The sequence below is a fragment of the Enterococcus ureasiticus genome, from assembly GCF_001730285.1.
GTDB lineage: Bacteria > Bacillota > Bacilli > Lactobacillales > Enterococcaceae > Enterococcus_L > Enterococcus_L ureasiticus.
Map to the genome: position 1 here is coordinate 865,074 of NZ_MIJZ01000001.1, position 57,671 is coordinate 922,744.

53 protein-coding genes and 2 pseudogenes (2 of these 55 cut by a window edge) are annotated in these 57,671 nt (G+C 35.2%); 15 read left to right on the plus strand and 40 right to left on the minus strand.

The window, feature by feature from the left end:
• Positions 1–501: the 5' portion of a histidine phosphatase family protein gene (locus tag BCR21_RS04095; RefSeq protein ID WP_069645220.1), read on the minus strand. 129 nt of this gene lie to the left of the window's left edge; only the first 501 of its 630 coding nucleotides appear in the window; the start codon lies at positions 499–501; its stop codon lies beyond the left edge, outside the window.
• Between the two features lie 271 nt (positions 502–772).
• Between BCR21_RS04095 and gloA2 the strand changes: the two genes are divergently transcribed.
• Positions 773–1,153: an SMU1112c/YaeR family gloxylase I-like metalloprotein gene (gene gloA2 / locus BCR21_RS04100; RefSeq protein ID WP_069645221.1), complete on the plus strand. Its 381-nt coding sequence runs from the start codon at positions 773–775 to the stop codon at positions 1,151–1,153.
• Positions 1,154–1,227: 74 nt separating this feature from the next.
• Here the strand turns inward: gloA2 and trmL are convergent, their stop codons facing one another.
• Positions 1,228–1,734: a tRNA (uridine(34)/cytosine(34)/5-carboxymethylaminomethyluridine(34)-2'-O)-methyltransferase TrmL gene (gene trmL / locus BCR21_RS04105; protein WP_069645222.1), complete on the minus strand. Its 507-nt coding sequence runs from the start codon at positions 1,732–1,734 to the stop codon at positions 1,228–1,230.
• 242 nt (positions 1,735–1,976) lie between these two features.
• Entirely contained in the window at positions 1,977–2,822 is an 846-nt protein-coding gene (locus BCR21_RS04110) for a methyltransferase domain-containing protein (RefSeq protein WP_069645223.1), read from the minus strand.
• Between the two features lie 138 nt (positions 2,823–2,960).
• Here BCR21_RS04110 and BCR21_RS04115 point away from each other — a divergent pair, with 138 nt between their 5' ends.
• Positions 2,961–3,593 (plus strand): copper homeostasis protein CutC, encoded by a 633-nt coding sequence (locus tag BCR21_RS04115; protein WP_069645224.1) that lies wholly within the window; start codon positions 2,961–2,963, stop codon positions 3,591–3,593.
• Positions 3,594–3,784: 191 nt separating this feature from the next.
• Here BCR21_RS04115 and mgtE read toward each other — a convergent pair whose 3' ends face one another.
• The 4 genes from mgtE to yjbM are packed head-to-tail and all read right to left on the minus strand — an operon-like array spanning position 3,785 to position 7,555.
• Complete coding sequence (gene mgtE / locus BCR21_RS04120) at positions 3,785–5,146, minus strand: magnesium transporter (protein WP_069645225.1); 1,362 nt, start codon at positions 5,144–5,146, stop codon at positions 3,785–3,787.
• A 19-nt stretch (positions 5,147–5,165) separates the two neighbouring features.
• On the minus strand, positions 5,166–6,059 hold the full coding sequence (locus BCR21_RS04125; RefSeq protein WP_069645226.1) for an RluA family pseudouridine synthase: 894 nt from the start codon (positions 6,057–6,059) through the stop codon (positions 5,166–5,168).
• A gap of 7 nt (positions 6,060–6,066) precedes the next feature.
• Positions 6,067–6,864, minus strand: a complete 798-nt coding sequence (locus tag BCR21_RS04130) for an NAD kinase (RefSeq protein WP_069645227.1) — start codon at positions 6,862–6,864, stop codon at positions 6,067–6,069.
• 1 nt (position 6,865) lies between these two features.
• The gene (yjbM, locus tag BCR21_RS04135) at positions 6,866–7,555 is read right to left on the minus strand and encodes a GTP diphosphokinase (RefSeq protein ID WP_069645228.1); all 690 of its coding nucleotides are present in this window, start codon (positions 7,553–7,555) and stop codon (positions 6,866–6,868) included.
• A 195-nt stretch (positions 7,556–7,750) separates the two neighbouring features.
• Between yjbM and BCR21_RS04140 the strand changes: the two genes are divergently transcribed.
• Together BCR21_RS04140 and BCR21_RS04145 are read left to right on the plus strand one after the other, a co-directional pair.
• Complete coding sequence (locus BCR21_RS04140; protein ID WP_069645229.1) at positions 7,751–8,335, plus strand: CYTH domain-containing protein; 585 nt, start codon at positions 7,751–7,753, stop codon at positions 8,333–8,335.
• A gap of 117 nt (positions 8,336–8,452) precedes the next feature.
• Positions 8,453–9,103, plus strand: a complete 651-nt coding sequence (locus tag BCR21_RS04145) for a ClpXP adapter SpxH family protein (protein WP_069645230.1) — start codon at positions 8,453–8,455, stop codon at positions 9,101–9,103.
• Between the two features lie 43 nt (positions 9,104–9,146).
• On the opposite strand, the gene pepF is transcribed toward BCR21_RS04145, so the two are convergent.
• The 4 genes from pepF to spxA all read right to left on the minus strand — a co-directional run bounded on the left by pepF (position 9,147) and on the right by spxA (position 13,593).
• On the minus strand, positions 9,147–10,964 hold the full coding sequence (gene pepF, locus BCR21_RS04150) for an oligoendopeptidase F (protein ID WP_069645231.1): 1,818 nt from the start codon (positions 10,962–10,964) through the stop codon (positions 9,147–9,149).
• 36 nt (positions 10,965–11,000) lie between these two features.
• Positions 11,001–12,191, minus strand: a complete 1,191-nt coding sequence (locus BCR21_RS04155) for a competence protein CoiA (protein ID WP_069645232.1) — start codon at positions 12,189–12,191, stop codon at positions 11,001–11,003.
• A gap of 94 nt (positions 12,192–12,285) precedes the next feature.
• Positions 12,286–12,936, minus strand: coding sequence for an adaptor protein MecA (locus BCR21_RS04160; RefSeq protein WP_069645233.1), 651 nt, complete (start codon positions 12,934–12,936; stop codon positions 12,286–12,288).
• Between the two features lie 258 nt (positions 12,937–13,194).
• Positions 13,195–13,593 carry a transcriptional regulator SpxA gene (gene spxA / locus BCR21_RS04165; protein ID WP_010760718.1) on the minus strand — a complete coding sequence of 133 codons (399 nt, stop codon included), beginning with the start codon at positions 13,591–13,593 and terminating at the stop codon, positions 13,195–13,197.
• 363 nt (positions 13,594–13,956) lie between these two features.
• Here spxA and trpS point away from each other — a divergent pair, with 363 nt between their 5' ends.
• Complete coding sequence (gene trpS / locus BCR21_RS04170) at positions 13,957–14,973, plus strand: tryptophan--tRNA ligase (RefSeq protein WP_069645234.1); 1,017 nt, start codon at positions 13,957–13,959, stop codon at positions 14,971–14,973.
• Positions 14,974–15,090: 117 nt separating this feature from the next.
• On the opposite strand, the gene BCR21_RS04175 is transcribed toward trpS, so the two are convergent.
• On the minus strand, positions 15,091–16,806 hold the full coding sequence (locus BCR21_RS04175) for an ABC transporter ATP-binding protein (protein ID WP_069645235.1): 1,716 nt from the start codon (positions 16,804–16,806) through the stop codon (positions 15,091–15,093).
• A 290-nt stretch (positions 16,807–17,096) separates the two neighbouring features.
• On the opposite strand from BCR21_RS04175, the gene BCR21_RS04180 reads away from it, so the two are divergent.
• Both BCR21_RS04180 and BCR21_RS04185 read left to right on the plus strand, forming a co-directional pair.
• Positions 17,097–17,372, plus strand: coding sequence for a hypothetical protein (locus tag BCR21_RS04180; protein WP_069645236.1), 276 nt, complete (start codon positions 17,097–17,099; stop codon positions 17,370–17,372).
• 483 nt (positions 17,373–17,855) lie between these two features.
• Positions 17,856–18,566 (plus strand): HAD family hydrolase, encoded by a 711-nt coding sequence (locus BCR21_RS04185; RefSeq protein WP_069645237.1) that lies wholly within the window; start codon positions 17,856–17,858, stop codon positions 18,564–18,566.
• Between the two features lie 53 nt (positions 18,567–18,619).
• Here BCR21_RS04185 and BCR21_RS04190 read toward each other — a convergent pair whose 3' ends face one another.
• The 5 genes and pseudogenes from BCR21_RS04190 to BCR21_RS04205 form a co-directional block, all read right to left on the minus strand.
• On the minus strand, positions 18,620–21,817 hold the full coding sequence (locus tag BCR21_RS04190) for a DEAD/DEAH box helicase (protein WP_069645238.1): 3,198 nt from the start codon (positions 21,815–21,817) through the stop codon (positions 18,620–18,622).
• A 20-nt stretch (positions 21,818–21,837) separates the two neighbouring features.
• Positions 21,838–22,350, minus strand: a pseudogene (locus tag BCR21_RS17380) (SbcC/MukB-like Walker B domain-containing protein); the annotation flags it as partial.
• Between the two features lie 2,040 nt (positions 22,351–24,390).
• A pseudogene (locus BCR21_RS17385) lies at positions 24,391–25,026 on the minus strand (AAA family ATPase); the annotation flags it as partial.
• A complete protein-coding gene (locus BCR21_RS04200) occupies positions 24,983–26,122 on the minus strand; it encodes an exonuclease SbcCD subunit D (RefSeq protein WP_069645240.1) in 1,140 nt (379 codons plus the stop codon). The pseudogene BCR21_RS17385 and the gene BCR21_RS04200, both read right to left, overlap by 44 nt.
• Positions 26,123–26,281: 159 nt before the next feature.
• Complete coding sequence (locus BCR21_RS04205; RefSeq protein WP_010760710.1) at positions 26,282–26,902, minus strand: lysophospholipid acyltransferase family protein; 621 nt, start codon at positions 26,900–26,902, stop codon at positions 26,282–26,284.
• Positions 26,903–27,070: 168 nt separating this feature from the next.
• On the opposite strand from BCR21_RS04205, the gene BCR21_RS04210 reads away from it, so the two are divergent.
• From BCR21_RS04210 to BCR21_RS04225, 4 genes are read left to right on the plus strand one after another with little or no spacing between them, the layout of a single operon-like run.
• On the plus strand, positions 27,071–27,487 hold the full coding sequence (locus BCR21_RS04210; protein WP_069645241.1) for a GNAT family N-acetyltransferase: 417 nt from the start codon (positions 27,071–27,073) through the stop codon (positions 27,485–27,487).
• 30 nt (positions 27,488–27,517) lie between these two features.
• A complete protein-coding gene (locus BCR21_RS04215) occupies positions 27,518–28,252 on the plus strand; it encodes a tRNA1(Val) (adenine(37)-N6)-methyltransferase (RefSeq protein WP_069645242.1) in 735 nt (244 codons plus the stop codon).
• The gene (locus BCR21_RS04220) at positions 28,242–28,517 is read left to right on the plus strand and encodes a GIY-YIG nuclease family protein (RefSeq protein WP_069645243.1); all 276 of its coding nucleotides are present in this window, start codon (positions 28,242–28,244) and stop codon (positions 28,515–28,517) included. Before BCR21_RS04215 ends, BCR21_RS04220 begins: the two co-directional genes overlap by 11 nt.
• Entirely contained in the window at positions 28,508–28,981 is a 474-nt protein-coding gene (locus tag BCR21_RS04225) for a GNAT family N-acetyltransferase (RefSeq protein WP_069645244.1), read from the plus strand. The genes BCR21_RS04220 and BCR21_RS04225 overlap by 10 nt, the downstream gene beginning before the upstream one ends.
• A gap of 45 nt (positions 28,982–29,026) precedes the next feature.
• Here BCR21_RS04225 and BCR21_RS04230 read toward each other — a convergent pair whose 3' ends face one another.
• The 6 genes from BCR21_RS04230 to BCR21_RS04255 form a co-directional block, all read right to left on the minus strand.
• Positions 29,027–30,127: a low temperature requirement protein A gene (locus BCR21_RS04230; protein ID WP_069645245.1), complete on the minus strand. Its 1,101-nt coding sequence runs from the start codon at positions 30,125–30,127 to the stop codon at positions 29,027–29,029.
• A 156-nt stretch (positions 30,128–30,283) separates the two neighbouring features.
• On the minus strand, positions 30,284–30,832 hold the full coding sequence (locus BCR21_RS04235) for a cysteine hydrolase family protein (RefSeq protein ID WP_069645246.1): 549 nt from the start codon (positions 30,830–30,832) through the stop codon (positions 30,284–30,286).
• Positions 30,833–30,862: 30 nt separating this feature from the next.
• Complete coding sequence (locus BCR21_RS04240; protein WP_069645247.1) at positions 30,863–31,555, minus strand: 5'-methylthioadenosine/adenosylhomocysteine nucleosidase; 693 nt, start codon at positions 31,553–31,555, stop codon at positions 30,863–30,865.
• A gap of 16 nt (positions 31,556–31,571) precedes the next feature.
• On the minus strand, positions 31,572–31,868 hold the full coding sequence (macP, locus tag BCR21_RS04245; RefSeq protein WP_069645248.1) for a cell wall synthase accessory phosphoprotein MacP: 297 nt from the start codon (positions 31,866–31,868) through the stop codon (positions 31,572–31,574).
• The gene (locus BCR21_RS04250) at positions 31,868–32,449 is read right to left on the minus strand and encodes an NUDIX domain-containing protein (protein WP_069645249.1); all 582 of its coding nucleotides are present in this window, start codon (positions 32,447–32,449) and stop codon (positions 31,868–31,870) included. Before BCR21_RS04250 ends, macP begins: the two co-directional genes overlap by 1 nt.
• 306 nt (positions 32,450–32,755) lie before the next feature.
• A complete protein-coding gene (locus BCR21_RS04255; RefSeq protein ID WP_069645250.1) occupies positions 32,756–33,436 on the minus strand; it encodes a hypothetical protein in 681 nt (226 codons plus the stop codon).
• Between the two features lie 274 nt (positions 33,437–33,710).
• On the opposite strand from BCR21_RS04255, the gene BCR21_RS04260 reads away from it, so the two are divergent.
• Entirely contained in the window at positions 33,711–34,376 is a 666-nt protein-coding gene (locus BCR21_RS04260) for a 5-bromo-4-chloroindolyl phosphate hydrolysis family protein (protein ID WP_069645251.1), read from the plus strand.
• A gap of 114 nt (positions 34,377–34,490) precedes the next feature.
• Positions 34,491–35,678, plus strand: a complete 1,188-nt coding sequence (locus BCR21_RS04265; protein ID WP_069645252.1) for a toxic anion resistance protein — start codon at positions 34,491–34,493, stop codon at positions 35,676–35,678.
• Between the two features lie 53 nt (positions 35,679–35,731).
• Here BCR21_RS04265 and BCR21_RS04270 read toward each other — a convergent pair whose 3' ends face one another.
• The 8 genes from BCR21_RS04270 to BCR21_RS04305 form a co-directional block, all read right to left on the minus strand.
• On the minus strand, positions 35,732–36,883 hold the full coding sequence (locus BCR21_RS04270) for a mannitol-1-phosphate 5-dehydrogenase (protein ID WP_069645253.1): 1,152 nt from the start codon (positions 36,881–36,883) through the stop codon (positions 35,732–35,734).
• Entirely contained in the window at positions 36,880–37,314 is a 435-nt protein-coding gene (locus BCR21_RS04275) for a PTS mannitol transporter subunit IIA (RefSeq protein WP_069645254.1), read from the minus strand. The genes BCR21_RS04270 and BCR21_RS04275 overlap by 4 nt, the downstream gene beginning before the upstream one ends.
• 1 nt (position 37,315) lies before the next feature.
• On the minus strand, positions 37,316–39,397 hold the full coding sequence (locus tag BCR21_RS04280; RefSeq protein ID WP_069645255.1) for a BglG family transcription antiterminator: 2,082 nt from the start codon (positions 39,395–39,397) through the stop codon (positions 37,316–37,318).
• Positions 39,398–39,426: 29 nt separating this feature from the next.
• Positions 39,427–40,872, minus strand: a complete 1,446-nt coding sequence (locus tag BCR21_RS04285) for a PTS mannitol transporter subunit IIBC (protein ID WP_069645256.1) — start codon at positions 40,870–40,872, stop codon at positions 39,427–39,429.
• Between the two features lie 303 nt (positions 40,873–41,175).
• Positions 41,176–43,920 (minus strand): hypothetical protein, encoded by a 2,745-nt coding sequence (locus BCR21_RS04290; protein ID WP_069645257.1) that lies wholly within the window; start codon positions 43,918–43,920, stop codon positions 41,176–41,178.
• A gap of 397 nt (positions 43,921–44,317) precedes the next feature.
• The gene (locus BCR21_RS04295) at positions 44,318–46,966 is read right to left on the minus strand and encodes a hypothetical protein (RefSeq protein ID WP_139125583.1); all 2,649 of its coding nucleotides are present in this window, start codon (positions 46,964–46,966) and stop codon (positions 44,318–44,320) included.
• Between the two features lie 357 nt (positions 46,967–47,323).
• The gene (locus tag BCR21_RS04300) at positions 47,324–47,647 is read right to left on the minus strand and encodes a CHY zinc finger protein (RefSeq protein WP_069645259.1); all 324 of its coding nucleotides are present in this window, start codon (positions 47,645–47,647) and stop codon (positions 47,324–47,326) included.
• A 4-nt stretch (positions 47,648–47,651) separates the two neighbouring features.
• Positions 47,652–48,194: a biotin transporter BioY gene (locus BCR21_RS04305; protein ID WP_069645260.1), complete on the minus strand. Its 543-nt coding sequence runs from the start codon at positions 48,192–48,194 to the stop codon at positions 47,652–47,654.
• 222 nt (positions 48,195–48,416) lie between these two features.
• On the opposite strand from BCR21_RS04305, the gene BCR21_RS04310 reads away from it, so the two are divergent.
• Both BCR21_RS04310 and BCR21_RS04315 read left to right on the plus strand, forming a co-directional pair.
• Positions 48,417–49,253 carry an NUDIX domain-containing protein gene (locus BCR21_RS04310; protein ID WP_069645261.1) on the plus strand — a complete coding sequence of 279 codons (837 nt, stop codon included), beginning with the start codon at positions 48,417–48,419 and terminating at the stop codon, positions 49,251–49,253.
• A gap of 24 nt (positions 49,254–49,277) precedes the next feature.
• Entirely contained in the window at positions 49,278–49,799 is a 522-nt protein-coding gene (locus tag BCR21_RS04315; RefSeq protein WP_069645262.1) for a GNAT family N-acetyltransferase, read from the plus strand.
• Positions 49,800–49,852: 53 nt separating this feature from the next.
• Here BCR21_RS04315 and BCR21_RS04320 read toward each other — a convergent pair whose 3' ends face one another.
• From BCR21_RS04320 to ilvB, 9 genes are all read right to left on the minus strand, one after another.
• A complete protein-coding gene (locus BCR21_RS04320; RefSeq protein WP_069645263.1) occupies positions 49,853–50,392 on the minus strand; it encodes a GNAT family N-acetyltransferase in 540 nt (179 codons plus the stop codon).
• A complete protein-coding gene (locus BCR21_RS16960; protein ID WP_069645264.1) occupies positions 50,361–50,678 on the minus strand; it encodes a hypothetical protein in 318 nt (105 codons plus the stop codon). The genes BCR21_RS04320 and BCR21_RS16960 overlap by 32 nt, the downstream gene beginning before the upstream one ends.
• On the minus strand, positions 50,679–50,789 hold the full coding sequence (locus tag BCR21_RS17335; protein ID WP_084013220.1) for a VOC family protein: 111 nt from the start codon (positions 50,787–50,789) through the stop codon (positions 50,679–50,681).
• Between the two features lie 204 nt (positions 50,790–50,993).
• Positions 50,994–52,862: an acyltransferase family protein gene (locus tag BCR21_RS04330; protein ID WP_069645265.1), complete on the minus strand. Its 1,869-nt coding sequence runs from the start codon at positions 52,860–52,862 to the stop codon at positions 50,994–50,996.
• Between the two features lie 674 nt (positions 52,863–53,536).
• Positions 53,537–53,695, minus strand: a complete 159-nt coding sequence (locus BCR21_RS16965) for a hypothetical protein (RefSeq protein ID WP_167351762.1) — start codon at positions 53,693–53,695, stop codon at positions 53,537–53,539.
• A 156-nt stretch (positions 53,696–53,851) separates the two neighbouring features.
• Positions 53,852–55,105 carry a threonine ammonia-lyase IlvA gene (gene ilvA, locus BCR21_RS04335; protein ID WP_069645266.1) on the minus strand — a complete coding sequence of 418 codons (1,254 nt, stop codon included), beginning with the start codon at positions 55,103–55,105 and terminating at the stop codon, positions 53,852–53,854.
• A 71-nt stretch (positions 55,106–55,176) separates the two neighbouring features.
• Positions 55,177–56,172, minus strand: a complete 996-nt coding sequence (gene ilvC, locus BCR21_RS04340; RefSeq protein WP_069645267.1) for a ketol-acid reductoisomerase — start codon at positions 56,170–56,172, stop codon at positions 55,177–55,179.
• Between the two features lie 54 nt (positions 56,173–56,226).
• A complete protein-coding gene (ilvN, locus tag BCR21_RS04345; RefSeq protein WP_010765627.1) occupies positions 56,227–56,709 on the minus strand; it encodes an acetolactate synthase small subunit in 483 nt (160 codons plus the stop codon).
• Between the two features lies 1 nt (position 56,710).
• Positions 56,711–57,671, minus strand: partial view of a biosynthetic-type acetolactate synthase large subunit gene (gene ilvB, locus BCR21_RS04350; protein ID WP_069645268.1) — the 3' portion only. It continues 734 nt past the right edge of the window; only the last 961 of its 1,695 coding nucleotides appear in the window; the start codon falls outside the window, past its right edge; it ends in the stop codon at positions 56,711–56,713.

Here is a 57,671-nt window from a genome sequence, read left to right on the forward strand (position 1 = left end):
TTTACCTGAAAGTGACTGGATTGCTGCTGTTAAAGACGCACCGTGACCTACAAAAAGATATGGACCATCGCCTTTATCAACCGCTGATTTTACAACGGAAGAAATTCGTGAAATTGCTTGTTCAATTGGCTCTCCTTGAAATATTTCTGGATTGTATCGATCTAGCTGATAGCGCATATGTTCTAATTCTTGTCCATATGTTTCTCTCATTTCCGCAATAGACTGACCTTCTAATTTTCCAAGTCCTAATTCTTTCAACTCATCCGTATAAATGATTTCTACTGGTCGTTCAAGTTCTTGATTAATGCCTTCAGCCGTTTTTCTTGCCCGTGGTGAAGTACTCGAAAAGATTTTTTTAAAAGGCACTTCTTTGACCGTTTGGCCTAATAACTTTATTTCTTCATAGCTCGTTGGAAGCAAAGGTGAATCTCCACTCATCCCTTGAAACCTAAGTTCTTGATTCCATTCCGTTTTTCCATGGCGAGTAAAATATAATTTCATGTTTCGGCTCCCTTGATTCTTATTTATTGATCCTCTAATTTTTGATTTCCACTTATTTATCTTATCTAGTGTATCATTTTCACAGGCAAAATTCCATTTAACTAAGAGGTTTATAAAAAACGAAACTGTGTGAGTGCTTTTCAAAAATAAGTAGGTTATAATAAAAAGGCGAAAATATATATCTGAGTGCGTGACTATATGAGTCCGTTGTGCTTTTATGGTATCTGGCTACACGGACTCGTTTCACTTTTTATTTAAGGAGGAACCTGATTTGTTTTTTGATCACATTCATCACATCGCTATCAACTGTTCTGATTATCATAAAACGAAGGAATTTTATGTAGAAAAACTGGGTTTTGAGATAATCAGAGAACATAAAAGAGACGATAAAAACGATATTAAACTTGATTTGAAATTAGGGAATTATGAGTTAGAATTATTTATTTCTCCTAATGCACCAGAACGTCCTTCATATCCTGAAGCATTAGGATTACGTCATTTAGCATTTAAAGTTGAAAAGATCGAGGAAGTGATTACTTTTTTAAATGCGAAAGAAATCGAATGTGAAGCCGTTCGGACAGATACGTTTACAGGAGAAAAAATGACATTTTTCTTTGATCCAGATGGTTTACCTTTGGAGTTGCATGAATAATCACTAGTTTCCACCTACTATGGAAAAAAACTGTTGCCTTCAAAATCAAAGGGAACAGTTTTTTGCTATTATTTTTAATCCAATTTATCATTCTCATAGTGATGTTTCAATTCCAATGCTGGAAAATTCTGTTGACGCAATGCTTCATAAACCACCAACGCTACTGTATTGGACAAATTCAACGAACGAACATGTTCATCATTCATCGGAATCCGCAGACATTTTTCTTCATTATCCCGCATAAATTCTTCTGGCAATCCAGTTGTTTCTTTACCAAACATAAAATAATGATCTTGATTGTCAGTATAATCTATTTCACTATACGTTTGATTCGCAAATTTTGTAATCAAATGCAGTGGCCGATCACCTAAATAAGTTAAAAAAGCAGTCAAATCCTTGTGATACATAATATTAACATCATTCCAATAATCCAATCCAGCTCTTTTTAAGTGCTTGTCATCAGTCGAGAAACCTAACGGCTCGATGAGATGTAAGGGCGAATTTGTTGCAGCACAAGTTCTGGCAATATTGCCAGTATTTGCTGGAATTTGAGGTTCAAATAAAACAATATGATTTGTCATAAGTACAGTTTCCTTTCATTTGAATGGCGCATTATTTATTTTTTTTTCACAAAAATCTACATAAAAAAAACGTATCGCCTCGGTGTCAATCACTGCGAGTCGCTACGTTAGTGAAGCTCTTTTCACTAACTTTTATCAGAACAGGAACCTGATAAAAACCAATGAAAAAACAACTTGTATGTAATATAACACCATTACCAGAGCTTTGCAATACCTTTTAGCAAATTTACCGATTGTAAGCGCTATTTCACCTTTCCTTTTAACACACGAACGTCAATTGTGATTTCTGTCAATGGATTTTTTTGAATCACTTCTTTTACTTCCTCAGCAACACCCCACTCAAGCGGAGACATTTCCAATAAATCTAATCGATTCTCTTTAGGTATGGCAAACGTAAAGGTCACTCGCTCATCGACTAAAATATCCATTTCTTTAGAAAATTTTGCCAAAACTTTTTCATTTGAATAGGTTTGTTTGATTTCATCTCCTGGATAAAAAGCCGCCCTTAGCTCTTTTAAATAGTCAGTTTCAGGTATTACTTTGATAACTGTCCCATCTTTTTTCAACACACGCTTAAATTCATGGTAATGAGACGGTGAAAAAATATTCAAAACTGTATCCATCGATTCGTCTGCAAATGGTAAATTTGTCAGATCAGCTACACACCAAAAAGCTTCGATTGGTTGATTGCTAGCTAAATAGATCCCATCTTTAGAAATATCGAATCCAAATTTTGAACCTGCCAAGCCTAGATTCGAAAGCTCGGATAAAAAACTTCCCTCACCACATCCAACATCCAATGTATTTCCAGTTAAGTTCATCGTATCAATAATTCTTTCAAGTAAAGGCTGATACATACCACTTTGAATCATCTTGCCTCTATGAACCAACATTTTTTTATTATATTCCGTTTGAATACTATGAGAAAGAAAATAAATAGTTCCCTTTTTCGATAAATCAAATTGATGGTTTTGTGCACATATCAAACTAAAACCTTTTAACTGAATCGCCTTTTTACAGACTGGACAAAGAAATTGTTCTTGATGTGTTTCTAAAAAATTACGGGCAAAATCAATTTTTTTCAACATAAGGTTACTTCCTATTCACTATAAATTCTGACACTCACTGATAAACTGTCGCTATTTATCTTACAACGGGAAGAAGACTTTGGCAACCGCCAGAATTGTGGTACAATGCCTGTGAAGAAAAAACAAGGAGTGAAACGAATGATCAAAGAATTTTGTGCTGAAAATTTTACAAATATCCCCACTGCTATTCGCAATGGTGCAGGTCGAATCGAATTATGTGACAATCTTGCTGTAGGTGGCACAACACCCAGCACAGGTGTTATCGAAGAAGTTGTGGCGTATGCCGCAGAAAAATCGATTCCAATCATGACGATCATCAGACCTCGAGGTGGAGATTTTGTATATAATGATATCGAACTTAAAATCATGCATACAGATCTGATTGAAGCAAAAAAAATTGGGACAGATGGTGTCGTTTTAGGTTGCTTAACAAAAGACGGTTGGCTGGATGAAGAAGCATTGGAATTATTGATCGAGACTGCTGAAGGACTGCAAATTACTTTCCACATGGCTTTTGATGTTTTAAGCAAAGAAAATCAATTTAAAGCAATTGATTGGTTAGCAGAACATGACGTACATCGTATATTAACACACGGTGGACCCGCAGGAACGGCTATCGAAGATAATTTTGATCATCTAAAAGAGTTGATTAGCTACGCTAACGATCGAATTATCATTTTACCCGGCGGTAGTATTTCAGACAAGAATGTTGATACTGTTGTAAGTACCTTACAAGTCAGTGAAGTACATGGAACCAAAATAGTAGGTTAATAAAAAGAGCGTGGGACAAAACTAAAAATCAGTTTTGTGTCACGCTCTAAATCTGAATAAACGGCGAGAAAAAAGCAACTCCTTTGGAAATAAGCTGAAATACACAAAAATTTGAAGAGCAATTTTCATGAATTCCCTATTATTTCTCAGAGCTAAACTCTTTTGTCTCGGCCTCTTTCTTTTATATTATTTCAAACAAAATACTGCATAAAGAGACTAGCAATATTAAAGTAAATCAAAACACTGGTTAAATCACTCAACGTTGTAATGAACGGCCCACTAGCAACAGCTGGATCAAATCCTAATTTATCCATCAACATTGGAATCAAACTACCTGCCAAGTTCGCAACGGTTATTGCACATAACATAGCCATCCCAATCACAAATCCTAGCGGAAAATTATGCTGCCAAATCCCAACAACAATAAATATCGACACGCCCGTTACAGCACCAGTCACTAGACCTGTTAACACTTCACTAATAATCAAACGACCAAAATTATTATCTTTTTCATCTGATATCGCTAACCTTCTAACTGCTACGGCTAACGATTGTGTACCTGCATTTCCGGCAGTTCCTGTGATCAATGAAATGAATACAGCTAAAATACTTGCTTCACTAACTAACTCTTCATAATGGCTGATTAAGGTTGCTGTAGACATTCCTAAAAATAATAATGTAATTAACCAAGGCAAACGTTTTGAAGCTGCCTTGATTGGATTTTCACTGACTTCTTCAATATTGACCCCGGCCAAACCTGAATAGTCACTAGCTGCTTCATCATCAATAACATCGATAATATCATCAACTGTTACGATTCCTAAAAGATGATCATCATAATCTGTAACTGGCAATGCTAGGAAATCATAATCTCGAATCGTTTGTGCAACGTCTTCTTGGTCATCACCTACGTGGACTGAAATGACCCGCTCACTCAAAACGTCTGCAATCATTGTATCATCATCATTTACGATCAAATCACGTAATGAAATAACCCCGACTAAATGGTTTTCCTGATCTACCACATACACGTAATAAATTGTTTCAGCTACATCCGCCTGATTTTTCAACACATACATGGCAGAACGAACGGTTTGATTCGCAACAATAGAGACGAATTCGGTCGTCATGATTGATCCCGCTGTATCATCTTCATAATGCAGTAATTCTTTGATCTCACCAGCATCTTCTGTGCTCATCAAACTTAGATATTTCGCCTTTTGACTTTTATCTAGCATATTAAGTAAATCAACTGCGTTATCCGTGTACATCTCTGATAGCATTTCAGCTGCATAACTTGGACGCATTTCAGCAATATAATCCTTCATGTTTTCGTTATCTTCTTCGATAACATCAAACATATCTGCTAGCTCTTTTGGTGATAGGTAACTATATATTTGTTTTCTATCTGCTTCATCGATCGATTGATAAAATTGTCCTTGCTCATAAATATGGAGCGCTAAAAACAGCTCGCGAAACTCAACCATCTGCTGGTCTTTTAATTTCTCTAACAGCAAAGAGAAATGGTCTTCCATTTCTTGTCCTTCGTTCACCCAATCCGCTCCTTTCAATCTAAAGTTGATCTACAATTTTCTTCATATCTTCTGCTAAAGGAGAAGTTAATTTTAAGCGTTGCTTCGTAAATGGGTGGATAAAACTCAATTGACAGCAATGTAACGCCTGACGCTCAATACCGCTATCCATTTTACCACCATACATGTTATCACCTAATAAAGGGCACCCAATGGCTTCAAAATGCACTCTGATTTGGTGTGTTCTTCCTGTATGAAGCTGAATATCTACTAATGCTTGATCATTTTTACGTTTCTTCAGCCAATATTCTGTTTCAGCTTGTTGTCCTGTTTCGACAATGGTTCTTTTTAAGATAGAAGATAAATCACGCCCAATCGGAAGTTTTATTGTTTCATGTTCTTTTAAACGTAATACGTCACCACCGATCAAGGCTTGATAAATCTTGATTACTTCTTTTTTGCGCAACTCCTGATCTAACATCGCATGAGCAAAACCATGTTTAGCAAACAACATCAAACCAGTCGTATCTCTATCTAATCGAGTCACCACATGGATCACTTGATCTTGATAATTTTGTGCTTTAAAATAAGCTTTCACTCGATTCGCCATGGTTCCATTAGGATGATATTGAGCAGGAATTGACGCAATCCCTGCTGGTTTATTGACTACTAAATAATGGTCATCTTCAAAAATAATATCGATCGGTACATCATCAACAAGTAACGTCTCATGTTCTTTTTCATCTGGGATCGTGATTTTCACCTGATCTCCGACAGATAATATGAATAACACATTTTCAACGGACTGATTGACCTCGATTTTTCCACCTTGAAATTTGATTTTGGCTAGAAGTCCTTTAGATATCCCTTGCTCTTTTAAAAAGTTTTTTACTTGCTGCGGTTCTTTTTTTTCTACTGTCCAATTAAATTCCATTAAGTTATTAATCCTCACTAATAAAGGCATCTTTAACGCGATGCCAAAAATGCATATGTCGATATGATGCGAAATGAATGCGCTCATCCGCAATACGATAGTAAATCGACTTGATATCATCTTGATAAATATCTAATTGATCAACTGTAATCAAATAATCGTTACTTTCCTGCAACTTGATTTCCACCCATTCTGTATGTGCGATCACGATTGGTGAGCCTAATGTTCTAAAAACACGATTATTCAATGAAGCAATCTCGGCAAGTTGAAACGCATTAATACTGGGATGAAGCACAGCTCCGCCAATACTTTTATTATAAGCTGTCGATCCTGTTGGCGTAGAAACAGATAAACCATCTCCACGGAATCGTTCAAATAACTCATCTTTGATAAAAACATCCGCGACCATAGTACGATTTGCCCGTTTGATCGTTGATTCATTTAAAGCTAAAAAATGCTTATCTGGTTTATTACCATGAAAACTGATCTTCACATCCAGCAAAGGATAGCTAATACTTTTTTCTTGATGAACTAAAAGGCTTTGAACTAATTCTTCCAGCTCATAATCCCGCCAGTCTGTATAAAATCCTAGGTGCCCCGTATGAACACCTAAAAAACTGACTTCATCAAGTCGATGACTAAAACGATGGAACGCTGATAATAATGTACCATCTCCACCCACAGAAATCACAAGATCTGGTTGATGGTCATCAATTTCGATTTTATTTTTCTTTAAAAGCAGGAGTAAATGGCGGGTAACCTCATTTGATTTATGTTCATGATTATGAACGATCGAAACTTTCATCCTACTCCCCCTGTTCTTTATTTAACATCTCTTTATTATCATTGAATTTTTGATAGTAATTATCCTTCGACTTTCCTCGACCATGTGAGAAAAGATGTTGTGCTTCTTGGATTTCTTCACGGATCGTTGACATTTCTTCGTCTAATTGGTAAGCCGCTTCGGCAGCACGCTGCAACCGCTCTTTCATTTCTTCTGGAAAAGCACCTTGGTATTTATAATTTAATGAATGTTCGATTGTCGCCCAAAAATTCATGGCTAAGGTACGTATTTGAATTTCAGCCAAAATCTTTTTTTCACCTGTTATCAGTTGAACTGGATATTCGATTACCAAATGATATGAACGATAGCCGCTCTCTTTTTTATTTGTAATGTAATCTCGTTCTTGAATGATTTTCAAATCTTTACGATTGCGGATGATATCCACAACTTGCCGAATATCCTCAACAAATTGGCACATGATCCTAAGTCCAGCGATATCTTGCATCTCTTCTTCTAAACGATCAACCGATATATTGCGCAATGCTGCCTTCGTTAAAATACTATCAACAGGTTTCACTCGCCCCGTTACAAACTCAATAGGTGTATGTTTATTTTGCTCTCGAAACTGCTTGCGGATACCGCGCAGCTTAACTTTCATTTCTCCAACAGCCTGTTCATACGGTGCCAGAAAAAGCTCCCACTCTTTCTCCATCCTAATCCCTCTATTTCTTTGAATTTGATTCACAGCTTATTTTACCATAGAGATGTGAAAAATAGGGCAATTTGAGAAATTGTCTATAATTTTTCGACAATAGCGAATTTTTTAACTTCTAGTTCACTTTTCTTGACGTAAATGGGTAAAGTATGCAAAAATTGAATTAAATTAAAGAAGGTGGGTCAAATAACAGTGAGTGAAAATTTAGAAATAGAATTTAAAACATTATTATCTATCGAAGAGTTTTCCCGTATTATTGACTACTTTCAACTAAAAGAAGAACAATTTTTTACACAAACCAATTATTATTTTGATTCAGCCGATTTTCAACTAAAAAAGAAACATATCGGTTTAAGAGTTCGTATACTATCAAAGAATGCAGAAATCACTTTGAAAATACCTGAAAAAGTTGGTCTACTTGAAATTAACGATGCACTTTCTATTGAAGAAGCTCATCAGATCGTTGAATCGACTTCACTTCCAAATTCTGGAAATGTTTACAACAAGTTAACTACTTTAGGAATCGACAAAGATGATTTACGTTTAATTGGCAACCTAACAACTAAACGTGCAGAAATAAAACTTCCCCAAGGTTTACTCGCGCTAGATGAAAGTTGGTACAATGAGCAGCATGATTTTGAATTGGAATTAGAAGTAGATGACGACGTTAATGGAAAGAGAGACTTTCTTGCCTTATTGGATACTTTGACTATCAAAGAATCCCCGTCACCAAACAAAATCCAACGGATGATGTTAAGCTCAAAAGAAAAAGATTAAGAAGTTATTATAGTGAAAACATATCATTTCATTTTTCCCAGATTTTCTGATAAATTAGGGACACTTAGTTGAGAAATGATGTCTAGTCGCAAAAGGGTCAAATTGGAGGAAGTATGAATGATTGAAATTTATCTGTTCGTTAATCCTTTGGGGGGCATTTGTCTCAACGTAGAAAAGGATATTTTAAAATTGGTTGAAACTGAAAACAAAAAAATTCAATTTCGTTTCATCCCACTCGTTAATATGAGAACCATAAACCATCTTATAAAGTTATTTGATATTCCAACACATGATATTGAACAACGTAATCAATTGTTTGAAGATATTTATTCAGCTGCATTAGATTATAAAGCAGCACAATTACAAGGAAAGAAAAAAGGACGCCATTTACTTCTTGGCTTACAAAAAGCTGTCGCAGTAGATAACATTCCCTACTCTTCAGAACTAGCCGAAAAACTGGTAGTCGAAGCTGGCGGCGATTTAGATATGTTTAAAGCCGATCGTCAATCTGATTTTGTAAAAGAATCTTTTCAAACGGATCAACAAATTGCTCGTGAAATGGGAATTGCAAAACATCCTTCAGCAGTAGTTTACAATTATACTTGTGATCGTGATTTCGGCGTACTCGTAGAAGACTGTGAATCCATGGATGAAATCAAAAGACTTTGTGAAACATCTGAAGATAATCTCCAGTATTTTCATGAGAAGTTTGAATTAAACCATTATAACGAACCTCGAGTTCCACACGGACATTTGCATTTACTTTAAAAAATAAACTGCTTCTCTTAATAATTGAGAGAAGCAGTTTATTTTATTGTTCTAAAGACGCGACAAGTTCTTCAAGCTCACCTAATCTTGTTTCAAAAACATGCATAGCATCTTCTATATATTGCGGTTTTGTCATATCTACTCCAGCTTTTTTCATTACTTCTATTGGATAATCACTGCTACCTGACTTCAAATAAGTCAAATAGTTATCCAACGCAAGCGGCTCATTGGCTAAAATTTTATTGGCTAAAGCTGATGCGGCTGAAAAACCTGTTGCATACTGATAGACATAGTAATTGTAATAAAAATGAGGAATACGTGACCACTCTAAAGAAATTTCAGGATCTTTCATCACTTCAGGACCATAATATTTCTGATTTAACTCTCCATAATAATCGCCCAAATACTCACTAGTTAATGGTGTCCCTTTAGCATCTTCAGTATGAATAAAGTGTTCAAATTCTGCAAATTGTGTTTGACGGAAAATAGTGCCTTTAAAACCATCTAAATAATGATTTAATACATATGCACGAATTCGAGGATCCGTTTCTGTTTCTAATAAATATTCTGTTAAAAGATTTTCGTTAGTTGTTGAAGCAATTTCCGCTAAGAAAATAGAATAATCTCCATAAACATAAGGCTGATTATTACGCGTGAAATAACTATGAACACTATGGCCCATTTCATGAACTAACGTATACAATTGATCTAAACTATCGTGCCAGTTCATTAAGATATAAGGCGCTGTATCATAAGCCCCAGATGAATAGGCTCCACTACGTTTCCCTTGGTTTTCAACAACATCGATCCAACGGTCATTAAATGCCGTTTTCACTACATTTAAATATTCCTCGCCCATTGGATTTAAGGCAGTGATTGCTTTTTCTTTAGCTTCTTCATACGAATATTTGATTGAAGCCTCACCCAAGATCGGCGTGTACATGTCATACATGTGAAGTTCATCTAACTTCAATAAACGTTTACGTAAAGACACATAACGGTGCAGTAATGGTAGGTTTTGATTCACCACATCTATCAATGTATCATAAACACTTTCCGGTATATGGTTATTGCTTAACGCCGCTTCTCTTGCTGAAGAGTAGTTACGAACTTTAGCCTTATAATTGTGAGCCTTCACATGTGAACTCAACGTTTGGGCAAAGGTATTTTTGAATTGGTCATAGACAGTATAAAGACCTTTAAAAGCTTCTTCACGAACACTTCTATCGATATTTTCCATTAACTGCCCATATACGCCGTGTGTTAGCTGAATTTTTTCACCATTCTCATTTTCGATCACTGGAAATTTTAAATCTGCATTATTTAAGATAGAAAAAATATTGCTCGACGCTTCAAAAATTTCACCGGCACCAGCTAATAATGCTTCTTGGTCAGCAGATAAAATATGTGGACGATCACTCAAAATATTTTCAATAAAATGACGATAGATTTCTAACTTCGAATTTTCATCAAAATAGCCCCAAATCTTATCATCACTTAAAGATAATACTTCTGGTTCAAACCACGCAACAGCTTCGCTTGCTTGTGCTAATAAAGAACTGGCTCTGGCATACAAAGCTTGGTAAGTTGTATTGGTAGTGTCTTGATCATTTTTTAAATGAGCATAAACATAAATTACTTCAATTTTACGATAAATACTTAATAGCATCTCAATACTACCTAAAAATGCCTCGCTATCTTTCGCTAACGTTCCCTTAAACTGTTCAACTTCTTTTAATTCATCTGACAGTGCTTGAAAGGCTTCATCAAAAGCTTGATCATCTTTAAAAATCTTGGTCAAGTCCCACGTTTTCTCAATTGGCAGACTCGAACGTTCTGGTAATTGCTTTGCTTCACTCATTACATCGGCTCCTTTTTAAGTTATTCTTACATAGTTTTATCTTATCACATTTTTTAAAGGAGTAGCAGTTATTAGGTACTTATTTTCTATTTTTTTCAACCACTCTTCCACATCTGAAATCCTTTGCTCAGCGTTGCTTGCATTTACTTTCCAACCATTGTCAACTTTAACTAAATGATTACAAGCGATCAAATAAATAAGTATTTGATTTAAGCAATACGTTTGAACAGTTCTAAAAGGAATATTTGGCAACTCATAAAATAATTCAATTGATTGATCCAACTCCGTTTCCAATAATTGAATCAATTCTGAATCCTCAAAAACATTCTGATCAAAAAACTGTACCAAATTCCAAATTCGAACTTTCAATAACATATCAGATCCTCTACAACAGAAAATATGAAGACCTGGATAATAAAACCAATTCGGCAATTGAAGCAGATGAAAGCGATTGTTATATAATTCAGCTTGAAGCATCCTTATCTTCTCATCCCTCGTATATAATTTTCTATTCAACTCAGAATAATACTCCTGCATCAGCTCTCCGATTTTAAATTTTCGTTGGATGTACATTTTAGGTTTCTTAGGAAAATTTAAAATTTTTAGTAAAAAATCACTATAAAAAGACCAGCTTTTTTTTAAAGAGTACATTCTCTTTTTCCAATCTTCTTCGATATGCACATGCAAAGTTAATTCTTCTTTTTCCCAATCCGCTGTCCACAAATAAAAACCTAATCCATCAGAATAATAACACAGGTTTTTAGCTAATTCGTTTAAAGTTTGGCGATTAGAAAATAACTTTTTACCACAGATCCAAATCGGAATATAGTCATGTTTTTGATAGCTTCTGGTTCGCTCAATTAATCGCTGCGTGCTTAAGGGACTGCACTGAATCTCTAATGCAATATTCCCTATCAAAAGATCTGGACGCTGATTCAACTCAGGTAAATATTTTTCTAATTCATATTCAATTCCTTCTTTCTCACACCATTTCGCAAAAGCTTCTTTTAGTGCCAAATGTTCTACCGTCTCACCTTCTGAATACATACTGCAAGTGCTGTTACTATAATGAGAAAAATGCGGTAATTTAACCTTACCATTCTTTATCCGAACAGGATCACTACAGGCTGGACAAAAATAATTTTTGCCTTTTAGTTGCTCGATCTTTTCTCTAGATAAATTCAACAATGTTACAATTTCTTTGTCTTTTGAATATGCATTCAACATATAACTCACCTCATAATTAAGATACGCAGAAAAAATGTTGATTCATCAAAAAAACCGAGACCAAGCATAATCGCTTTGTCTCAGTTTTTAAAGTTTAATCAAAGTAGTATCTTGTTAACTCCAAGGCATTACGTTCCATGATGCATGTTCCGTATTCAGCCAATGTCTCAGATGTCACCGCAGATAAATCTGCAAATTCCAATAACTGAGCTAATTCATTTTCTACATCCGTTTTGCCTAATTCATCCAATAAGAAAATAACTTGGAGATAATATGTTCCTTTAAATGTATATAAATTCGCTATAACAGACTGCAAGAATACTTCATTTGCTAGTTGGACCATTGTATCAAAATCTTTAAGTTCAAACACTAAATTCTTTACTGTGCTATCAGCAAAATCCTGTGTTTCATCAGCAAAATCTTCTTCGATTTGTTTACGAATTATATTACTAACTTCTTCTGAATTAAGATCGTTAAAGCCTTCAAAGTTAGATACTTCATCAATCGATGCATTCTTACTAATAAATAGTTCCAATCCATCACTTTTTGGCAGAACCTGAAAAGTAACAGCTTCACTGCCCTGAAATTCATCTTCCACATCAACTTCTTCTAAAATACTGTAGAAAAAGTTCTCTACTTCTTTGTGATTGCCGAGTAAATCTAAAAAGGTGATTCCTCTATCAGCTAAATCTTCATTGCCGATCAACACACGTATGGTATTTTCATTGATATGTTCCATTTCCATGTCGCTACACCTCACTTTTGCTAATCAGGAAACTTATTCTTACGTACATTGTAGCGGAATCACGCCAAATGTAAAGGGAAAAGTAACAATATTCTTAAATAAACTGCTGTCTTAGTATATTCCTAAAAAGTTGTCTTATATAATTATATGCTCTTTTTTTATAATTATTTTAAAAAAAGAAATAAATAACTTGCTATGTAAAAAATAATAGAAAAAGAAAACCTTTGTCACAAGGACAAAGGTTCTCCTTTTTGCATTTTATAAACCTGCCATCAATTGCGCTTGACGTAATTCCAACTGCCTAACTCCTCTTGGCAAGAAACGTCGAATTTCATCCTCATTAAAACCAACCTGTAATCTTTTTTCATCAATCATTATTGGTCGACGCAACAATCCAGGATTCTCTTTTACTAACTCTAGCAAGTCCTGCAACGGAAGTTCATCCAAATCCATATTAAGTTTTTGGAAAACTTTAGAACGAGTAGAGATAATCTCCTCTGTTCCATCTTCTGTCATTCGCAAAATTGCTTTCAATTCAGAAATATTCAATGGTTCTGAGAAGATATTTCTTTCCTTGAATGGAATCTCGTGTTCTTGCAACCATGCACGAGCCTTACGGCAAGACGTACAACTTGGGGAAGTATAAAGTGTCAACATGTGCATCACTCCTTTTTGTGATTCTCATCACTTTTTTGAAACAGGAAACCGAACTTTTTCCTATTTAATGTAAGTATACCCAATTTCTAATAAAAATACTAGCTCTTTTTCCAAGAAAAAACATAATTTTTCGTTATTTTACGTGTTTTTTTAAAATATTGAAATAAAGTTCGTTTTTTTACCATATAAAATTATAACGTTTTCAAAACTTACAAAACTGATACAGCTTTCATAATCTGCTACAACTGTACTAGTCTAAAAATTCTGACATTTTATTTTTTTTCGGTAATCCTGTTTTTTTTCATTTTTAGCTGTATAATGATAGTAATGACTTTTTTATTAATAGATTAAGGTGGTTACTTTATGGAAACAATTTTTTCTGGTATTCAGCCTAGCGGAATACCAACGATTGGAAATTATATTGGTGCAATGAAACAATTTATTGAATTACAAAATAGTTATAACTGTTATTTTTGTATTGTTGATGAACATGCAATCACAGTTCCACAAGATCCTTTGAAACTTCGTCAACAGACACGCGGTTTAGCAGCTCTGTATCTAGCTGTAGGGCTTGATCCTGAAAAAGCAACGATCTTCATTCAATCTGAGGTTTCGGCTCATGCTGAGGCTGCATGGATTATTCAATGCAATACAACTATCGGTGAATTAGAGCGTATGACTCAATTTAAAGATAAATCACAAAAAAATGGTCGTACAGGGGTGAGCGCTGGTCTTTTAACGTATCCACCTTTAATGGTAGGAGACATTGTTTTGTATAATGCAAACCTTGTTCCTGTGGGAGATGACCAAAAACAACACTTAGAATTAACGCGTGATTTTGTAGAACGATTCAATAAGCGTTATGGTCAAGCAAATCAAGAAATTTTAGTGCTTCCAGAAGTAAAAATCGCTGAACAAGGCGGACGCGTGATGAGCTTACAGGATCCAACTAGTAAAATGAGTAAATCAGATTCAAATGCTAAAGGTTTCATTTCAATGCTAGAAGAGCCAAATATCATCCGTAAAAAAATCAAATCGGCCGTAACTGATTCCACAGGAATCATTGAATACGATCCAGAAAACAAACCAGGTATTTCTAATTTACTAAATATCTTCTCTGCTTCTACAGGTCGTCCAGTAGACGAATTAGTTGAAGCATATGCAGGAAAAGGATATGGCGACTTTAAATCTGATCTAGCTGAAGCAGTCGTTGACTTACTGACTCCAATCCAAGAGCGTTATCATGCATTACTCGCTTCTGATGAATTAGATGACATCCTTGATAAAGGTGCTGAACAAGCTCGCCTAGTTGCTAATAAAACGTTACAGCGAATGAAAAATGCCATTGGTCTAGGAAGAAAACCTCGTAAAAGAACTTAAAAAAGAGCCCGAAACAAAACTAAACATCGGTTTTGTTTCGGGCTCTAAATACGAATAAAAGACGAGAAAAAAGTAACTTCTTCGGAAATAAACACTTTTGTCTCGTCCTCTTTTTTATTAGTCTCTGAATTGTGCATCATGCAATCGACGATAATGTCCACCTTTTGCAAGTAATTCTTCATGTGTTCCTTCTTCTAATATTCCTTTGTCACTGACGACAATGATCCGTGTCGCATGTTTGATCGTTGCCAAGCGATGGGCAATTATTAATGTTGTTCTACCTTCCGCTAAAGAATTCAGCGATTCTTGGATCACTTGTTCTGTCTCAGTATCTAATGCAGACGTTGCTTCATCCAAAATTAAAATCGGCGGATTTTTTAGAAACATACGAGCAATTGCTACCCGTTGTTTTTGCCCACCTGAAAGTTTAACGCCTCGCTCACCGATCATCGTATTTAAACCGTCCGACATTTGATCGACTACTTTTTCTAAATGAGCTAACTTTACAGCATTTTGGATTTCTTCTTCTGTTGCATCAAGTTTACCATAAGCAATATTTTCCCGAATCGTTCCAGGAAATAAAAAAACATCTTGTTGGACAATCCCGATTTGACTTCTCAATGAAGTTAGTGTCATGTCTTGAATATTGATTCCGTCAATGGTAATTTGCCCTTCTGTTACTTCATAAAAGCGCGGTAACAAGTTACATAGTGTTGTTTTTCCTGAACCACTTTGTCCTACAAAAGCGACCGTTTCACCAGGTACGATTTGCAAATTGATATGATTCAATACTTTCGTAGAATCAGCATAAGAAAATGAAACATCATCATAGATAATATCACCATGCAAATGATCCACTGTTATTGCATCAGGCTTATCTTGGATTGCAGGCTTCTTATCGATTTCTTCAGTAAATCTTCTAAATCCAGCGATTCCTTTTGGATAGCTTTCGATCATATTATTGACTTTTTCAATTGGACGAATAAACACATTCGATAATAGAATAAATCCAACAAATTGGCCATCTGTAATTTCGCCTTTAATCGTATAATATGCACCAAAAATCAGTGTAAACAAATTGATTAAACGAATTAAAAAGTAATTGTACGCCGAACTAATTCCCATCACTTTATAGAATGTGATTTTTGATTGGCGGTATGCTTGATTCAACCCTTCAAAGCGTTGACGCTCAAATGGCTCGTTAGCAAAAGACTGTGTCACACGAATTCCACTGACTGAAGCTTCAACTCCCGCATTAAATTCACCAAGGTTATCGTAAATTTTTGTATTGACCTTTGTCATTTTCTTATTGAAAAAAACCAAGGCGATTGTAATAAATGGCAATACAATAAACGTAGCCAAAGCTAGCTGTACATGAATTCGAAGCATTAAGTAAAATGCCCCAACTAAAGTCATTACTGTGATAAATACATCTTCTGGTCCATGATGAGCAACTTCAGAAATTTCAAATAAATCTGTTGTTAAACGGCTCATCAATTTCCCAGTCTTTTGATTGTCGTAATATTCAAACGGTTGCGTCTGTAAATGACCATAAAGTTCACGACGCATATCGGTTTCAATATTTACCCCCAATTTATGACCAAAAAATACCACAATATACTGTAAAAAGGTATTAAGTATATAAAATAAAAGCAAACCGATACAGGCTAAGGCAATCAATCTAAAATTTCCCTTAGGCATGATTTTATCGATAACTTGATTCACAACAACTGGAAATGATAATTCCAGTAAACCAGCTAGAACAGCACAACCAAAATCTAAAATAAATAAGTGCTTATATGGTCTATAATAACTAAAAAATCGTTTTAACATAAACTCCCCTTTCTTATGACACTATGACTATTATACGCAAAGAAAGAAGAGGATGCAAAGTTTGAACGCCCTTAATTTTTCACAAAAAAAGAAAAAAATTGTTGGATCAAAAGCAACTCTTCTACCAAGTTCCTTCAAAAAAAGAGGTTTTCGTTTTATTGACTAATATCCCCAAAATATAATACTGATAAACGGAATTTCATATTGATAATTTGTTATTTTAACTTTATTATAGTTAGGAATATGTTGGTAATTCAAAGTTTTGGTTTATTATTTTAAGGAGTGTTTAAGTGAAAACAGCAAAATTAGTTATTGGTATTATTAGTATTATTTTGTCGTTATTCGTCCTATTTCAATCTTGTGTCGTAGGAATCGTTGCGTTTACAACTCGAAGTTCTCCTGGTAATGGAGTTTTTGTGGCAGCTGGATTCTATATTGCTGGAGGAATCATCGCATTTTTACTTGCAGGTGGATACGTCGATCTCTATATCTGGTCGGTACTATCGATTATTTTTGGTGCAATCTTCGCTATTTGGGATACAAAAAAGGAACTAACGTCACAGTAAAAAATGGGTAGAAGACATTCTTACCAGTTTTTTATACATTTTGAAAAGCGCTAGCAAGTGTTATGTCAATCACTTGAAAATATAAAAACTATTTGTTAAATTAGAGGTATACATGTACATCATAAAAAACACCGATGAGTTGCTTATGTCTTGGGGAAGATAGGCCTGATCGGTGTTTCTGTTTTTTATTATACTAAATGTAGGATTTTTTTTCTACTTCAAAAATTTACTATCGACATTACTTTTTTGAAGAATAAATTTTCAAAATATGTTTTTTTATTCGCTTTATGGTTAAGAAATCACTTTTTTTCTATGTTTTAATTTACTGAGCTTGCTTGAGAATCTCTGCCTCATTATTCCTACCTTGTCAGCTTTCTAATCTAAATTAAAATTTTCTTTCTGTTCTTTTGTGAAAAAGTTCGCTACAATGGAAAAGGATTTTGAAAATTTTTCTGAAAATTATTAAGGGGTGCACTATTTTTAATGAAAACTATTGTTTTTGATGTTGATGATACAATTTACGACCAGCAACAACCTTTTAGAAACGCAATCAAATCAGTCTTTCCTTGTGTGAAAGATGAAGACATGCATGCATTATATATTCGCTTTCGTTTTCATAGCGATGAAACCTTTCCAAAGGTCATGGCGAATGAATGGACTCTTGAGTATATGCGTTTTTTCCGAATCAATGAATCGCTAAAAGATCTAAATTATCCAACTGTTTCACAAGAAGATGGACTTACTTTCCAAAAAACATACGAAGATGAATTGGATAATATCGTGATGCATCCAGAAGTAAAAAAAGTCTTTGATTTCTTAAAAGAGAAAAACATTCCGATGGGAATCATTACAAATGGCCCTACAGATCATCAATTTAAAAAAGTAAAACAGCTTCAATTAGAAAATTGGGTACCAACTGACAACATTATTATTTCTCAAAGTACTGGCTTTCAAAAACCAGAAAGAGAAATTTTTGATTTAGCTGCAAAAGAGTTTGGTATGGACTGCGAACGTACATTGTATGTCGGAGATAGCTTTGAAAATGATATTGCAGGTGCTAAAAATGGTGGCTGGAAATCTTTATGGTTCAATCATCGTTTACGTGAAATGCCTAGTGATGAAGAAGCTTATCATATTAAAGAAGTTACCTCATTTGATGATTTATTTCCTACGATTCAATCATTATTTTCATAAAAAAAATGCAACGTATGCTTAGTTTTTTCTCTAAGTCTACGCTGCATTTTTCCTTATTCACCAATACTCAAGATCATTCGAATATCATCTTCAGTCATTTTCGCTAACTGCTCTTCGTTTCCTTGGATCACTTTTTGGAACAGTTCACGTTTCTCCTGCTGTAAGGAGTCCATTTTTTCTTCAACGGTACCTTCTGCAATCATTCGCCACACTTCTACAACATTTTTTTGGCCGATTCGGTGTGCGCGTCCGGCTGCTTGCTCTTCCACTGCTGGATTCCACCATAAATCGTAAAGAATCACAGTATCAGCACCTGTTAAGTTTAAACCTGTTCCACCAGCTTTCAATGAAATCAAGAAGACATCCTTTTCACCCGCATTAAACGCATCTGCCATTTCCATCCGTTCCTTAGGTTTCGTACTTCCTCTTAAATAGAACGTCGATAAGTCTAATTCATGTAACTCTTTTTCGATGATTGACAACATACTTGTAAATTGAGAAAAAAGCAACACACGTCGATTGTTTTCTTTAGCAGCTACTAGCAAGTCTTTGACCTGCTCTAATTTCCCAGAACCACCAGTGTAATCATCAATGAACAAGCTAGGATCACAACAAATTTGGCGTAAACGAGTCAATCCTGCTAAAATACTCAAGCGATTCTTCTTAAAGGAATCCTGATCCATTTGGCTGACATCTTCTTGCATTTGTTTTAGATACGCTAAGTAAACTGTTTTTTGTTCTTCTGTAAGAACACTGTACAAATTACTTTCGATCTTATCAGGCAAGTCTGCCAATACTGTTTTCTTATCTCGTCGTAAAATAAACGGCTGGATCATTTTAGCAATTTCTTCTGGCTTCATTGATCTAAATAGAGTTTTCGATGGGAATAAGCCAGGTATGATCATTTGGAAAATCGACCACAGCTCATCTAAATTATTTTCGATTGGTGTTCCACTTAAGGCAAACCGTTGTGGGACTGTCAAACTTTTTAAGGCTTGAGCTGTTTTGGTTCCACTATTCTTCACCATTTGGGCTTCATCTAAAATCAAATAACCTAAATTCAGTCCTTGATACATATCAATATCTTGTCTAAGACTAGCATATGAGGTGATCAATACATCAAGATTTTCTTGATTTGCCAACTTTTCACGTTCTGATTTATTTCCAGCAACAACTTCTGCTTGCAGATCTGGAGCAAACTTCTTTAGTTCCGCTGCCCAGTTATAAATCAGACTGGCAGGTGCCACGATCAACGCTGCTCCTGTTTGCTTTTGTTCTTCTTTTTCAGATAATAAATAGGTGATCGTTTGAAGTGTTTTCCCAAGACCCATTTCATCTGCTAAAATACCGCCAAATTGATAATAGCTAAGCATTTTTAGCCATTTAAAGCCGTCGATTTGATAGCTTCTAAGTGTTGCTTGGATTTTTTCAGGTAACACAGCTTCAAAGTTTTCTGGATGAGTTAGATTTGAAACCATTTCTTTAAAAGAGTCTGAAAAATGTGCTCTAGTATTGTTTTCAAGCATACTTTCGATCATTAAACCTTGATTTCTGGGTACTTGAATCGTTCCCTGAACATTCTTCATATTCTTTCTCAACATCGTCAAAACTTCACTTGTCTGCTGAAATTCTTCTGAATCTAACGATAGAACTTCTCCCGTCTCCAAAGTATAAAAACGATCATTTCGTAATAAACTTGCTAAAACCGCATCGATTTCCTGTTCTGCAATTCCAGTGATATCAAAACGCACATCCAACCAAGAATCAGAGTCAGAAACTTCGATCAGCGGTTGATGATGAGCCGCATCTAAATATAATTCCCGCAATTTTTTCCCCATACGAACTTCACCTAAACGACGGAAAGTCGGCACTTCTGCTTTAAAGAAATAATACAAACGTTCACCCGCCGGCAAAGATTTCTCATAACCATCGGTAACTTTTTGGTAACCGAAAGCTGCTAATTGTTCTAAAATTTCTTGTTCTTTTTTACCGTCACGCACAACTTCCTGATTCGCTCCTGAGGCAACTGAATGTTCATCATCCGTTGAAAAAACAACTTCTCCATAAGTAAAATCGACCCTAACCTTGATCATTCCTTTGATTTTGCGAAAAATAAAGATTGTTTCTAAGGGATGATAAACCACTTCTTGTGTAACTTCTTCACTGACTGTCACTGTACCTATTTTTTTCAGTAAGGGAATAACACTACCAAATAAATCAGACAACTCTGGTTTTTCATACATGATCTCAGGTTTTTCGACCCGTTTTAGTAATTGTAATAACGTCGTGTAGATTGCTTCTTGTTCTTGTGTAAAAATATAGACCTGATCTTGACTGAAACCCCATTGATAATGTGATAAAAATGTTGTTATCTGGTCATCAATCGCCAATTTATACGAACCATCTAGTTGTTTGCTTATATCAAAAAAGATCGGTAACGTTCCGTTCACAAACGAAAGGTGTCGATATTTTTTCCCCTCATCGTTCAATTGAAAATGAGGAATCAGGCTCATTTTTTCAAGTAGTTTTTGTCCTTGGTCGATCGGTAGCACAAGGTACCGCTTATCGATTTTCCCTTTGACTTGAATCCCATTAGCACCAAGTAATTGACTGGTTTGATAAATGGCAGAAAGTTGCTCTAGCAACTCTTGGTTTTCAATTGAAAAAGCTTCTTTCACTAAATCAAAATGATGCTGTTTATTGATTAAAAAACTACCTTCCTTTTGAAAGGTCTGGAAAAACTCACCAATATTTTTGATAATATAGGTTTTAGGTTTCACCCCTTGATTTCCAAGACGCAATGAAACACCTAAAACAGCTAATTCCGGATAATAACTATTCGTCTCAATAACATCGACGATATATTCAACAGTCAGCGGCGTAATTTTACTTTTTTCTTCAACTTGATTTAGCTTGGCAAACCCTTTGGTAAACATTTCTGAAATAGACACAGATCGTTTTTCAAAGGTAACAGGTTGGTCTGCTTTAATGATTCGTGACGTTCCTTTTTGACGTAAATATAACTCAACAGCCACCGTATGCTTACAATAACCGTGATCTTTCCAATATGGACATTCACAAATATCATTTTCTTTAGCCGTTCCATCTAATTGCACACGATACAGTTCATTCCCCAGAACTTCTGCGTGCCAAACTTTTCTCTCAGCGTCCTGTACGACTGACAAAACTCTGCCTTCTTTCATATAATCCCTGCCGCGTTCAACGATTCGTTCTGGAATACTCCACTTCATACTCTCACCTCCTAGACTGTTTAAGCCGTTTGATAGGTCACTTGACTTTGACCATTTCCATTTGTTTTGATTTGTAATTGCTGTGGAATCCTTGCTTTTAATTCACTTACATGGCTGATAATACCGATCATTCTTCCTTCATTTTCGATTGTTTCTAACGCCTCCATTGCCATTTCTAGGGCTTCTTCATCTAAAGAACCAAATCCTTCATCAATGAATAAAGCTTCAATTAAAACACCACCGGCCTGTTCTTGAATCACTTCAGCTAAAGACAAGGCTAAAGCTAGTGCCGCAATAAAACTTTCACCGCCAGATAATGTATGAGCACTACGTGTGCTTCCTGCATTATCATCATACACATTGATTTCAAGACCCGTTTGATTTTTATAACTCCCTGAATCTTGGTTTAATTCAAATTGATAACGATTATTCGTCAATAAACTTAAACGTTGATTGGCTACTTTTAAAACTTCTTCCAAATACGTTTGTAGGACATACCTTTCCAAACTAGTTTTTCTTGGATTATCGCCATTGACGGTTGCTGCCAATTGGTGTAAAGCTGTTACTTCTTCCCACTGCTGTTCAACTGAAACAATCAATTCTTTGACTTGTTTTTGAATCTTTTCATTGGCTTGAATTTTTTCCTGCTGTTGATAATAATTTGCTTCTTTTGCTTGAAGTGAAACGGTCAATGTTTCAATTTCCTCAAGCAAGCTTGTTATTTCAGGCTTTTCCTTATTTTCAAGCTTTTGTTCTAATTCCGTTAATTGGAACGTCAATTGATCTTTTTTCTTATCAAAAGCAGTCAATTCTTCTTTGATTGCTTCTAATTTAGGGACTTCTCTTAATAAAACACGAACTATTTTTTCGTCTAGTTCAAACCTTGATTCTTTTAAGACTGCAGAAAATTGTTTTTCCAACGATACTTTTTCAGCTAAATTTGCAGCCTGTTCTTTTGCAAGATGTTCTTCACTATTTTTTAACAACAATCGATTTTCTTTTAGTTTTCCTAATTGTTCGTCTATTTCTTGTTTTTGTGTTTCCCATTGCATTATTTGTTGTTCTAGTTGTTGTTTATCATTTTTTATTTCGATTAAAGTAAGGTTTTCAGCGCTCAATTGTTCTGAAATTATTTTTAATTTTGTTTGATTCGCTGCTTGTTCTTGCTGTTTTTCAGTGACGATTTTTTCTTTTTCAGACACTTTATCCTGTTGCTCTTTCACTGTTTTTTCTGATTCAATGATTTTATTTTTAGCCGTTTCGATTCGTTCTAACTCATCTTCAAGTTTAACCGATAAAGCCTGAAAATTGCTTGTAGTTTGTTCGATCCCGTCTAAGGTCAAAGGTTCAGTTAGAGTGACGATTTGTTTTTCTTGTAATTGTTCAAGAAGTGATTGCACTTTGCTATTTTGCAAGTCTAACTCTTTTTGTAATTCTTGTTCAGTAATCTTCGTTTGGCTTACTTGGGCTTGTAGTTTTGCAACCGTTGCTTCTTGTTTTTGTGCCGTTTGCTCGATATGATTGAGCTGATTTTCTATAGCTTGAATTTCCTCTAATGAAAACTCTTGATGTTCATTTTGATTTGGATGCTCCACTGAACCGCAAACTGGACAAGGTTCACCTTCCACTAAAAACAAGCTTAAACGGCTGATCTGCATTTTTGCCCATTGGCTTTTTTGTTCTGCAACTTGTTGGTAAATCGTCTCTTTCTCAACCACTGCTTGCTTGAGTTCTGTATTCTTATTATTCAGCTGTTCCTTGATCGCGATTTTTTTCACTTCAAGTTGCTTCTGATTTTCCCAACTTTCTAAAAAAATCTGCCATTGTGCTTGATGACGTTCTAATTCCAACTGTTCTTTTTCAATTTGAACCTGCTTTTCTATGACAGCGAGTTCTTTTTGATACTCTTGTTCAGCTTTGATTTGTATTTCTTTTATTTTAGTCAACTTGCCCATTATTGTTTCTAGTTCTATAGAATTTTTTTTGATTGTGTTTGATACTTTTTCTTTCTCTTCATATAACGGAATTTGGAATTGTAACTGTGTGACTTTTTCTTTGATTTTATTTATTTCAGCTTCTTGATCTAAATTTTCTTTTTGCGCATTTTCCCATCGTTGGATCAGTTGCTGCTGTGTTACCTGTTCTATTTTATTTTCTTTCAGCTCTTGTTCGTAGGTTGAAATCAGTTTGGTTTTTTCATCGATTTTCTCAATCAGTCCTTGATGATTTTTTACCCATTGAAGTTGTTGTTCTTCTGTTCTTAATTTCTCAATCATCTCAGTCGCTTGATCTAATTCTTCTTTTTGACTTTTAAGCTGACTTTGTTTTAGAAATTCATTGGCTAGTTCTTCTAAAGCGAATTTTTCTTGCTCTTTGCTCTGCTTTTGTTTCTGTAAAATCATTAATTCCGATTTTTCTGCAGCTTGTTGCTTGATCATCAATTCTTGCTGTTGATCTAATGCGGCTAATTGCTGCTCTACGGACAATTCTTCTAGTAATTGTTCTTGCCAATAAAGTTGATCCAATTTTGCTTGAATCATTTGTTGCGTCGCTTCAATTCCCTTATTGACTGACTTCAATTGTGTTTTTAACTGCTCGTTTAACGTCTGATACAACTGCGTACCAAATAAATTTCGTAGCACTTTTTCTTTATCGTTACTATTTGCAATCAAAAAGGTTCTAAATTCTCCTTGCGGCAAAAGAACGATCTGAGCAAATTGCGTAGCATCCAAATGCAGCAGTTCTTGAATAAAGCTATCAACTTCTCGGCGTTTCGTATATTCTCTTAGCTCTTTTCCAGAAGAATCTTTGACGATCAACGAGATCTTAGCACTTTGAGTACGAGTCCCATCTCCGCGTTTTTTATAAAGTTCTTGTTCTGGTTTTCTAGTAATATCATAAAAATAGTCCCCATGAGAAAAAGCCAAATGAACCTCTGTTGGCTCCGATGGATCAGCAAAAGTCGAACGCATTTCTTTGCCTTGTCGTAACTTTCCGGAGCTTTCACCAAATAAAGCATAGCTCATCCCATCAAAAATCGTGGTCTTCCCTGAACCCGTCTTACCACTGATCAAAAATAGTGACGAGTCTTCAAACTTATTAAAGTCAATCGTTTCAGCAATATAAGGTCCAAAGTTTTTTAATGTTAGTGTTAATGGTTTCAACTTATTTCCCTCTTTCTGCTTGATGAAGCGCTGATAAATTGTCATTGATCCAAACCTGTTGTTGAGGGGTCATCTCTTCTCCCGTTACTTCTGAAAAAAATTGATCTACTAATTCAGTAGGTGCTAAGGTTTTGATTTCTTTTTTTGTTTCATTATTTTTCTGTTGTTCTTCTCTTCCAAATAAACGTTCGACACCGATCACTCTTGGATAAATTTGTCGTAGCTGATTCATCATGTTAGGAATTACAGCACGATCTGTCAATTGAATATGTAAATAATTTTCACGATCGATCGACTCATAAAACGCTTGTGCAGTCAGATCTTTAAAACTGCCTTCGATTTGTACGACGTCCCTTAGCGGTGTGATTTCTTTAAATTCAAATCTTGTTTCATCAACCTCAGTATCAACGATCCAAACCCCTTTTTTCTGGTTCATTTCAGATAGTGAAAATTTTAATGGTGACCCACTATATCGTGCATTTTCGGCCTGCAACGCATTTTTCCCGTGTAAGTGACCTAACGCGACATAGTCGAAAGACTCCAGTAACGATAACGGTACTGTATCCAAGCCGCCGACCATCAATTTTGTTTCCGAATCAGACTTTTCACTGCCAGCTACAAAAAAATGACTGACTAAAACATGTGCCATATCAGGTTTGAATTTTTTCTCCATCGCTGTAACGACTTCTTTCATTCCATGTTCAATTGTCCGGATTTCTTCATTATCAAAATATAGCCGAGCAGAAATCGGTTCAAAATAAGGCAATAGAAAAAATTGTGTGTTCCCCATTTCCACAGGTTCAAACGCCTGATCCAAACGAGTATTCAAATGAAAATCTGACTGGACAAACCACGGCCCTCCCGTTTCTAAACGGGTACTGCTGTCATGATTTCCCGAAATTGCCAACACTGGAAATTTTTCTTGTAAATTCATTTCTACGATCATTCGATTGAAGACTTCGATTGCTTCAACGGAAGGAACTGAGCGATCATATAGATCACCTGCAACGACTATTGCATCCACTTTTTCTTCTTTAGCGATCTTTAGAATCTGTTGGAATGCATCTGCCTGCTCTTCTAATAAATCGTAGCCATGTAATTTCTTGCCAATATGCCAATCTGCTGTATGTAAAAAACGCATTTTCCCACCACCTAAAAAAGTCCTTCTTACTATTATACCAAATTTACGGAGAAATATATGGTTCAAACGTATAGAATTTTTTAAACTAAAAAAAAAGCTTGAAATATAACTCTTAGAGTCATTCCCAAGCTCGAAAGGATCAAAACACAAATTTCGCTGTTATTCCTTCACTTCATATTTAAAATTAGGATCAATTTCTTGATCTAAACTGTCAAAAGTTGCCTGCATTCTTCGTTCAACCTCAGCAATGCCCTCTTTATCCATTTTTGGAATGTCACTAACATCGATTGGTTCACCAAAACGAACAGTCACACGACGACGTTTAAATAAATCTTTCAACGTCAAAGGCCCTTGATACACAGCTGGAACGATTTTAACTTTGGCCATTTTTGCAATCAGTGCTACGCCGCCTTTTAACTCAGAAGAATGACGCGTTCCACTTGGAAACATCACCAAGCTTAAATCAGTATTCTTTAATGTTTTCACGGGTGTTTTGATTGCACTTGGACCAGGTTTTTCCCGATCTACAGGAAAGGCATTTGCATGCTTTAAAATAAAACTTAGAAAAGGATTCTTAAATAGTTCTTTTTTTGCCATAAAACTAAACTTTTTCGGTGATCCACCCACAGCTAAATACAACGGCTCCCACCAAGTTCTATGAGGTGCAACTAAAATATAATTTTCATTTTGAGGAATACGGTCTTTCTTTTCATAGTGCGCATTGCCGTTGATAATAAATAAAACAACCCGGACAACGCCACGCATAAATGTAAAAAACATGTTTTTCTTCCTTTCTTTTCACTAGCTATAAGTATGCCGAAAATTGATGCTTTTGACAAGTCTTTTTCACAGGTTTCTTCTAATCTTAATTGTAGTATAATATAAGGATATCATCTGTTCCATCAAAGAGCTTTACGATATAATTCAAAAAAACTGGGGGTTAAACTGATGATTGACTATAAATCACTGAATCAAAAAGAAAATGAAGCCAAACTGATCAAACTACTTTCTGAAAATCAGGAAGAAGAAAAAAGTATTCCCGCTGAAACAAATCAACCTTTTTCTCTCGCTTTATATGACAAGGATCTTTATATCGGTGGTATCACAGCGAATAAATGGATGAATGCGACCCATATTTCTTTGTTAGCAATCAATAAAAATTATCGCGGCAAAGGCTACGGCGCACAGCTACTCAAAAAAGCGGAGGCATTTGCTGTCGAATCAGGTTCTAGCCTTATAACAATCAATACCCAAGACTATCAAGCAAAAACATTCTATGAAAATTACGGCTACCAAGTGTTTGGGCAGCTTGCTGACACACCTTTTATTGGTACTACTAAATATTATTTAGTTAAACGAATTTAAAACGAAAAAAGATAAAGGAATGAGTTAAACATGTTACTACCAGGTGAGAGAATCGATCAGTTATTTGCTGATGATATCCAAATCATTCAAAGCAAAGAAGTTTTTTCTTTTTCAATAGATGCTGTTTTACTAGCAAATTTCCCTGTATTCCCTAAAAACGGTACGATCGTTGATCTTTGTGCTGGAAACGGAGCAATTGGTTTATTTGCCAGTCGTAAAACAAAAGCTAAAATAACACAAATCGAGTTACAAGAGCGTCTAGCTGATATGGGAAAAAGAAGTATTCAACTCAATCAGTTAGAAGAACAGATGACAATGCTAGAATTGGATTTAAAAAAAGCGACAACCGTTGTCAAACCAGACTCAGTCGATTTAGTTCTATGTAATCCTCCCTATTTCAAAGAACTACCCACAAGTCAAAAAAATCCGAATCCTCACCTAGCGATTGCCCGTCACGAGATCCATACAACACTGACAGAAGTAATCGAGGTATCGGCAAAACTTTTAAAAACAAATGGTCGTCTAGCAATGGTTCATCGTCCCGACCGTTTTTTAGATATACTGCATGCAATGGAATCAGCAAATATTGCCCCTAAACGAGTTCGATTTGTTTATCCTAAAGTTGGAAAAGAAGCAAACACCTTATTGATCGAGGGAATCAAACAAGGAAAAAAAGACGGTTTTCGCGTTTTACCACCATTATTCACGTATGACGAACAAAATAACTACTTACCAGAAATGAAGGCGATGCTATATGGAGACTGATCACTATTTTTATGTACTTCATTGTAAAGATGATACATTTTATGGCGGTTATACAACAGATCCTGAGCGCCGTTTAAAAGAGCATAACAGCGGTACCGGAGCAAAATATACACGACTGCCCTCACGACTGCCAGCGAAAATGATTCATATTGAAAAATTCAGGAGCCGCAGCGACGCTACTAAAGCAGAATATGCATTTAAAAAACTAACAAGAAAACATAAAATTGCTTATTTAAAAGAGAAAGGAGCAACTGAATGCAACTGATCATCCGACCTTTTCTTTCTACTGATGCACCACAAATCGCTCACCTTTTGAAAAGAAACTTTTTAGAAATAAACAGCAAAGATTATCCAATTGAACAAATGAAACAGTTAGCTGCAGAATACACTTCTGAAAAAATTATTGAACAAGCAGCCTACGCTCATACCTATGTAGCAGAATCAGCTGGCGAGGTAATTGGTACAGGAACCATTTGCCCATTTTGGGATAGCCAAACAGAGAGCATTATTTTGAGCTTATTTGTGCAACCGGAATTTCATGGACAAGGAATCGGTTCGGCTATCATGAACCATATCGAACATGATGCGTTCTATCTCCGAGCAAAACGAATCGAGATTCCTGCTTCTAGAACAGCGAAAAAATTTTATTTACGTCTAGGCTATCAAATAAAGAATAATGAACAGACTGAAGATGAAAATGGATATTTACGTATGGAGAAAAGGGTATAAAAAATCCTCAGCCGTTATTTCGACTGAGGATTTTATTTTCATTGTCTACTTAAGTTCTTGTTTGACCTTATACAGTAAAAATAATAGAAAGACAATATTAACAATTAAAAATGGTGCCATAAAATCTTGTAATAGCAAGCTTACCACGATCCATGCTACAAAATATAAAACACTTTTGCTAATAAAAGGAAGATAATTATGTTTATTTTTTGTATAAATGATCATATTAACAATCGTTCCACCTAAGAAAAATATCAAACTAGCAGCCAAACATAGCGTAAAGAAAAGCGGGTTGATTCCACCTTCTACATAGTTTTCATACAAAACGATCGATATCCCAAGTCCAACGAAAATAAAATAATGAGCATGAATCAAAACCAAACCCGCCGTTGCCTTTTGCCGATCGATCCCTGATTTGTATACTGCGTTGTAAAATAAAAACATCACCACAACTAATAGAAAGAATAAAACGCTACCAATACTTATTTCGTTAAAAATAATCGTATTCGCAACTGCAATCACGGCTTCACCAAATAATAATAGCGTAAATAGATTATAACGTTCCGTTAAATGTCCAAAATTCGTGGGAAAGTCTTCCAACGCTTTTTTCATAACAATCGGGAAAAATGCTGTAATGACAATAGCAAGCGCATACACACTAAACCGAACAGAATAAGCTCCCCACGGTACAATCGTAATAAAACCAATCACTCCACTTGCGCACAAAACAATTGCTAATTGAGAACATAACTTCTTCACAACAGAATCTTCCGTACTTCTCATTTTCAAATAATACTGTAATGCAATACTGAAAAACAAAATAGAGGTTGCTCCTGCGAAAGTAAAATGTGTCTTCTCAAAGTCAACATTGATCGATTGAGCTAAAATAATCACCCAGAACATATCAAAAAATAAAAATAATGCACTTGTCTTGTTCTTAATCGAGAAGCGATTAGCAAAGACCGTTTGATACGTCCAAATCGTCCAAAAAACAAGTGTCAACATTAGAAATTCGCCAAGACTTTTGAAAGATAAGACTTGATCTGCACCAACAAATAAAATCGATGCAATACGACTGATCGCATAGGCAAAAATCAAATCATAAAACAGTTCGAATTCGGAAACCTCTTTTTTTAGCACCTGCATTCGATCACTTCCATTCAGATTTAATAGTTATTATTGTTCTTTTTTATTATAGTCTTGATCATCCATTTAATACAAAAATAGTGACCCCTATTGCTATTATTTGTCACAAAATAAAAAAGAGAAGCAAAACTAAGAATAGTTTTGCTTCTCTTTCAATCATTCAATTATCTCTGCTCCTAAGGTTTGCTTAAAATGATTTAACGCCCATTCATGTCCGACTGGATCAAAGCTAGCAACCGCATTTTTATGAATGACGATTTTATAGCCTAAATTATAAGCATCTACCGCTGTATGCAACACGCAAATATCCGTACAAACACCCACTAAATGAACCTCTGTGATTCCTCTTTCACGAAGGCGAATATCTAAATCCGTCCCACTAAAAGCTGAATAATGACGCTTATCGATCCAATAAACAGTTGCTTTTTCACGGCTTTCTTCGTAAACCTCTGCAAGTTCTCCGTAAAGATTTCGTCCAGTTGTGCCAGCGATATTATGAGGTGGAAACAAGCCATTCTCCGGATGATAAGGATCATTTTGTTCATGACGGTCAATAGCATAAACTACAAAGTCTTCATTTTCAGTAAACATTTTCGTCACCTCAGCCAAAGGTTTTTCAATTGCTTGGCCTGCACTACCAGTAGTTAAAGCACCATCTGTTGCTACAAAGTCATTCGTGTAATCGATCGAAATCAATGCTCTCATTCTAAAACCTCCATTTAAAAGTAGGACAGGTTAAACTAGTTGCTCTACAAAGCTAATCACCATTTGTGCAGATTTTTCTCCTGCTTTTTCAATAAATTCATCAAAGGTCTGAGTGGCTTCATGATCTGCTGTATCACTGATTGCTCTAACTACTAAAAATGGAATATTAAATTGTGCCGCTGCTTGAGCAATTGCCGCACCTTCCATTTCACAAGCCAATGCTTCTGGAAATTCAGTAATGATTTCTTTCACTTTTTTCTGATCGTTCACAAAAGAATCTCCTGTTACAATCAAACCATGATGAATGGACATTCCTGATTTCTCAGCAGCTTTTTTCATTTCAATTTTTAAATAATCACTTGATTCATAATACAAAGGCATCCCAGGCAATTGTCCAGGTTGATAGCCAAATCCAGTAACGTCTACGTCAAAATAAGCTAGCTTATCTGCTATCACTAAATCCCCAACGGATAAACCTTGACCAATACCGCCTGCTGACCCTGTGTTGATCACCATATTTACACCATATTGATGAATCAGCAAAGTCGTTGTAACCGCAGATAATACTTTACCTATCCCAGAACGGACTACAATCACTTCATGACGTCCCAAAGAACCTGACACGAATACTGCTCCTGCTCTTTCCCAAGATCGAGTATCAGATAAAGCTTCTTTCAAAATTTTTACTTCTTGATCCATAGCGCCGATAATTCCAATTTTCATAGTGCTTTCCTCTTCTCTATAAATTCAATACTATAAATATTACAATGGCCAACAAAATCGCCACAACAATGATCGCTTTCGTTAACGTACTGCTGCGTTCGCGGATTTTTGTTTGCTCATTTGATCGTGATTTAGTAATTTCTTTTTGCTTCTTGTGTTCTTTTCGATAAAAACTAGCGATTTCTTTTTCTTTTTTACGGTACTCTTTATCAGCTTCTTTTTGCTCTTGCTCAAATAGTTTTTGGGCTTCTTTGTCAGCTTCTTCTTTTCGTCTCCGTAATTCTGTCCGAGTGACCAGCGGACCTTTACTCATTATTTATCCTCCTTCAGCAGCCTTTTTAGTTGCTGCAGTTCCCAGTACTGCACGGCAAAAATCGTTTTTGCATCACAAATTAGTCCACTGGCAATTTCTGCTTTTGCTTCCTCTAATGTTAATGTATATAATTCTAAAACTTCGTCATCATCTTGAGGACGGGGATTAGGAACTTTTTCTAAGTCTTCGGCATAATAAATATGAAGCAGCTCGTCAGCAAATCCAGGAGAAACATACATAGATGTTACAAAGGTGAACTTATTTGCTCGAAAGCCTGTTTCCTCTTCTAATTCTCTTTCTGCTGTTTCCTTTGGACGATCTTGTTCGCCAGGATCAATTTTCCCAGCAGGAATTTCTAAAAGAACTTTTTCCATTGGTTTTCTAAATTGTTTCACCATAATCAGCTTATTATCTTCTGTGATTGGAATAACCGCAACTGCTCCCGGATGAAAAACTAACTCCCGTGTACTCGTCACTCCATTTGGCAATCGCACTTCGTCCAAAACAACATCGATAATATGTCCTTTAAATATCTCTTTTCTGGAAATCGTCTTTTCTTCAAACTCTTCAAAATTCATCATGCAAGTTCACCAATCTTTCTATGGATATAATACCTTAATTTTGAAATTTTATCACTTATCGTTCTTTTTGTGAATCCCAACTTCGCTTTAATTAGCTATTTTTAGGATATAACCTCTATTTATTAACATTAAATTAAACATTTCAATCGACTTTTCGTCTCATCTAATTATACCAGTAAATAAAAATTGGAACAGCCTCATCCCGCAATAACATAAAAAGATGAAGCTAAACTAGATCACTCTAGTTTTAACTTCACCTTTTTATACTTAAATAACTTCATTTTGTGTTACTATATCCAATTATTTTTATAATTCAGCTAAAGAGTTCATGATTTTGATCAAATCAGCTTTGTTGCTGTCTTTTTTATCAGCTAATGTCCAGCTGATGCATTGTAAATAATGATCTTTACTTTCCATCAAATCATAAGTATAGTAAACGTCCACACCATCTTTACTTGCAGTAAATGTACGGCGCTCACCTTTTAACTCATTGTATTTGACTGAATCTTTCTTTTCATCCGTTCTTTCGCCTAAATCTGACAAATCAACAGAGTTTTTGAAAGCGTCAAAACTGTCAAAATCTTTTTTAGCTTCACTTAGAACCATATAATATTCATCATTTGAAGCATTTTTTAGACTAATATCGGCATTATCACTTAATTCCTTTGCCTCAACCGACTGCCACCCCTCTGTAAGCTCTACTTTGAAGTTACCATTTTTTGTCTTGATTACTTCTATCTTCCCTTTAGATTCATCTTTGGTTTCTTCAGTTGCTGATTTGTTTTCAGCCACCGATTCACTCGTTGCAGATGTATCTCTAGGTTCATAAAATATGTCATCATCACCATAAGAACTTGATTCTTCTACACTAGAACTTGTTTCTTCTATATAAACGTCATCGTCTTCTTCTTCCACAACTTTACGTCCAGAACAGCCTGAGATCACTAATCCCACTAATAGTATAGTAATGATTTTAAATTTTTTCACAATGTTTCTCCTTTTATCCTAATCATTATCTACTATTATACCTCACGTTTCCATATTTTTCTTATATTTCTTTTTGACTTTTTTGTGAACAGTTTCATTCCTTCTACATCTAAAGTAGTAAAAAAAGCCATTTTCTCTTGTCATTTCTTACATTTTCCCTAAATATCAAAATCAACCTTTGGACTGATATTCTTTCTGGAGTAGAATGTGCTAAAATAGCTTATATAGCGAAGGATAGTAACTTTCGAGGAATAACTGATTGGAGGGAATATAAATGAGAAAAGGAAAATTTATTCAAATAATTGCTTATTTAATTTTAGCAGGCATCGTTCTACGTTTTATTACTGGTATCCATATACCAGCGGTGGCGGTGGTACTCTTGATTCTTATCGTTCTAATTTTCACCGGATCAAAGAAAAAGACAGGCAGAAAAGAAGAGCAATTACCTAATCTTACAAAGACTAAAGAAGAACACTATGAAACACTCGGTATGACTGATCAAGAAATTGACTTTTTCCGAGACACAATGAACACGACTAAAAAACAAATCGTTCAGTTACAAGAAAATATGAATGCCTCTACTAAATTAAGAGCAATCGACTTACGTAACGATACCTTACGAGTATCAAAAGCTTTATTTAAAGAATTAGTCAAGGATCCAAAGAAGTTACACTTAGCGAACCACTTTCTTTATACTCACTTACCTAATCTAGTTGATCTAACAGGTAAATATTTAGAAATAGATGACCATGAGATCAAAAATAAACAAACATACGAAAAATTGGAAGAAAGTGCTCAAATCATCGATCAAGTTTCTAAATTGATCAAAAAAGACTACGAACAGTTTGTAGCTGAGGATTTAGAAGATCTAGATGTTGAGATATCCGTTGCTAAAAATAGCTTAAAAAGAGATAATGAAAGTATCAATAATCAGGAATAGCCCCTCGAAAAAAAATAGAATATGCCTGTTGCAAAAGCAACACAAACATATCTTCCTTTTTTTCTGTCAGGGCTTAACGAGTCCGCTACGCTTTTAAATTTAGGAGGAATCATAATGGAAAATAACCCAAAGGACATAATCCCAGTTAATGATACACTGGATGATTTATTAAATAATCCGTTTTCAACACCTATTGATTCATTAACAACAACTCAACAAAGTGAAATTTCTGCGCTACAAGACAAGCAAGTTGCTGATCGTTTAGTCGATAAATTACCTGCTGACAGACAAGCGCAAGCAAGAGAGCTTGCTTCAAAAATTGACGTTCAAGACTCACAAGCTGTGATCACATACGGCTCTGCAGCACAGACAAAATTAAGTGAATTTTCACAATCGATGCTAAATCATGTGCAGGCCCAAGACATTGGACCTGTCGGTGATTCTTTAACCGATTTGATGTTCCGCTTAAGCGAGGCTAATCCTGATCAACTTAGAGCAGGTGAAGGTAATTTCTTCTCAAAAATGCTTGGAAAAGTGAAACAATCTGTTTTTGAAATCACTGCAAAATACCAAAAAATCGGTGCTCAAATCGATAAAATTTCTATCAAATTGGATCATGAAAAAAATGGTCTCTTGAAAGATAATTTGATGTTGGATCAACTGTATAATAAAAACAAAGACTATTTTGATGCATTGAATATTTACATTGCAGCTGGTGAGTTGAAAATGGAAGAGTTACAAACGACCATCATTCCAGAAGCTATGAAAAAAGCTGAAGAATCTGGTGACCAAATGGATGTTCAAATCGCCAATGATTATACACAATTCTTGGACCGTTTAGACAAACGAACGCATGATTTACGTTTAGCACGCCAAATCACGATCCAACAAGCACCACAAATCCGTTTGATCCAAAATACCAATCAGGCTTTAGCAGAAAAAATTCAAGCATCGATCAATACTGCTATCCCACTTTGGAAAAATCAAGTAGTGATTGCATTAACCCTATTACGTCAAAAAGATGCTGTTACAGCACAACGCCAAGTATCTGAAACAACGAATGATCTCTTGAAGAAAAATTCTGAGATGCTTAAAATTTCCGCAATCGAGACAGCTAAAGAAAACGAACGTGGAATCGTTGATATCGACACATTACAAAAAACTCAAAATGACTTAGTTGAGACAATCCAAGAAACCTTACGAATCCAGCAAGAAGGTAAAGAAAAACGTCGTGCTGCTGAAATCGAGTTAGGTCATATGGAGGAAGACTTAAAGAGCAAATTATTGGAACTGACGCAATAATATAGACTGTCAAAAAGACTTAATCAAGCAGATTTTGCTTGATTAAGTCTTTTTTATACTAATTCATGATACGAAGTCTTTATTTTTTCAAAGAGTTTAGTATACGGTTTTAAGCCTGTGAATTTTTCGATTGCTTTATCTAAACCTTGTTCTTTAATAGCATTTTGCAGTGCGCAAGCTTCTGCATCCGTTGGTTCCTTAAACTTCATTGCAGCGGCAATCGCAATTGCTAATGCTTTTGGTGTCTCATTAAACGCTTCAACAAATTGTCTAGCAGGCTGAATGAAGCGATCGTTCTCTCCTATCTTTCTAATGGGGGATCGACCGACACGGGTCACATAATCTGAAACATAGGGATTTTTAAACCGCTCAATGATTTTATCGATATAAGCTTGGTGTTCTTGATGGGAAAATTGAAATTTTTTCTCCAATAACGCACCTGTTTCTTCTAATGCACTACGTACAATAAAAAGAACTTTTTCGTTATGGATCGCATCTTCGATCGACTCTATATTCCTCATATGACCAAAATAGGCTGTCACTGCATGTCCTGTATTTACGGTAAATAACTTGCGCTCGATATAAGGCGTTAAATCAGGGACATAGTTTAACCCAGAAATGTTCGGTGCATTTTTTTGATTCAGTGGTTCCTCTACCACCCATTCATAAAATGGCTCAACTGTTACAGTTAGTGGATTGTCATGATTTTGATTTGGTACGATTCGATCAACTGCTGAATTAGGAAAGGCGACAAACTCACTAATATAGCCTCTTGCTGCAGTCGTTAATAACGGTAGAACTGCTGATTGAAGAATTTCAGACCCGCCAATCATATTTTCACAAGCAATTACAGTTAAATAGCGATCTGAGTCCGCTCTTAATTCAATACCTTTGGCAAGAACTTCTGCTAATCTAGGTAAAATTGTTGGACCTACTGCTGTCGTAATAATTTCTGCTTCACTGATATATTTCGCTAATTTTTCAGTTTCAGTAATGCTGTTGACAGCTTTGATTCCTTTAACGGTAAAACGCTCTTGCTCAGCATTTGCTAAAATCACGTCATATTGTCCTTGATTGTTGATTTCTGACACAATTTTTTCATTCACGTCGGCAAAAATCACTTCATATCCTGCTTGAACCAATAACCAGCCAATAAACCCACGACCTATATTACCGGCACCGAAATGTACAGCAATTTTTTTCATGCTGTCACCTCTTCTTTAAACAGCTCGATGATCTTGGCTTCCGATTCAGCAGCTATTAATTGTTCTACACTCTGAATTTCAGAACATACTAGAGCGATTTGGGACAATAGCTCTAAGTGTGCATCGCCTAAACCTGCAATGCCAATAATCAATTTCACTTCATTACCGTCAAAATCCACGCCTTCTGGGATTTGTAAAATAACGATCCCTGATTGGTTAATCAGCTGTTTGGAATCATCGGTTCCATGAGGGATCGCGACCATATTACCAATATAAGTTGTAGTCAATTGATCTCGTTCAATCATTTTTTTGATATATTCTTTCTCCACATAACCTTGATCTGATAAAAGTTTACCTGCCGCTTCAATTGCATTTTTTTTATTGGAAAAACTTTGGTTTAAAACAATATCTTCTTTTTTTAATGTAATCATTTTATTTTCCCCTCGATTCTATATAAGTTAATAATTTTTGAACAAAGTAAGAAGTGACCTCTTCGTTTGCTCCATTCTCCAAATGTTGGATCATCTGTTGACTGTCGACAAAAAGTGTACTGATGTAACTGATAACTTCTAAACCTTCTTGTGAAAATTTTTCTGGAACCAACAACAAAACAATTCGATCGATTGGCATTTTTGTATGGTCCATCGTTTCAATAGAAATTGGCTGTTCCAATGAGAATAATTGGAAAATTGGTTCTTGGATCGATTCATTACGAGCATGAAACATTCCAATTTTTGTCTCTGGGATACCGAAAGCTTTCCAATTTCCATCGTATAAAAAAGTTCTGACTAGTGCTTCAACATCTATGCTTGGTACTTTTTCTAAAAGCTGAGTACAAATGACTCGAATCGTATCTTCCATCGTTCCTAATTTTTCATTTAATTTGAAATAGCCGAAGTTTTTTAATAGTGCTAAACCGATTGAAGTGAAAATTTGTTGTTGCTCTAAAAAATGAGTTGCTTCAAATAACGTTAGCTGTACGGCTTGTTCTTCTTGTGCAATTTTTTTGTGATATCCACTGTGTAAACTTTTTAAAAAAATACTAATTTGGGAAAGTTCTCTTTCAGTCAAAATAGGTGAAACTAAGAAATAATCAAAATCCACTTGACCTAGATCAATCGTAGAAATGATAACATTGTAATTGCCCGCTGCTTTTTTTCTTCCTAACTCAAATAAAGAGACCGTTTCAAGTTTTTTTAGTTGTGGAATTCGTTGTCGCAATCGCGTAACTAACATTCTTGAAGTACCGATACCGCTTGCACACACAACTAATCCAGAAAAACAATTTTCACTTTCCAACTGCAAAAGTACTGCACCAAAATGCAAAACCAAATAACCAATTTCTTCATCCGGTACTGGCTTTTCTTGGTAAACTTGATCAAATGCTTGCCTAACGACTTTAAATAAATCAGCATAATTTTGCTTGATTGAGTTAATCAGTGGGTTAAAAATTCTCATTCCCTGTTGTAACCGTCTCAATGTTGGTCGTAAATGAGCTATCAATCCTTTTGTCAAAAGCTCCTTTGGTAATTCCTGTTGTAACTCATATTCGACGCTTTTAATTAATTTATTAACTAAAAGCAGCACTTCTAATTCTTCATTCTCCATGAAATGACTTCTACTTTCAGTTGTTTTCACAGCCCTAATATGAGTTGTAACATAAGCCGACTCGCCTTTTGGAACAAACTCTGGCTCCATCTCTAAAATATCAGCAAGTATTTTTTGAGCTACAGGAAATTCTGGATAGCTCATCATTTCATCTCTGGTCTCATAAGTTTGAATAAAATTTCCTGCGATCATTCGCTCCACTGAAATCGTAATATGCACAATTAAGTTTGCATACGCTTCATCACTTATTGCCTCAAAGTTACTGTTACGCCAACGCTTAACATTACCTTCAACTTTTTTTAATACTACTTCACTCACTAAATCTAATAATCGGCCTTCTACCCAATCACTGGTTGCACTATCACGAGATTTTTCTTGAAAAAAATTTAGTAATTGATAATCTGGAAATTGTTGAGCGAAAAGCTCACTCATCAAGCTCCTTTTTTGAACCTCATTGGCTAGTAGACACACTCCTAAGCCTCTTCTCCGCTCAATTCTAATTGTATTAGGCAATCGTTCTTCTATTTTAGTAAGATCCTTACTGATCGTTGATATCGTTACATTTAGATCATTTGCTAATCCAACCAGTTTTAATCCTTCTTCTTTTAGTAACTCTTTTAAAATTTTCTGCTGACGCTCTTCAGGACTATATTCATTATAAGATAAATCCATCAATTGCCAGCGAAAACGTTGTTTGTCTGAATCAAGACCTGATAATGTCAAAATTCCATGTTCTTTCATCAATTCAAGCTGATAAGAAGCTAATGTCTCTTCAACTTCTTTTAAATCACGCCGAATGGTTCGCACACTAACACTTAAATCTTCTGCTAATTCGTTAATAAAAACTGGTCGACTATTGGTCAACAGTTGTTCCATGATTAATCGAGCTCGTGCTGAAAGATACATAGAAATCCCCTCTCAAAAAAATGCATTATTTAAACAGATGTTTGAACTGTTGATAATTTTTCAACTAATTCATCATATTTATCACTACTTAAAAAATTATCAACTGATACATGATAAGCCGTAGGTATTTTTTCTTTTGCCCTTGTTGTTAAATCCTTATGGGTCACAACAATATCAGCATCGTTAGGAAGTTGTGATATAGCAGAGTTGACTACTTCGATTGATAAACCTGCTTTTTTAACTTTGTTTCGCAAAACGGAGGCTCCCATCGCACTTGACCCCATTCCAGCATCACAAGCAAAAATAATTTTTTTTGTGTTTGCTAGTATTTCTGCTGTATCACTCATCTTTTCAGTTGTTGTGAAGCTTGTTTGAATAGGTGAGGTTGCGGTTTTAGGACCTTTTAGTGCGCTAGCTTTTTCAGAAGCTGCTTCGATTGTTGTATCATTTACTTTAGATGTTTTTAAAACTACAGCAGAAATTGCAAATGAAACGGCTGTTGCTACACTAATTCCTGCGAATACACCCAGATAACTATCGCGAGGTGTCATTGCCAAAATAGCAAAAATACTTCCTGGAGAAGCCGGAGCTACCAACCCGGCATTAAATAGTGAAAATGTCATTACACCAGCCATTCCTCCACCTATTGCTGAAAGAATCAAAATTGGTTTCATTAAAATATATGGGAAATAAATTTCATGAATGCCACCAAAAAAATGAATGATCATTGCGCCAGGAGCTGTTTGTTTAGCGCTGCCTCGCCCAAAGATCGTGTAAGCTAACAAAATACCCAGACCAGGTCCAGGATTTGATTCCAATAGAAACAAAACAGAGCGTCCTGTTTCTGCAGCCTGTTCAATTGCAATTGGGCTTATCACACCGTGATTAATTGCATTATTCAAAAACAATACTTTTGCCGGCTCAACGAAAATACTCGCTAAAGGCAGCAATGAATTCTCCACTAGAAATCCAACACCTGTTGCCAAAATAGTATTCAAACCTTCAACAGCTGGACCAACGATCAAGAAAGCGATAATCGCTAAGATCGATGCTAAAATACCGGAAGAGAAGTTATTTACTAACATTTCAAAACCAGGCTTAATCTTGCCATCAATTACTTCATCAAATTTTTTAATACAATATGCCCCAGCAGGACCAACAATCATTGCACCAAGAAACATTGGAATATTAGCTCCTGTGATCACGCCCATTGTGACCATTGCGCCAACGACTCCACCACGAATATCATAGATTAATCGTCCACCAGTAAAACCAATAAGGATCGGCAACAAATAAGTAATTGTTGGTCCTGTTATTTCATTTAATTGTTCATTAGGAAACCAGCCTGTTGGGATAAATAAAGCTGTTAAAATCCCCCAAGCAATAAACGCTCCAATGTTCGGCATAATCATTCCACTAAGAAAACTTCCAAATTGCTGAACTTTCACTTTTATATTACCTTGTGTTTGTTCCATTTTTTTCCTCCTTCATCTTAAAACAAGAAAAGAGTTAGATATTTTCATCTGCGCAGACCATTTAAACATTACTTTCCTTGTTTCTATATTGTAAACGCTCACTTATAAGGTTACAAGAAGATGAAAGCGTAGTTTTGTCCAACTCTTTGGGACAAAACTCAAAGAATGAATCATTTATATCAGATCATTCTTTTGAATTTGTTCGTTTAAAGTAGCGAGATGAGCTCTGCAACTAAATAAAAAAATTCAGATTCTTTATCAATATAATTTGATAAAGAATCTGAATTTATTCTAATTTGTATTTTACTTCGCATTTTCCAATGTGATAGTAATTTGAGCATGGTACTTTCCTAATGATTTAATAGATCCTGCCGGGAAGTCCATCAAAAATCCTTCCCCTTTACTCCAATAATCTTTTGAAATATTGTATTCACCTAAATTTGTATTTTCTGGTGTAAAAATAATATTATCTCCATCTGACAATGTGACTTCTTCAGTTGAATTTCTATATTTGATAATATCTGTCATGATTATTTTTTCATTTTCAAGACTCTTTAACGGTTCAGAAAGTTTTGCTTTTAGTGCCCATTTCTGCTTTGTTGAACGAGTGTCTGTAATCACTAAAGGAGAACCACTTATATCTGGTTTGTCCAATTTCATTCCATTGACCTCTCCAGTTTGCAAACCAAAATCAAAAAGAGACGGCGATGATTGGATTTTTAGTGTACCAAAGTAGTAAAAAATGACTTCTTTATCTTTACCAAACTCTACCGTTAAAACGTCTCCTACTAGAGGACGTTCAACACCATCTACAACAACTTTAGAAAAATCATACCCATTGATCTTTTCTAACGGAATATCTATTTTTTCTCGCATTTTCCCTTTTTTGGTAATCGATTCATGTGGTAATTTTTTATTCGTTTGTTCTTCTAAAAACTGAATATTAATTTCTGGTTCTTGTGGTTTAATCGTAAATGTTTGTATGTTCGATGTTTTTTCAACTGGTTTATTCATTGATGTTCCTTTGATACTGTATGATTGCGTAACAGTAACTATTCCAGTTATCGGTGGTTCAGCCTCCAATGAATTGACTGTATACGTTAAAATCATTTCTTCTTTTGGCGTTATTTTATCAAGTGTTATTTTTAATTTTTTATCTGTGTCGAAGGTAATCTTCTCTGTTGGAATCAGTACCCCATTTAATTTTACTGTTGTTTTGTCTACAACTACATTCTCAGGAAAAGCAGCTGTTTCATAGACAACATTAGACCAATCAGATGGTTCATCTGCAGTATTTTTGATCGTTGCTGTATATGAGTTGCTTTGATTTTCAAATATCTCATTTTTTTCAACAGAAAAATCAGTTTGAATGATTGGTTGATTGTTTTTAGTTAAATTTAATTCTTTAATATCAGAGGTTTTGTCATTATCTTCTATCCAAAATTCTACTTTATAATTCGATTTTGTTCCTTTTAATGCTGAGCTAGGAATTTCATAAGACAATGTTTGTTCGATTCCTTTGTTAGTATTGGTCACCTTACTTAACAATTGTTTTGTTCCACCATCCACAGAATAATAGATAGATAACTCATCTGTATCTTCATCACTCCATTTAAGTGTTCCATTAAAGGGATTAGTCCCGTCAATTTCTCCTGTCGTTTCAACTAAATTCAAAATTGGTTTTCGGTTATACTGCAAGGTAAATATTTTTTCTTTAGAGCGATTATTATCACTGTCTACCATATATATGACAATTTTATTTTCCTCAGTGCCTGATAATTGTGCCTCTGGTATATCTAGAGACCACTTGTGGACATCATTTTTAGGATCATTTAACAACCCTTTATCATTAAGTTTGATTGGTTCTTTATCATTTATTACTGCATAAAAGTCTCCAGATTCACTGTCTATATCTTTCCATGTTCCGCTAACTGTATAATTACCTCCGTAATAAGTAGCGTCTTTGTTATCTAAAGTTATTTCTGGTACTAGTGCTACAGCAGTAACCGAAACTCCGTACGCTGCTTTCGTAGATTCGCCTGGTTTTAAAGTAACAGGTCTTGTTTTGAAAGCCAAACCTGAATCTTCATGTACCTCAGCTGCTAACATTCCTTCAGCCGCTGTATCTTCATCTCCTTGCTCTTGACCAACAGAATGAGACGAATCAAAAGAAGCCATCATCATACTTCCGCCAATGTAGTAACCACCGACCCAATTGGCCATCCCATTTGGTACATCAAATCGATAATCTAATCTATAACTACCATTATCAATGTACAAGCCACGTTTTTTTCCAATATAAAAAATATCGACATCATCATCTTTACCTACTACTGTATCTATTTCTAAACCAAAAGCATAATCTGTTATCGTCTCATTTGACAAATTTTGATACTCATATGTAACCAACACAAGATTATCTTTTTCTGAATACTCCATTATTTGCGTTACTAAAAGATGATACTTAGGTCCATAATCTTCATTTATTATTTCAAAAACATTCTTTAACGAGTAGCTACCTTTCTGACCTGCTTTCCTATATTGCTTGACTGACTTAAAATTTTGGGGGCCAGAACTAAAAGCTTCTCCGCTAAAATCTCCGTCACCATCTATAACAACAAAACCTGAACTGCTCCATGGACGACCGTTCTCAAACATCCCTTCATCTTCAATATCATATATTGTAGGGACAATTTTGTCTTCACCAGAGGTTTTGTCTTTGTCTAAATAATAAAAAGTTGGAATTATCAACTGTCCTGTTTCTTGAGTTGAAAGATCACCAAAATTAATAGCTGGATTCTTATTTATGGAATCCATTTGCCCACCAAAACTAAAGGCAAGGAACTGATCCGCACCAAATCGAATTTTAGAAAATTCGTAATTCGTGATAGGTTCCCATTCATCAGCGACAACCGGTTTCACATTCTTAGTACTATTGTTTTTTTCAGCTTTTATTTGTGACACACTAAAATTAGCATAAATTCCGCCAATGATTAACAATAAACACAAAAGAAAAAACTGCTTTTTTCTATTTTTTACCTTCCTCATGTTATGAATATCCCCTTTCGGCATTTCTTTAATAGTTTAATGTATTTTTTCATCTTCATCTAGGGGATTATCTTTCAATATTTACCCAAAAAAAAGTATTTTATGAAAAAAAGAGAAATTCTATACCTTTAATAACATTTTGTATAAAAGTCCTTTGTGCTTTGAATGATTTTACTTAAGTTTTATAATTGAGACAAAAAATTTTTTAAATTTATGGTGACAAACAGGATAAAAAAGAACTCAGGCTATACTAGTTCCTATTATTTTTATGTAACAGATAATCAATTTAATGTAGATAATTTTAATCTGATTTCAGTATACTAAATAAAAAAACGGCTTGTTATCAATGTATCTGATAACAAGCCTGAATTTATTCTAATTAATCTTTTTTTACTGACTACTTCGCATTTTCCAAAGTGATAGTAATTTGAGCATGGTACTTTCCTAATGATTTAATAGATCCTGCCGGGAAATCCATCAAAAATCCTTCCCCTTTACTCCAATAATCTTTTGAAATATTGTATTCACCTAAATTTGCATTTTCTGGCGTAAAAATAACATTATCTCCATCTGACAATGTAACTTTTTCAGCTGAATTTCTATATTTGATGATATCTGTCATGATTATTTTTTCATTTTCAAGACTCTTTAACGGTTCAGAAAATTTTGCTTTCAGTGCCCATTTCTGTTTTGTTGAACGAGTGTCTGTAATCACTAAAGGAGAACCACTTATATCTGGTTTATCCACCTTCATTCCATTGACGTTTCCTGTTTGTATACCAAAATCAAATAGAGAAGGTGATGATTTGATTTTTAACGTACCAAAGTAGTAAAAAATGACTTCTTTATCTTTACCAAACTCTACCGTTAAAATGTCTCCTACTAGAGAACGTTCAACACCATCTACAACGACCTTAGAAAAATCATACCCATTGATCTTTTCTAAAGGAATGTCTATTTTTTCTCCCGATTTTCCTTTTTTAGTAATTGGTTCAAGAGATGGTATTTTTTCATTCGTTTTGTCTTCTAAAAACTGAATATTAATTTGTAATTCTTGTGATCTAATCATAAATGTTTGTATGTTCGATGTTTTTTCGACTGGTTTGTTCACTGATGTTCCTTTGATACTATATGATTGCGTAACAGTAACTGTTCCTGTTACCGCTGGTTTAGCCTCCAATGAAGTGACTGTATACGTTAAAATCAATTCTTCTTTTGGCGTTATTTTATCAAGTGCTATTTTTAATTTCCTATCTGTGTCAAAGGTAATTTTCTCTGTTGGAACCAGTACCCCATTCAATTTTACTGTTGTTTTGTCTACAACTACATTTTCTGGAAAAGCAGCTGTCTCATGGATGACATCAGACCAATCAGATGGTTCATCCGCAGTATTTTTGATCGTTGCTGTATATGAGTTGCTTTCACTCTCAATTATTTCATTTTTTTCAACAGAAAAATCAGTTTGAATGATTGGTTGATTGGTTTTAGTTAAATTTAATTCTTTAAGATCAGAGGTTTTGTCATTATCTTCTATCCAAAATTCTACTTTATAATTCGGTTTTGTTCCTTTTAATGCTGAACTAGGAATTTCATAAGACAATGTTTGTTCGATTCCTTTGTTAGTGTTAGTCACCTTATTTAGCAATTGTTTTGTTCCACCATCAACAGAATAATAGATAGATAACTCATCTGTATCTTCATCACTCCATTTAAGTGTTCCATTAAAGGCACTAGTCCCGTCAATTTCCCCTGTCGTTTCAACTAAAGTTAAAATTGGTTTTCGATTATACTGCAAGGTAAATGTTTTTTCTTTCGAGCGATTATTATCACTGTCTACCATATATATGACAATTTTATTTTCCTCAGTGCCTGACAATTGTGCTTCTGGTATATCTAAAGACCACTTGTGGACATCATTTTTAGGCTTGTTTAACAACCCTTCATCATTAAGTTTGATCGGTTCTTTATTATTTATTACTGCATAAATGTCCCCAGATTCACTGTCTATATCTTTCCATGTTCCGCTAACTGCATGATTACCACCGTAATAAGTACCATCTTTAGTATCTAAAGTTATTTCTGGTACTAGTGCTACAGCAGTAACCGAAACTCCGTACGCTGCTTTCTTAGATTCTCCAGTTTTTAAAGTAACTGGTTGCGTTTTAAACGCCATTGCAGAATCATCTTTTATTTTAGCTGCAAGCATTCCTTCTGCTGCCGTACTTTCATCATTTGTTTCTTGACCAGTAGAGTCGACTGAAGGGAAATTCTCAATAAATATACCATTATATTCACTACCTACCCAATTGTCCATGCCATTGGTTACATCAAATCGAAAATCTAGTCTATAGTCTCCAGATTCAATATACAAGCCGCGTTTTTTTCCTAAATAAAAAACACTTACGCTATCATTTTGATCCAAGTAGGTGTCAAGTACCGAACCAAAAGCAACATCTTTTAAAGTGTCTTTTGATAAATTTTGATACTCATACGTAACCCATACAAGATTGTCTTTTTCGGAATACTCCATTATTTGTGTCACTAAAAGACGATAAGCAGGATTCCAAGTTGAAGCTGGATTTTCAATTTCATAAACATTTTTTAACGCGTAGCTACCCTTACTACCAACTTTTCTATATTGTTGGAAATGGTTAATTTTCTGCTCATCAAAACCAAATTGTCCTTGAAACTTAGACCCTTTAATTATAAGCGCTAAACTCTGGCTAGTCCATGGACGCCCCTCTTCAAAACCACCTTCTCCAAACATACTATCAAAAACCGTAGGTATAACTGAATCGTCTTTACTCTCATCTATAAAATAGAAAGTTGGAAGCGACAACATATCCCATGCGTCAGTTGCATTCTGTGCACCAAATCCATCCCCCCTAAGTGGAATTGATTCTAAATCAGTGATAAACGGGTTCTTTTCAATAGCGTCTCGTTTCCCACCAAAGGTAAATGCAAGAGACTGACTTACGCCAAGTCGAACCTTAGAAAATTCATAATGAGTGATCAGTTGCCATTCCTCATCAGCAATTGATTTCACATTTTTTTCATTCTTTGTCTCAGTTTTACTATTAACATTTTTCTCGGCTTTTATCTGTGATATGCTGAAACTAATATAACTCCCTCCAATAATCAGTAATAAGCATATAAGAAATACCTGTCTTTTTTTAGTTTTCATTAGCTACATATTAACTCCCCTCATTAACTTCTCAAACAACATCCTTACCTAATAGTAATGTTTTTTCGATCTTTTTATCCAGTTGTATTGCCCTCGAATTTTACTTTTTAAAAAGGATTTTTTGAAAAAAGGTTGTTATACATCTAATATTTTTTATGCAGAAGAGTTATACTATCAATTGATTTTCTCAAAGTACGAATACTATACGTGTTATGCTATTTATTCTTTAAAACTAAAATAATAATGCAAATGATTTATACAGTTTAAATTAAATAGATGGTCACAGTTTGGACACTTATTAAATTCTTTATATTCTACATAAGTCATTTCATACTGACAAGCTCCGCAAAGAACAACTTTATCAGTGTTCTTTTTTGATATTGGCCATGGTAAAAAAACATGTTTTTCCAGTTTATTATGACAACGATAACAAGCATAGTACTTTTTACAGTTATAACATTTATTTGCAACAACATCTTCTGACAAATTATAATGAACACATCTTCCAAACTCATCAACAGTCAGACCAAATATCTCTTTCATATTATCATCTCCGTTGTATCAAAATTTTTGATATTCTTTTAGCTAAAATAGCGGTAATAAATGCCTTTACTGTGTCCCCCGGTATAAATGCTAAGCTTGCAATCAAACTTTTTGATAATGAGACGTCCGAAAGGAGACTCACACCAAGAGCGCCAAAAAAATCTATAAATAATGCACCAAAAAGAAACGTGATTCCAAACGAGTACATTATTTTTTCGTTATTTGGATTGAATTTCTCGGTCATCCAACCTATCAAAAATGTAGCAAATGGATATGCAACAAGATAGCCTGCCGTAATACTGAAAAAAACCATCAAGCCACCTCGACCACCAGCTAATAATGGAAATCCTATCGCTACAAGCACTAAAAAAAGCATAGTTGCAATCGTCCCATTTCTTTTCCCTAGAAGTAAACCGCTGAGCATAAAGCCAGCATTTTGAATTACGATTGGAACTGGCAGCAAACTAATTGGAATCGGTGGGAAAAAACCCAAAACAATAATGATACTGATCATAATAGCAATTTTAGTGATATCTTTCGTTTTCATATTTTCCTCCATAAACTAATATTTTATATATTTAAAATACTAGTTCCACCGCTTTTTGTCAACCCACATAAAATAAAGGTTAACAAGCAACGTAATTTATTTTATTTACTCTTCAAATTTTAATTTTACTAAATCTAAAACTTTTTAATGCGACTTTAGTTGTTTTTCTTGATGATAATGATACAATAAAGTAAAAAGTACTTTTATCTAATGTAGAGGGGAATGAGCATTTTGGTTCACTTTGATTCAAAGCAAGAGGAAAAGCAATATTATGAGCAACAAGCCGATGAAACTGAATTTTTAAAATGGTACCATCAACAAGAACTTCCTGAGTATGAAAAACCTTCTCTGACTGTAGATATTGTTTTAATGTGTTATAACAAAGAAGAAGATCAATTAAAAATACTGCTGATTAAAAGAAAAGGCCATCCTTATCGAAATTCTTGGGCTTTACCTGGCGGTTTTGTCAATAGAAATGAATCTACAGGTGAAAGTGTATTGCGGGAAACCAAGGAAGAAACAGGTGTAATCATTTCTAAAGATAATATCGAACAACTGCATAGTTTCAGCAGACCTGATCGAGATCCTCGCGGTTGGGTCGTAACGATTAGTTATCTTGCCTTTATCGGAGAAGAGCCCCTGATCGCAGGTGATGATGCAAAAGAAGTTCGCTGGTTTACGATGGAACGTAAAGACAACACTCTTTCCCTTACAAACGCTGATGTAGAAATCATTTTGGATTTAAATACTGGAGCTTCCACGGGTAAAGATACACTGGCTTTTGACCATAGCGAAATTATTTTAAAGGCCTTCAATCGAGTGGCCAATAAAATGGAACATGATCCTCAAGTACTTCAAGTATTAGGAAGAGATTTTACAATCACAGAAGCTCGCAAAGTCTTTGCTAAGTTTTCCGGTACTGATTATAAAAAGATCGATCACTCAAACTTTAAAAAAGCCATGCTTCATCATTTTGAAGAGATTGGCGAACGTCCTGTCGGTATTGGTCGTCCTTCAAAAATTTATCAACTAAAACCTGAAAATTCATATAAAAAATAATTATCGATAAGAAAGGTAAATGACATGGTTGTATATTTAAGGAAAGCTGTCTCTGCCGATTTATCACGAATTATGGAAATCATTGGATCTGCAAGAAAACTCCTCCATGATAAACATATTCCTCAGTGGCAAAATGGTGAAGGACCTAACAAAGAGCTATTAGAACATGATATCACCCTACAACAATGTTACGTATTGATTGTTGACCAAGAAATAGCAGGTTTAGGGATTCTTTCGACTAAAATTGAAACAGCTTATGAACAGATAACAAATGGCCAGTGGCAACAAACCAATCAACATTATGCCACAATCCATCGAGTAGCACTTAACCCAAACTACCAAGGCAAAGGTTTAGCACTGCTTTTAATGAATTATCTCATTACTACTGCTAGATTAAATGACTATTTAGATATCCGTATTGATACGCACCCTGAAAATAAAACGATGCAGCAGCTAATAAAAAAAGCGGGATTTAACTATCAAGGGGATGTTCTATTACCCGTCTCTGACGGTGAACGAATTGCTTATCAACTGGTTCTAACTTAAATAAAAGCAATAAAACAAAGCATCTTACAATTACTTTGTTTTATTGCTTTTATTCATTTATCCGTTACTATTCTTTTAGCCATCCAAATATCAGGTTTGCCTAAACCATTCACATCTGGAAAAACACCAACAATTTGATACCCTAGCTTCTGGTAAAATTCATATGGATGGTGCTTGTAATTTTTTATGGTACTGATTTTTTTAAATGTCTCTTCATATAGATCTGTGTCACTTAAAGACGTAGCAGAAGTTTCATCATCAGATCCAAGATAGATCGTTATTCCCCCTTGCTTTTTAACTTCATTTTCCAAAGCCTGAACTAAGTCAGTTCCAACATTTCGATGCTGATATACAGGATCTACAACTAAAGGATGTAATTCCCAACCAGTTTTTCCATACTGTGGAATAGCACCGACAAACCCAATTAGATGCTGTCCTTCGATAGCACCAAGAGCAATTCTTTCTTCTGCGAATAATCCTTCAATTTCTTGACTTGCTAGTGTGGGATAATCATCTGGCCAAGTTACTGATAATAACTTGGCTAATTCCTGTTTATAAGAACTATCTGTTTGTGTTAATGGGATAATTTTCAATTTTTACACCTCCAATCTTAGTAAACTTGATTATCTCTAATCTCAATAGTTGTTCCTTAGGAAGCTTGTAATTTAAACCAATGAGACATTTTCTATATGATAGATTACTTGATTTTCTTTCATTTAAAAACAAAGCACCTAGCTGTTGATATTTTTCTTTGGCAACCTTCAAATCGTCTACATTAAAACAAACGTGTGCTACACCTTCTGTTTCTTTGCTAAAAGGTACTGATAGCTGTCTATTTTTCTCAGTTTGAAGCTCTAGATAAAATTTTTCGGATTGCAATCAGCTATCATAACAACGTTCATGAACGTTCGTTGTTTCATTGACTAATGTAAAACCAAGAACTTTTGTATAAAAGTCGAGGCTTTTTTGATACTTATTCGTTGTATACAAACATGATGGATTTGAAACATCCTCACGTCACTCCCTAACCTCTCTTTAAATACGTCCCTAAACTATTAGGAATTGTTTCTATGAACTCAAATTAGTCACACATGTACTAAGTTATTTAGATTATACACTGTAATTTGCCCTAAGCTAAATAAAGAGGTTGAAACAAAAGGAAAATACCTTTTGCCTCTAACCTCTTTTGAGTGATTATTTTACAACTTGCTTCGCAATAAAACTTGAATACTTCACTTGACCATCCACATTTGGATGCACACGATCATCATAAAACCACTCTTCATGCTCATTACTGTAGTCATACCAGTCGATAATAACAAGATTTTTGTATTTCTTTTTCATTGTTTCAAGCATAGCGTTGACTTCATTTTGCCATCTCCGTGTTGGAACGCGGACATTGATCCAATAGACTTTGCGATTAGGACCGATTGCTGTCATAAACTCATCAAATTGAGCTTCGGTGAATGAACCATTCGTTCCTAGACCAACTAAAACATTATCTTTTAATAGCTTTTCTTTATCTAACTTTTCAATGACTGGAGTACTAGTATAAAGCTGTCTGCCAACTTCGCCGTCCACAATCATCTTAGGAAAAATTTCCTGTAGACCTGAGGCAGCATCCAAAATAACTGAATCTCCAAAAGCTGTGATTTCCATCCCCTGTGCTTTCTTGATTTCTTCTGCTGTTAAATCAAAGTTCGCTTCTGGTGCTGGGCTTGACTGTTTTGTCGAGTCTTTTGTTTTCCCTTCGTTTTTAGCTTTTTCCTCTGCTTTTCGTTGTTCTGCTTTCTTTTTGTTCGCTTCAATATTTTTTTGTAGCTGTTGTTGTTCAGCAGTGACTTCATTTGAAGGTGCAATAGCTAACGCGAAAAGAGCAAAACAGGACAAAACAAGACTGATCAATGCAGTCATTTTAGGAATTGTGAGCCAAGGTTTGTGGAAAAAATCTTTGATAGCAAACCATGTATACTGATAATAAAACTTGCCTAATGGTTTTTCAATAAAACGATATGACAGTTCACTGATTCCTAAAATCAATGCAATTTCAATTAACGAATGTAACAATACGTGATCGCTTAGATTTTGAATTTTTGCTTCATAAAAAATCATGACTGGAAATTGATATAAATAAATTCCATAACTTCTTTTTCCAAACCATGTGAACACTGGATTTGTTAACCAGCGATTAAGATCAGCACCTGGATGTGCCGTGACTGCAACCAGAATCGTTGCAAAAATACTAACGATGAACATACCGCCATAATATACAAAAGCAAAATGGTCTGCCAAAAATAAAAATGATAGTAACAAAACAACTAAAGAAGCAATTCCTACACCATTTAGCAACGTCTTCGCTTTTATAGGGATTTCTTCTTTTAAACGGAAACTTGGCCAAACAAACGCCAAGCCACTTCCCATCAGGATCGAAAATAGCCGTGTATCCGTTCCATAATAAACTCTCGTAGGATCAGCACCTGGAGTGTACAGAACGGCCATCAAAATACCTGAACCAACAGCGAGTGCCATAATCAACCCGAAAATTTTTCCGCTGTGTTTAATGTACTTTTTAAGAACAATAAATAACAAGGGCCAAATCAAATAATTCTGTGCTTCAACAGCAAGAGACCAAATATGAGTAAATGGTGACTGCGTTGTAAAACGGTCAAAATAAGAAAACCCTCTAAAAATCTGCCACCAGTTATTATAGTAGAGTACACTACTGGCGACCACACTGCGAAGGTTATTCAATAAGTCTCTTTGAAAAAGTACGATATAAGCTGATGCGGCAATCAACATAGCAATTAGACCGGGGTATAGTCGTTTCATCCGGCGTATATAAAAACCTTTTACATCGATTGTTTCAGTCTGAAGCCATTCTTGCCTCAATAAATCCGTAATCAAATATCCAGAAACTGCAAAAAAAATAGGGACGCCTAAATAGCCCCCGTGCATTATATTAGGGAACAAGTGATACAGAATCACACCGACGACCGCGATTGTTCGAATCCCATCGAACCCGGTAATATAACGGCGTTTGTCTAATCTTTTTTTATTATTCATTTATATTTTCCAACTTTACTAGTATTCTTTTTTATAATCCGAGTAGTTTTTTAACAAAGGAAACATGATTTTAAAATTGACAAATGATAAAAAAAATAAGTCGTGTTTGACCAAAAAAGGTGGTCGTTGAAGTGTAAAAAAATTTCTATCTGGCTCATGTTCTTTGACGGTCGTAGTTTTTCTGACCGATTTAATGTAGTAACTTAAATATACGTTCTTTCTGAACAAATGGCAAGGACTCTCCATCTGTTTTTTTATTTTTTTAAGTAAATTTTAGACATTTTCCGAATCTTTTTTATGGCTTTTTCTTAGTTTCTGTGAAACTCATTTTTGAATGCTAAAAGTTTTAGCTCTAGCTACGGCTAATTTGTCTCTTTTTTACTTTTAGGAATCCAAATCTTTAATTTTAGTACATTAAAATTACTATGCATTCAGCCATAGACATTATTTTATAACCTGATTATTCTTAAAACCAAAAGACACTTTCCAAATAATAGAAAGTGTCTTTACATTTAATAGAACTTAGAGATTTGTTTATAATGTATTTTCCAACGTCCATACAATTTAAATTCAGTAGCATATACTTTAGTTGGTGACATCGTTAAAATAATGTCATTTCTTTCTTCAAATAAAACCGTCGTCAAACCAGAATTGGCTGTTTTATTACCGAAAATTTATGTACTTGAATCATCCGTAATGGGTAACTCGAAAAACTCATTAATCTCACCTTTGTGTTGAAAGAAGATTCCATCTCCATTTATATCTCCATCACCTGTTTTTAATGGTTGTTTTAATTGAGCGGTCAAACGCCAGTGCTTTGAAATGGAGTTCACTTTCTTCCATGAATATATATATATTCAATAATAGACTAAAATGATCATAAAAAGACACTCCTTGTTTGATCGTTTTTTTGTTCACTATTATATAATCGATTCCTGTATACAATAGTGAACAAAAAAATACCTTAAAGAATTGCTACATGAAAATAATTATACAAGTAACGCATATAATGAGGGATTATCACTTAGATCAATATAATTAGGATCAAATGTAGTCATTTTTTCTAATAAATTTGGTAACTCTTCTTTATTTTTCAATAGAATTCCTAGAACAACAGGTCCTGTTCCACGATTGACTTTTTTAGTATATTCAAAACGAGTGATATCATCATTAGGTCCTAAAATATCTGTTACAAATTCTCTTAGTGCACCAGGACGCTGAGGAAAATTGATCACAAAATAATGTTTTAGTCCTTCAAAGATCAATGAACGTTCCTCGATTTCTTCCATGCGATTGATATCGTTGTTTCCACCGCTAATAATGCAAACTACATTTTTTCCTTTTATGTCGTCTTTAACTAATTCTAAAGCAGAAACACTTAATGCCCCTGCTGGTTCTACAACGATTGCTTGTTTCGTATATAACTCTAAAATCGTTGAACAAACCTGGCCTTCGTCCACTGCCAACAGAACGTCTACATGTTCAAGCGCATGTTCATAAGTCAAATCTCCAACTTGTTTGACTGCCGCTCCGTCTACAAATTTCTCGACACTGTCAAGCATTACTGGTTTGCCTTGATCAAAAGCAGCACGCATCGATTGAGCTCCAAGTGGCTCTATTCCAACAACTGCTGTGGTTGGGCTCACACTCTTTGTGTACGTCGAAACACCACTGACTAATCCACCACCTCCGATTGCGGCTAACATATAATCTACTTGAAATTCAGACTCTTTTGCTTCTTGAAATACTTCTACTGCTACTGTTCCTTGTCCAGCCATAATATTTAAATCATTAAAAGGATCAATAAATGCTTGATTATTCGCCTTGGCATATTCTTTAGCAGCTTTTGCAGAAGCATCAAAAGTGTCACCAATCAATTTAACTGTTACTTCATCTCCACCGAAAAAATTCACTTGAGAAACTTTTTGTTGTGGTGTGGTCGTCGGCATAAAAATTGTTGCCAGTACTTTCATTTCATGACACGTATAGGCTACTCCTTGAGCGTGATTTCCTGCACTAGCACAGACTACTCCATTTTTTAGCATGTCGTGAGGTGTTCGTTTGATTGCATAATATGCTCCTCTTAATTTGAATGAACGAACTTTTTGTAGATCTTCTCTTTTTAAATAAACATTGCATTGATACTTTTGTGATAGATACATATCGTACTGTAATGGTGTTTTCGTTACGACATTTTTTAGCGTATCATACGCTTCTTCGATATTTTCTTTTGTTAATTTCACCAAATTTTCCTCACCCTTTTTTATTATGTAAAAGGTTGAGAAAAATATTTTTCTCAACCTCATTTATTAGTTTAGTCTTCTCTTGATACGAAAGGCATCATTTTACGTAACTCTGCTCCAACTTTTTCAATTGGATGTCCAGCGTTATCTTTACGCATTTGATTGAAATCTTTAAATCCGTTTTTGTTATCGTCAATGAACCCTTTTGCAAATTTACCGTTTTGGATATCGGTAAGAACTTCTTTCATATTTGCTTTTGTTTCAGCCGTTACAACCCGAGGACCTGAAACATAATCACCATATTCAGCAGTATTTGAGATTGAGTTACGCATTTTCTCAAATCCTCCTTCATAAATAAGATCAACGATCAATTTCAATTCATGGCATACTTCAAAGTACGCTAATTCTGGTTGGTAGCCTGCTTCGGTCAATGTTTCAAAGCCTGCTTCGATCAAGCTTGTTAAACCACCACATAATACTGCTTGTTCACCGAATAGATCTGTTTCAGTTTCTTCTTTAAACGTTGTTTCTAACACCCCAACGCGCGTTGCACCGATTCCTTTTGCATATGATAGCGCAACATCACTCGCTTTGCCTGTTGCATCTTGATATACAGCAAATAATGCTGGTACCGCAAAACCTTCTGTAAAGGTACGACGTACAAGGTGTCCTGGTCCTTTAGGAGCAACTAAGAAAACATCCACATCCTTTGGTGGGTTGATTACATCAAAATGAATATTGAAGCCATGACCGAATGCTAGCGCATTGCCAGCTTCTAAATTTGGTGCAATTTCATTGTCATAAAGGTCTCCTTGAATTTCATCTGGAGCTAAAATCATGACTACATCTGCTTTTTTAGATGCTTCTTCAACGGATAATACATCGAAACCGTCATTACGGGCAGCTTCTGCTGATTTTCCTTCACGAATCCCGATGATTACTTGGTTGCCGTTGTCTCTTAGATTTTGTGCATGAGCGTGTCCTTGTGATCCATAGCCGATGATCGCAATTGTTTTACCTTCTAATTGATTGTTTTCTACTGAATTATCGTAATATACTTTTGCCATTGTTAAACCCTCCAAATTTTTTATGCTTATAAGCGTATGCTTTAAGACCTGTTTTTAGTTGTTGCCTCTGGTAAACCCCGTAACGCCTGTTCGAGCTAGTTGTTTGATTCCGTATGGTGCGACCACGTCAACAAAGGCGCTGATTTTTTCGCTTGTCCCTGTGACTTGAATCACGACTGAGCGTGTACCGACATCGATAACGTTCGCTCTAAATGGATCGATCACAGAAAATAATTCTGCTCGTACAGCAGCTGGTGCATTGACTTTGACTAATGCTAATTCTCTTTCTAAATGTGGTTCATCCGTTATATCGGAAACTTTGATTACATCGATTTGCTTGTTCAATTGCTTGGTGACTTGTTCACTTTCATTTAGATCGGCGACTTGAACAATGATCGTGATTCTCGAAACATTCTCTAATTCTGTCGGTCCGACTGAGATACTGTCGATATTGACTTGCCTACGTGTTAGAACACCACTGAAGCGATTCAAGACACCGGAATTATTATTGACTGTTGCGGTAATGATTCGTCTCATTTTAGTCCACCCCCAGCATTTGATAGTTTGCTTTGCCCGCTGGAACCATTGGTAAAACATGTTCCGTCGGTGAAACCATGACTTCAATCAACAATGGTCCTGTTTCTTTAAATGCTTCTGTCAACTCAGTCTCGATAGTTTCGGGATCCTCTATTCTAAGACCTTTGATATGATAGGCTTCTGCCATCTTCACAAAATCCGGTTGAGAAGTGAAAACTGATTCCGAACGGCGTTCATTGAAGAAGCTTTCCTGCCATTGACGTACCATTCCCAATGATTGGTTATTCAAAATCACAATTTTGATTGGAATATTGTATATATTTAAAATGGCTAATTCTTGATTTGTCATTTGGAAACCACCATCACCAACAAAAAGGACAACTTCTTTATCTGGACAACCTAATTTTGCCCCAATTGCAGCTGGTACACCGTACCCCATTGTGCCAAGTCCACCACTTGTTATCAGTTGTTTTTCATTTTTAAATGGGTAAAACTGAGCAGCCCACATTTGGTGTTGACCTACATCAGTTGCTACAATTGCTTCCCCGTTTGTCAGCTCACCAATAAATTCAATGACTTTTTGGGGTTTGATTTCCGCTGTTTGTTCCTTATCATATTTGAATGGATGTAATTTTTTTCTTGAAAGGTTTAGTTTTTTCCAATCTGTACAGTCCGAGCATTCAATATCGTTTTTCAACATTTCCTTTAATGTTTCTTTGACATCTGCCACAATCGGGATTTGTGTATCAATGATTTTTCCAATTTCTGCTGGATCGATATCGACATGAGCAATCACTGCATTAGAAGCAAATTCTTTAGGGGCACTAGCCAACCGGTCATCAAAACGAGAACCTAGATTAATCAGCAGATCGCAATCGGTCAAGGCCATGTTAGCCGCAAAAGATCCATGCATTCCACCCATACCTAAAAATAGTTCATTTTCTGTCGGGACAGCTCCTAGA

Coding starts and splice junctions, on each gene's coding strand:
- trmL (WP_069645222.1), bottom strand. CDS start 1,734: ATGACAAATCATATTGTTTTATTTGAACCTCAAATTCCAGCAAATACT.
- BCR21_RS04110 (WP_069645223.1), bottom strand. CDS start 2,822: ATGTTGAAAAAAATTGATTTTGCCCGTAATTTTTTAGAAACACATCAA.
- BCR21_RS04115 (WP_069645224.1), top strand. CDS start 2,961: ATGATCAAAGAATTTTGTGCTGAAAATTTTACAAATATCCCCACTGCT.
- BCR21_RS04125 (WP_069645226.1), bottom strand. CDS start 6,059: ATGGAATTTAATTGGACAGTAGAAAAAAAAGAACCGCAGCAAGTAAAA.
- BCR21_RS04130 (WP_069645227.1), bottom strand. CDS start 6,864: ATGAAAGTTTCGATCGTTCATAATCATGAACATAAATCAAATGAGGTT.
- yjbM (WP_069645228.1), bottom strand. CDS start 7,555: ATGGAGAAAGAGTGGGAGCTTTTTCTGGCACCGTATGAACAGGCTGTT.
- BCR21_RS04145 (WP_069645230.1), top strand. CDS start 8,453: ATGATTGAAATTTATCTGTTCGTTAATCCTTTGGGGGGCATTTGTCTC.
- pepF (WP_069645231.1), bottom strand. CDS start 10,964: ATGAGTGAAGCAAAGCAATTACCAGAACGTTCGAGTCTGCCAATTGAG.
- BCR21_RS04155 (WP_069645232.1), bottom strand. CDS start 12,191: ATGTTGAATGCATATTCAAAAGACAAAGAAATTGTAACATTGTTGAAT.
- BCR21_RS04160 (WP_069645233.1), bottom strand. CDS start 12,936: ATGGAAATGGAACATATCAATGAAAATACCATACGTGTGTTGATCGGC.
- spxA (WP_010760718.1), bottom strand. CDS start 13,593: ATGTTGACACTTTATACTTCCCCAAGTTGTACGTCTTGCCGTAAGGCT.
- trpS (WP_069645234.1), top strand. CDS start 13,957: ATGGAAACAATTTTTTCTGGTATTCAGCCTAGCGGAATACCAACGATT.
- BCR21_RS04175 (WP_069645235.1), bottom strand. CDS start 16,806: ATGTTAAAACGATTTTTTAGTTATTATAGACCATATAAGCACTTATTT.
- BCR21_RS04185 (WP_069645237.1), top strand. CDS start 17,856: ATGAAAACTATTGTTTTTGATGTTGATGATACAATTTACGACCAGCAA.
- BCR21_RS04190 (WP_069645238.1), bottom strand. CDS start 21,817: ATGAAGTGGAGTATTCCAGAACGAATCGTTGAACGCGGCAGGGATTAT.
- BCR21_RS04200 (WP_069645240.1), bottom strand. CDS start 26,122: ATGCGTTTTTTACATACAGCAGATTGGCATATTGGCAAGAAATTACAT.
- BCR21_RS04205 (WP_010760710.1), bottom strand. CDS start 26,902: ATGTTTTTTACATTTATGCGTGGCGTTGTCCGGGTTGTTTTATTTATT.
- BCR21_RS04210 (WP_069645241.1), top strand. CDS start 27,071: ATGATTGACTATAAATCACTGAATCAAAAAGAAAATGAAGCCAAACTG.
- BCR21_RS04215 (WP_069645242.1), top strand. CDS start 27,518: ATGTTACTACCAGGTGAGAGAATCGATCAGTTATTTGCTGATGATATC.
- BCR21_RS04220 (WP_069645243.1), top strand. CDS start 28,242: ATGGAGACTGATCACTATTTTTATGTACTTCATTGTAAAGATGATACA.
- BCR21_RS04225 (WP_069645244.1), top strand. CDS start 28,508: ATGCAACTGATCATCCGACCTTTTCTTTCTACTGATGCACCACAAATC.
- BCR21_RS04230 (WP_069645245.1), bottom strand. CDS start 30,127: ATGCAGGTGCTAAAAAAAGAGGTTTCCGAATTCGAACTGTTTTATGAT.
- BCR21_RS04235 (WP_069645246.1), bottom strand. CDS start 30,832: ATGAGAGCATTGATTTCGATCGATTACACGAATGACTTTGTAGCAACA.
- BCR21_RS04240 (WP_069645247.1), bottom strand. CDS start 31,555: ATGAAAATTGGAATTATCGGCGCTATGGATCAAGAAGTAAAAATTTTG.
- macP (WP_069645248.1), bottom strand. CDS start 31,868: ATGAGTAAAGGTCCGCTGGTCACTCGGACAGAATTACGGAGACGAAAA.
- BCR21_RS04250 (WP_069645249.1), bottom strand. CDS start 32,449: ATGATGAATTTTGAAGAGTTTGAAGAAAAGACGATTTCCAGAAAAGAG.
- BCR21_RS04260 (WP_069645251.1), top strand. CDS start 33,711: ATGAGAAAAGGAAAATTTATTCAAATAATTGCTTATTTAATTTTAGCA.
- BCR21_RS04265 (WP_069645252.1), top strand. CDS start 34,491: ATGGAAAATAACCCAAAGGACATAATCCCAGTTAATGATACACTGGAT.
- BCR21_RS04270 (WP_069645253.1), bottom strand. CDS start 36,883: ATGAAAAAAATTGCTGTACATTTCGGTGCCGGTAATATAGGTCGTGGG.
- BCR21_RS04275 (WP_069645254.1), bottom strand. CDS start 37,314: ATGATTACATTAAAAAAAGAAGATATTGTTTTAAACCAAAGTTTTTCC.
- BCR21_RS04280 (WP_069645255.1), bottom strand. CDS start 39,397: ATGTATCTTTCAGCACGAGCTCGATTAATCATGGAACAACTGTTGACC.
- BCR21_RS04285 (WP_069645256.1), bottom strand. CDS start 40,872: ATGGAACAAACACAAGGTAATATAAAAGTGAAAGTTCAGCAATTTGGA.
- BCR21_RS04290 (WP_069645257.1), bottom strand. CDS start 43,920: ATGAGGAAGGTAAAAAATAGAAAAAAGCAGTTTTTTCTTTTGTGTTTA.
- BCR21_RS04300 (WP_069645259.1), bottom strand. CDS start 47,647: ATGAAAGAGATATTTGGTCTGACTGTTGATGAGTTTGGAAGATGTGTT.
- BCR21_RS04305 (WP_069645260.1), bottom strand. CDS start 48,194: ATGAAAACGAAAGATATCACTAAAATTGCTATTATGATCAGTATCATT.
- BCR21_RS04310 (WP_069645261.1), top strand. CDS start 48,417: ATGAGCATTTTGGTTCACTTTGATTCAAAGCAAGAGGAAAAGCAATAT.
- BCR21_RS04315 (WP_069645262.1), top strand. CDS start 49,278: ATGGTTGTATATTTAAGGAAAGCTGTCTCTGCCGATTTATCACGAATT.
- BCR21_RS04330 (WP_069645265.1), bottom strand. CDS start 52,862: ATGAATAATAAAAAAAGATTAGACAAACGCCGTTATATTACCGGGTTC.
- ilvC (WP_069645267.1), bottom strand. CDS start 56,172: ATGGCAAAAGTATATTACGATAATTCAGTAGAAAACAATCAATTAGAA.
- ilvN (WP_010765627.1), bottom strand. CDS start 56,709: ATGAGACGAATCATTACCGCAACAGTCAATAATAATTCCGGTGTCTTG.